General features: G+C 58.4%; 53 protein-coding genes, 2 tRNA genes and 1 riboswitch (2 of these 56 running past the window's edge). Of the genes, 23 read left to right on the top strand and 32 right to left on the bottom strand.

The features are described 5' to 3' along the window. The 6 genes from CGERO_RS03810 to CGERO_RS03785 form a co-directional block, all read left to right on the top strand. Positions 1-896, top strand: the 3' portion of a protein-coding gene (locus CGERO_RS03810; RefSeq protein ID WP_123933552.1) for a terminase TerL endonuclease subunit. Its footprint begins 577 nt before the window's first position; 896 of the gene's 1,473 nt are visible here — the last part of the coding sequence; the start codon falls outside the window, past its left edge; the stop codon is at positions 894-896. Beyond that, positions 893-2,167 (top strand): phage portal protein, encoded by a 1,275-nt coding sequence (locus CGERO_RS03805; protein WP_123933551.1) that lies wholly within the window; start codon positions 893-895, stop codon positions 2,165-2,167. Before CGERO_RS03810 ends, CGERO_RS03805 begins: the two co-directional genes overlap by 4 nt. Further along, positions 2,164-2,910: a VG15 protein gene (locus CGERO_RS03800; protein WP_123933550.1), complete on the top strand. Its 747-nt coding sequence runs from the start codon at positions 2,164-2,166 to the stop codon at positions 2,908-2,910. The genes CGERO_RS03805 and CGERO_RS03800 overlap by 4 nt, the downstream gene beginning before the upstream one ends. Beyond that, positions 2,907-3,362, top strand: coding sequence for a hypothetical protein (locus CGERO_RS03795; RefSeq protein WP_245998880.1), 456 nt, complete (start codon positions 2,907-2,909; stop codon positions 3,360-3,362). The genes CGERO_RS03800 and CGERO_RS03795 overlap by 4 nt, the downstream gene beginning before the upstream one ends. 132 nt (positions 3,363-3,494) lie before the next feature. Beyond that, a complete protein-coding gene (locus CGERO_RS03790; RefSeq protein ID WP_206423917.1) occupies positions 3,495-4,328 on the top strand; it encodes a phage major capsid protein in 834 nt (277 codons plus the stop codon). An 8-nt stretch (positions 4,329-4,336) separates the two neighbouring features. Further along, positions 4,337-4,660 carry a hypothetical protein gene (locus CGERO_RS03785; RefSeq protein WP_206423916.1) on the top strand — a complete coding sequence of 108 codons (324 nt, stop codon included), beginning with the start codon at positions 4,337-4,339 and terminating at the stop codon, positions 4,658-4,660. A 69-nt stretch (positions 4,661-4,729) separates the two neighbouring features. Here CGERO_RS03785 and CGERO_RS03780 read toward each other — a convergent pair. From CGERO_RS03780 to CGERO_RS03750, 7 genes are all read right to left on the bottom strand, one after another. Then, positions 4,730-4,803, bottom strand: a tRNA-Leu gene (locus CGERO_RS03780). Positions 4,804-4,885: 82 nt separating this feature from the next. After that, a complete protein-coding gene (locus tag CGERO_RS03775; RefSeq protein WP_123933548.1) occupies positions 4,886-5,836 on the bottom strand; it encodes a Ppx/GppA phosphatase family protein in 951 nt (316 codons plus the stop codon). Then, entirely contained in the window at positions 5,833-6,408 is a 576-nt protein-coding gene (locus CGERO_RS03770; RefSeq protein ID WP_123933547.1) for a DUF501 domain-containing protein, read from the bottom strand. The genes CGERO_RS03775 and CGERO_RS03770 overlap by 4 nt, the downstream gene beginning before the upstream one ends. A 45-nt stretch (positions 6,409-6,453) precedes the next feature. Then, on the bottom strand, positions 6,454-6,963 hold the full coding sequence (locus tag CGERO_RS03765) for a septum formation initiator family protein (RefSeq protein ID WP_164470259.1): 510 nt from the start codon (positions 6,961-6,963) through the stop codon (positions 6,454-6,456). Between the two features lie 85 nt (positions 6,964-7,048). Then, positions 7,049-8,326 (bottom strand): phosphopyruvate hydratase, encoded by a 1,278-nt coding sequence (gene eno / locus CGERO_RS03760; protein WP_123933545.1) that lies wholly within the window; start codon positions 8,324-8,326, stop codon positions 7,049-7,051. 236 nt (positions 8,327-8,562) lie between these two features. Then, on the bottom strand, positions 8,563-9,348 hold the full coding sequence (locus tag CGERO_RS03755) for a lytic transglycosylase domain-containing protein (protein ID WP_123933544.1): 786 nt from the start codon (positions 9,346-9,348) through the stop codon (positions 8,563-8,565). Between the two features lie 11 nt (positions 9,349-9,359). After that, positions 9,360-9,956: a MazG nucleotide pyrophosphohydrolase domain-containing protein gene (locus tag CGERO_RS03750; RefSeq protein ID WP_123933543.1), complete on the bottom strand. Its 597-nt coding sequence runs from the start codon at positions 9,954-9,956 to the stop codon at positions 9,360-9,362. A 133-nt stretch (positions 9,957-10,089) separates the two neighbouring features. Here CGERO_RS03750 and efeO point away from each other — a divergent pair, with 133 nt between their 5' ends. Together efeO and efeB are read left to right on the top strand one after the other, a co-directional pair. Then, on the top strand, positions 10,090-10,992 hold the full coding sequence (gene efeO / locus CGERO_RS03745) for an iron uptake system protein EfeO (protein ID WP_123933542.1): 903 nt from the start codon (positions 10,090-10,092) through the stop codon (positions 10,990-10,992). Beyond that, positions 10,989-12,224 (top strand): iron uptake transporter deferrochelatase/peroxidase subunit, encoded by a 1,236-nt coding sequence (gene efeB, locus CGERO_RS03740; RefSeq protein ID WP_245998879.1) that lies wholly within the window; start codon positions 10,989-10,991, stop codon positions 12,222-12,224. The genes efeO and efeB overlap by 4 nt, the downstream gene beginning before the upstream one ends. Here efeB and mfd read toward each other — a convergent pair. Further along, positions 12,221-15,961 (bottom strand): transcription-repair coupling factor, encoded by a 3,741-nt coding sequence (gene mfd / locus CGERO_RS03735; protein WP_123935904.1) that lies wholly within the window; start codon positions 15,959-15,961, stop codon positions 12,221-12,223. The two genes, efeB and mfd, sit on opposite strands and share 4 nt — an antisense overlap. A 23-nt stretch (positions 15,962-15,984) precedes the next feature. Further along, positions 15,985-16,698, bottom strand: a complete 714-nt coding sequence (locus tag CGERO_RS03730; protein WP_123933540.1) for a TetR/AcrR family transcriptional regulator — start codon at positions 16,696-16,698, stop codon at positions 15,985-15,987. A gap of 99 nt (positions 16,699-16,797) precedes the next feature. On the opposite strand from CGERO_RS03730, the gene CGERO_RS03725 reads away from it, so the two are divergent. Beyond that, a tRNA-Gln gene (locus tag CGERO_RS03725) sits at positions 16,798-16,869 on the top strand. Here the strand turns inward: CGERO_RS03725 and CGERO_RS03720 are convergent. Continuing rightward, positions 16,870-18,411 (bottom strand): multicopper oxidase family protein, encoded by a 1,542-nt coding sequence (locus CGERO_RS03720; protein ID WP_123933539.1) that lies wholly within the window; start codon positions 18,409-18,411, stop codon positions 16,870-16,872. It abuts the tRNA gene before it with no gap. A gap of 101 nt (positions 18,412-18,512) precedes the next feature. On the opposite strand from CGERO_RS03720, the gene CGERO_RS03715 reads away from it, so the two are divergent. From CGERO_RS03715 to pnuC, 10 genes are all read left to right on the top strand, one after another. After that, positions 18,513-19,745 (top strand): MFS transporter, encoded by a 1,233-nt coding sequence (locus CGERO_RS03715; protein ID WP_123933538.1) that lies wholly within the window; start codon positions 18,513-18,515, stop codon positions 19,743-19,745. A 42-nt stretch (positions 19,746-19,787) separates the two neighbouring features. Then, a complete protein-coding gene (gene glmU, locus CGERO_RS03710) occupies positions 19,788-21,257 on the top strand; it encodes a bifunctional UDP-N-acetylglucosamine diphosphorylase/glucosamine-1-phosphate N-acetyltransferase GlmU (RefSeq protein WP_123933537.1) in 1,470 nt (489 codons plus the stop codon). Between the two features lie 7 nt (positions 21,258-21,264). Next, the gene (locus CGERO_RS03705; protein ID WP_123933536.1) at positions 21,265-22,245 is read left to right on the top strand and encodes a ribose-phosphate diphosphokinase; all 981 of its coding nucleotides are present in this window, start codon (positions 21,265-21,267) and stop codon (positions 22,243-22,245) included. Further along, on the top strand, positions 22,245-23,912 hold the full coding sequence (gene pulA / locus CGERO_RS03700) for a type I pullulanase (protein ID WP_123933535.1): 1,668 nt from the start codon (positions 22,245-22,247) through the stop codon (positions 23,910-23,912). The genes CGERO_RS03705 and pulA overlap by 1 nt, the downstream gene beginning before the upstream one ends. A gap of 121 nt (positions 23,913-24,033) precedes the next feature. Beyond that, positions 24,034-24,678: a 50S ribosomal protein L25/general stress protein Ctc gene (locus tag CGERO_RS03695; protein ID WP_123933534.1), complete on the top strand. Its 645-nt coding sequence runs from the start codon at positions 24,034-24,036 to the stop codon at positions 24,676-24,678. 79 nt (positions 24,679-24,757) lie between these two features. Beyond that, on the top strand, positions 24,758-25,288 hold the full coding sequence (pth, locus tag CGERO_RS03690; RefSeq protein WP_123933533.1) for an aminoacyl-tRNA hydrolase: 531 nt from the start codon (positions 24,758-24,760) through the stop codon (positions 25,286-25,288). Between the two features lie 10 nt (positions 25,289-25,298). After that, on the top strand, positions 25,299-25,901 hold the full coding sequence (gene pth, locus CGERO_RS03685; protein WP_342768144.1) for an aminoacyl-tRNA hydrolase: 603 nt from the start codon (positions 25,299-25,301) through the stop codon (positions 25,899-25,901). Positions 25,902-25,907: 6 nt separating this feature from the next. Continuing rightward, the gene (locus CGERO_RS03680; RefSeq protein ID WP_123933532.1) at positions 25,908-26,735 is read left to right on the top strand and encodes an SDR family NAD(P)-dependent oxidoreductase; all 828 of its coding nucleotides are present in this window, start codon (positions 25,908-25,910) and stop codon (positions 26,733-26,735) included. Between the two features lie 34 nt (positions 26,736-26,769). Continuing rightward, entirely contained in the window at positions 26,770-28,413 is a 1,644-nt protein-coding gene (locus CGERO_RS03675; protein WP_123933531.1) for a peptide chain release factor 3, read from the top strand. Continuing rightward, positions 28,413-29,099, top strand: a complete 687-nt coding sequence (pnuC, locus tag CGERO_RS03670; protein WP_123933530.1) for a nicotinamide riboside transporter PnuC — start codon at positions 28,413-28,415, stop codon at positions 29,097-29,099. Before CGERO_RS03675 ends, pnuC begins: the two co-directional genes overlap by 1 nt. Here the strand turns inward: pnuC and CGERO_RS03665 are convergent. Continuing rightward, positions 29,096-30,160: an HNH endonuclease signature motif containing protein gene (locus CGERO_RS03665; protein WP_123933529.1), complete on the bottom strand. Its 1,065-nt coding sequence runs from the start codon at positions 30,158-30,160 to the stop codon at positions 29,096-29,098. The two genes, pnuC and CGERO_RS03665, sit on opposite strands and share 4 nt — an antisense overlap. Before the next feature lie 62 nt (positions 30,161-30,222). After that, positions 30,223-30,879: a sulfite exporter TauE/SafE family protein gene (locus CGERO_RS03660; protein WP_123933528.1), complete on the bottom strand. Its 657-nt coding sequence runs from the start codon at positions 30,877-30,879 to the stop codon at positions 30,223-30,225. A gap of 225 nt (positions 30,880-31,104) precedes the next feature. Between CGERO_RS03660 and CGERO_RS03655 the strand changes: the two genes are divergently transcribed. Then, positions 31,105-32,535, top strand: a complete 1,431-nt coding sequence (locus CGERO_RS03655; RefSeq protein WP_123933527.1) for a glyceraldehyde-3-phosphate dehydrogenase — start codon at positions 31,105-31,107, stop codon at positions 32,533-32,535. 34 nt (positions 32,536-32,569) lie between these two features. Here CGERO_RS03655 and CGERO_RS03650 read toward each other — a convergent pair whose 3' ends face one another. The 5 genes from CGERO_RS03650 to CGERO_RS03630 form a co-directional block, all read right to left on the bottom strand. Continuing rightward, entirely contained in the window at positions 32,570-33,349 is a 780-nt protein-coding gene (locus tag CGERO_RS03650) for an energy-coupling factor ABC transporter ATP-binding protein (RefSeq protein WP_245998878.1), read from the bottom strand. After that, on the bottom strand, positions 33,337-34,077 hold the full coding sequence (gene cbiQ / locus CGERO_RS03645) for a cobalt ECF transporter T component CbiQ (RefSeq protein ID WP_123933525.1): 741 nt from the start codon (positions 34,075-34,077) through the stop codon (positions 33,337-33,339). Before cbiQ ends, CGERO_RS03650 begins: the two co-directional genes overlap by 13 nt. Continuing rightward, positions 34,078-34,389 carry an energy-coupling factor ABC transporter substrate-binding protein gene (locus CGERO_RS03640; protein WP_123933524.1) on the bottom strand — a complete coding sequence of 104 codons (312 nt, stop codon included), beginning with the start codon at positions 34,387-34,389 and terminating at the stop codon, positions 34,078-34,080. It abuts the gene before it with no gap. Further along, on the bottom strand, positions 34,386-35,075 hold the full coding sequence (locus tag CGERO_RS03635) for an energy-coupling factor ABC transporter permease (RefSeq protein WP_123933523.1): 690 nt from the start codon (positions 35,073-35,075) through the stop codon (positions 34,386-34,388). Before CGERO_RS03635 ends, CGERO_RS03640 begins: the two co-directional genes overlap by 4 nt. 60 nt (positions 35,076-35,135) lie before the next feature. Further along, positions 35,136-35,316: riboswitch (cobalamin riboswitch) on the bottom strand. A 27-nt stretch (positions 35,317-35,343) separates the two neighbouring features. After that, positions 35,344-36,120 carry a DUF4184 family protein gene (locus CGERO_RS03630; RefSeq protein WP_123933522.1) on the bottom strand — a complete coding sequence of 259 codons (777 nt, stop codon included), beginning with the start codon at positions 36,118-36,120 and terminating at the stop codon, positions 35,344-35,346. Positions 36,121-36,220: 100 nt separating this feature from the next. On the opposite strand from CGERO_RS03630, the gene CGERO_RS03625 reads away from it, so the two are divergent. Together CGERO_RS03625 and CGERO_RS03620 are read left to right on the top strand one after the other, a co-directional pair. Beyond that, positions 36,221-37,417, top strand: coding sequence for a DUF6882 domain-containing protein (locus CGERO_RS03625; RefSeq protein WP_123933521.1), 1,197 nt, complete (start codon positions 36,221-36,223; stop codon positions 37,415-37,417). A gap of 2 nt (positions 37,418-37,419) precedes the next feature. Beyond that, positions 37,420-38,235, top strand: coding sequence for an HAD family hydrolase (locus CGERO_RS03620; protein ID WP_123933520.1), 816 nt, complete (start codon positions 37,420-37,422; stop codon positions 38,233-38,235). On the opposite strand, the gene CGERO_RS03615 is transcribed toward CGERO_RS03620, so the two are convergent. The 3 genes from CGERO_RS03615 to CGERO_RS03605 all read right to left on the bottom strand — a co-directional run bounded on the left by CGERO_RS03615 (position 38,232) and on the right by CGERO_RS03605 (position 40,568). Then, on the bottom strand, positions 38,232-39,269 hold the full coding sequence (locus tag CGERO_RS03615; protein WP_123933519.1) for a 3-hydroxyisobutyryl-CoA hydrolase: 1,038 nt from the start codon (positions 39,267-39,269) through the stop codon (positions 38,232-38,234). The genes CGERO_RS03620 and CGERO_RS03615 overlap by 4 nt on opposite strands. 54 nt (positions 39,270-39,323) lie before the next feature. Next, positions 39,324-40,175, bottom strand: a complete 852-nt coding sequence (gene ppk2, locus CGERO_RS03610) for a polyphosphate kinase 2 (RefSeq protein ID WP_123933518.1) — start codon at positions 40,173-40,175, stop codon at positions 39,324-39,326. Positions 40,176-40,244: 69 nt separating this feature from the next. After that, positions 40,245-40,568 carry a putative quinol monooxygenase gene (locus tag CGERO_RS03605; RefSeq protein WP_123933517.1) on the bottom strand — a complete coding sequence of 108 codons (324 nt, stop codon included), beginning with the start codon at positions 40,566-40,568 and terminating at the stop codon, positions 40,245-40,247. Between the two features lie 193 nt (positions 40,569-40,761). Here CGERO_RS03605 and CGERO_RS03600 point away from each other — a divergent pair, with 193 nt between their 5' ends. Continuing rightward, positions 40,762-41,985, top strand: coding sequence for a hypothetical protein (locus CGERO_RS03600; RefSeq protein ID WP_123933516.1), 1,224 nt, complete (start codon positions 40,762-40,764; stop codon positions 41,983-41,985). On the opposite strand, the gene CGERO_RS03595 is transcribed toward CGERO_RS03600, so the two are convergent. The 12 genes from CGERO_RS03595 to CGERO_RS03540 form a co-directional block, all read right to left on the bottom strand. Continuing rightward, complete coding sequence (locus CGERO_RS03595) at positions 41,982-43,589, bottom strand: FMN-binding glutamate synthase family protein (RefSeq protein ID WP_123933515.1); 1,608 nt, start codon at positions 43,587-43,589, stop codon at positions 41,982-41,984. The genes CGERO_RS03600 and CGERO_RS03595 overlap by 4 nt on opposite strands. A gap of 81 nt (positions 43,590-43,670) precedes the next feature. Then, positions 43,671-44,996, bottom strand: coding sequence for a PepSY-associated TM helix domain-containing protein (locus CGERO_RS03590; protein ID WP_123933514.1), 1,326 nt, complete (start codon positions 44,994-44,996; stop codon positions 43,671-43,673). A 118-nt stretch (positions 44,997-45,114) separates the two neighbouring features. Beyond that, positions 45,115-46,803 carry an alpha/beta hydrolase gene (locus CGERO_RS03585; protein WP_245998877.1) on the bottom strand — a complete coding sequence of 563 codons (1,689 nt, stop codon included), beginning with the start codon at positions 46,801-46,803 and terminating at the stop codon, positions 45,115-45,117. Positions 46,804-46,877: 74 nt separating this feature from the next. Continuing rightward, positions 46,878-48,680: an ABC-F family ATP-binding cassette domain-containing protein gene (locus tag CGERO_RS03580; RefSeq protein ID WP_123933513.1), complete on the bottom strand. Its 1,803-nt coding sequence runs from the start codon at positions 48,678-48,680 to the stop codon at positions 46,878-46,880. Next, complete coding sequence (locus tag CGERO_RS03575) at positions 48,668-49,579, bottom strand: 4-(cytidine 5'-diphospho)-2-C-methyl-D-erythritol kinase (protein ID WP_123933512.1); 912 nt, start codon at positions 49,577-49,579, stop codon at positions 48,668-48,670. The genes CGERO_RS03580 and CGERO_RS03575 overlap by 13 nt, the downstream gene beginning before the upstream one ends. Continuing rightward, positions 49,576-50,448 carry a 16S rRNA (adenine(1518)-N(6)/adenine(1519)-N(6))-dimethyltransferase RsmA gene (gene rsmA / locus CGERO_RS03570; protein ID WP_123933511.1) on the bottom strand — a complete coding sequence of 291 codons (873 nt, stop codon included), beginning with the start codon at positions 50,446-50,448 and terminating at the stop codon, positions 49,576-49,578. Before rsmA ends, CGERO_RS03575 begins: the two co-directional genes overlap by 4 nt. An 84-nt stretch (positions 50,449-50,532) precedes the next feature. Beyond that, entirely contained in the window at positions 50,533-51,684 is a 1,152-nt protein-coding gene (locus CGERO_RS03565; protein ID WP_123933510.1) for a resuscitation-promoting factor, read from the bottom strand. 228 nt (positions 51,685-51,912) lie between these two features. Further along, positions 51,913-52,761, bottom strand: coding sequence for a TatD family hydrolase (locus tag CGERO_RS03560; RefSeq protein WP_123933509.1), 849 nt, complete (start codon positions 52,759-52,761; stop codon positions 51,913-51,915). Further along, on the bottom strand, positions 52,754-54,589 hold the full coding sequence (gene metG / locus CGERO_RS03555) for a methionine--tRNA ligase (RefSeq protein WP_123933508.1): 1,836 nt from the start codon (positions 54,587-54,589) through the stop codon (positions 52,754-52,756). Before metG ends, CGERO_RS03560 begins: the two co-directional genes overlap by 8 nt. 83 nt (positions 54,590-54,672) lie before the next feature. Beyond that, entirely contained in the window at positions 54,673-55,527 is an 855-nt protein-coding gene (gene rsmI, locus CGERO_RS03550; RefSeq protein WP_123933507.1) for a 16S rRNA (cytidine(1402)-2'-O)-methyltransferase, read from the bottom strand. Between the two features lie 136 nt (positions 55,528-55,663). After that, on the bottom strand, positions 55,664-57,013 hold the full coding sequence (locus CGERO_RS03545; protein ID WP_206423915.1) for a YkvI family membrane protein: 1,350 nt from the start codon (positions 57,011-57,013) through the stop codon (positions 55,664-55,666). Between the two features lie 136 nt (positions 57,014-57,149). Next, on the bottom strand, positions 57,150-57,671 hold the 3' portion of the coding sequence (locus tag CGERO_RS03540) for a BCCT family transporter (RefSeq protein WP_123933506.1). The gene runs 1,368 nt beyond the window's last position; only the last 522 of its 1,890 coding nucleotides appear in the window; the start codon falls outside the window, past its right edge — the gene reads right to left on this strand; it ends in the stop codon at positions 57,150-57,152.

The raw sequence follows: 57,671 nt of genomic DNA, 5'->3' as shown, positions 1-57,671 counted from the left end.
TGCTGGCTATTGGTACACCTTCCCCTGCGAGATTTAAGGACATTTCTCCTTTGTGGGATTTGGTGGTTCGTGGCCGTGCAAATGCTGAAGACCGAAGCTTCAAGCTAGTTGAGTTTGGTGCTGATCCTTCATTGCCGATTGATGATCCTGAAACGTGGGCTATCGCTAATCCTGCGTATGGTGATTGGCTTTCGGAGAAGGCTATTCGGGGACAGTTGCCGCCTACGACGAGGGAGTTGGAGTTCAGGCGGGCGCGTCTTGGGCAATGGGTTGAGCAATCTGCTGAGCCCGCTGTCCCACCTGATGCGTGGAAGCGGTGCTCGAGGCCTGATGTGCGTATCCCTCGAGGGTCGAAAGTAGTGCTGTCGCTTGATGGGTCAATGAACAACGACTCGACTGCGATTCTGGTTGGCAGTGTGTCTTCGAGGCCTCATTTTCAGATCGGCGGGTTGTGGGAGCCACATAAGCAGGAAGAGGGATACGAGGTGCCTGTCCTTGAGGTGGAAGACCGGATACGGGAGCTTGCGGCAACATTCAAAGTTGTGGAAGTGGTTGCCGATCCTTTTCGCTGGCAACGCTCGCTGCAAGTGCTGTCTGAAGATGGGCTACCGGTTCACAAGTTTCCGCAATCTACACAGCGCTTGAGTCCGGCGACGCAAGATTTGCGTACTGCTGTGAGCGCTGAACTTTTGACTCACTCTGGGGAGTCGGAGCTTTCTGCGCATGTGTTGCGCGCCTCTGTGGAGGAATCGCAACGCGGTATGAAGCTATCGAAACCGTCGAGGGGGCAAAAGATTGACCTAGCGGCGTGTCTGATCATGGCGTATAGCCGCTGCAGTTGGTTGGGGTCGCCAAAGAATCGTAAGGCTAGAACAGTGAGGGGTTTTCGACGATGAACACTAATGATGTGGTTGAGCAGATGATCCAAAGGTTGGAGCTTGCGCAACCTGTGATTGCAAAGCGTGATGCGCGCTACCGGGGCAAGCAGAAGTTGCGGTTCACTTCCGATGAGGTGGAAGGCGACTTGGAGTTCTTTTCGGTGAATATCTGTCGCTTAGCGGTGAATTCAGTGGCTGAGCGCATGCGCCCGAAGGCGGTCGCCGCCAATGTGGGCGGGGAGGATGTAAGTGCAAGGGCGAATTGGTTGTGGCGGCGCTGCAATATGGATCAGATTCTGCAGTCTGTGCTTGCGGATGCGCTCGCTCTTGGTTCAGCTTATTTGGCGGTGTGGACTGATCGGTATGGGATTCCCACGATCACGGCCGAGTCTGCTGAACAAGTGATCACCGCACATGATCCGGTAAACAATGAGGTCACTCACGCGGTGAAACGATGGTTTGAGCGAAATCATCTTGGTGCTGTGGTGGCTGAACATGTGGTCTTGTATGAGCCAGATGAGGTACGTCATTTTGTTCGCAATGGGCAAGGTTCCCTGGTTCAGCAAAGTTCGCAGTTCAATCCGCTAGGTGTGGTTCCAGTTGTTCCACTTATTAATGTGGATCGACTCTCTGACACTCATGGTCATTCCGTGATCGATGATCTTGCGCAACTGGTTGATGCACTTTCAAAGATTCTTGCTGACATGATCGTTGCTTCCGAGTCGGTGGCGCGCCCGAAGCGTTGGGCGGCGGGTGTTGAGCTCGAAGAGCACCCGGATGGATTCATGGCCGATGATCCCGCCATGACTGACGATCCGCTTGAAGGCCAGGCTGTGACTCCTTTTGCTGAAGGTAATTCAATGTGGACAGTGGAATCACCTGATGCGAAGTTTGGGCAACTCGAGGGGGCGAACCTGAGCGGCTATCGCACGGCGGTGGACTTGATCTTGCAACAGATCATGGCCGTGTCTGCACTTCCGGCGCATATGATGGGCGTGACCACCTCGAACCCTACGAGTGCAGATGCAATTCGCGCGGCTGAAGCGTCACTGACTGCTAGGGCTGAATCGAGAATTCGGGTACTTGGTCTGGCAATTGAGCAAGCTTTGCGCCTGATGATTGCGATTGATCGCGAGGCGGATGTTTCGGCGGTAGACGCTGAGATTCGTTGGGCGTCACCCGCTACTCGTTCAATGGCGCAAGAGTCGGATGCTGTAACGAAACTGCTGTCCTTTGGGGTGCTGTCCACTCAAGAGGCGCGCGAGAAGATCGGCGTGGACTCCCTATGAGCGATTTGAAGGCGGTGTACGCGGCGGTTGATCGTGACACAGCAGTTGCCGTTGAAGAACTGATCAATAGCTTTGGTGTACCCGCCTCACTCGAGCAGGCTGACGCCTTGGCTTCTGAGCTGTTCCCGGCGGTTGTGCAGCGTAGGCAGGCGGTATTCGCCGCTGAGAGCGCGGGGTTGGTCACGGAGCATCCTGACTTGGTTATTGCCAAACAACGCCCGTACCGTCTTCCGGCGCTGCAAAAGCTGGTTCGACGTTGCGCGGGACTTGGCCAGAAGCCTCAATTGGCACAGCTCGAGCTTTTCGATCCGGCGACTGTGAACATGCAATCCAGGCGGGTTGCCCCGGCGTGGATGCCCCATGAGCCAGAGGTGATCCTGGAAATGCAGCGACGCCTCACGGCGGGGGTGGCGCGCCATACGAAACAAGTTGGGCGGGATGCCATCTTCGACACAGCGCGCCGCAACGGCGTGATGTACGCAAGGCAGCTTTCAGGAAAGGAGAACTGCGCCTTTTGCGCAATGCTCGCTTCGCGCGGCGCTGTGTACGCAACGAAGCAAGGAGCGGGCGGAAATGGAAACTTCTTCCATGATCATTGTGATTGTCGGGTTGTCATAGTCCGTGATCCAAACAATTGGGCGGGAAAGCATGAAGCTGATCGCCTGTATCGAATGTGGCGGCACGCCGGTAGCACAACCGCATTCGGGCAAGCATTCAGAGCAGAACAAGGAGCATTGGCATGAGCGACGAAGTACAAGCAGAAGCAATCAACGAGCAAGCGCCCGTAGACGGGGCACAACTGGAAGCGGACGCCGAAGCTCAACCTGAGCCAGAGGCCAATCAGCAGGAGCAAACGGAGCGGGATTCGTTTGACCGTAGCTACGTCGAAAAGCTGCGCAAGGAGTCCGCTGGCTACCGGGAACGCGCAAAGGAGGCGGAAGCAAAGGCCGAGGATTTGCAGACCAAGCTCTTTCGGGCGCTGGTCAGCATGGATGGGCGGCTGGCTGATCCTGAAGACCTCCCCTTCGAAGAGGCATACCTCGACGACGCAGAAGCGCTTCAGGAGGCAATTGGATCACTCTTGGAGCGCAAGCCAGGGTTGCGTTCCCGCAAAGTGTCCGGCGACATTGGGCAAGGCGCGCGTGGCGACTCGAAGCCACCTATGGGGCTGATCGATCTGATCCGCGCAATGTAATTTCGTCACTGTGACGAAATTACGAAGGGGTATACACTATCCCTAGCGTCCCGGAGATGCCCCTTCGCTTCACTCCCCGGAGGAGTAGCAAACACCGATTCGTTTTCTACTTCCTTGAAAGGGGAGATTTTCATGTCAATCAACACCACCAACACCGCTGCTCTCATCGAGCCGCAAATTGCCCCCATGCTCATGGATCCGCTCGAAGCCGAAAGTGTTGTGCTCGCAGCGAACCCGACGGTGTTCAACTCTTCTGAGCCGCTTCGCATCAAGAAGCTGGTTAGCGGCTTCACCCCCGCATGGGTAGGCGAAGGTGAGCTGATCCCGGATGCTGGGGAAGCTGACTTTGATGAACTTCAGCTCATGCCCACTGAGCGTAAGTCGATCAAGTCCATCATCACGATCACCAATGAGATGATCCGACAGGCAAAGACGGGCGTGCAGGAGCTCTTGCAGCAGCGCCTCGTTCGTGACATTGCCAGCGCCCTGGACACTGCGCTGCTTACCGGCGACGGCTCGGATAACACCATCACGGGCATCATCAATCAGCCAGAGATTACGAAGGCCACCATGGACTTAGAAGACACTGACAGTCTTCTGGACGCGCTGGCTCTTGCGGCTTCGAAGGAAGTCACCCCGAACCGCCTCATTCTCAACGGTGGTGACTTCTTCACTCTGCGCAAGCTGAAGGACGGCAACGGGCGTTACATCATGCAGTCCGACCTCACTGGCAGCGCCGCTTACCGGCTGTTTGATGTGCCGGTGACTGTGACCAACAAGCTTCCAGCGGGCAAGGCGATTCTGGCCAACACGAAGGAAATTGCCGTGGTACGTGACCAGAATCCGACCATGACGATCCTCACGGAGCGCTACGCGGAATACGACAAGGTGGGCATTCGAGTCACCACGCGCTTTGATCTTGGCCTGCTTCGCCCTGAGGGCGTGATCCTGCTGGAGACTGAGTAATGCCTTCGGTGAGTGATCTCCAAGCCCTTTTAGCGCGTGACGGTGGGCAACCAGAAGCGAGTAATGAGCACGCAAGCATGTCCCTGATTGCTGCTGAAGGCATCGTTGATGCTTACTGTCGAGGGCGACACAAGACCATGAGCGGCCGGTACCGGCCTGGGGTTGAGAGTGTGATCTTGCTTGTCGCTGCAAGGATTCACGGCAACCCTTCACAGGTGGCCATCAACCTCACAGTTGGACAAATGGGACAGTCCTTAGGCAAGGGATTCAATGGGCTTACCCTTGGTGAGCAGCAGATTTTGAATCGCTACCGCAAGACTGCCACGGGCTGAAAAGTGTGCCTTTTCCGTGCCCGTTTTCCCGAAATTTGGGGACGGCGGGCACGTTTTCCCTGGTAGAAGTGCCCCCAGTGGGACTCGAACCCACACTTGATCGATTTTAAGTCGACTGCCTCTGCCAATTGGGCTATAGGGGCGCACAGAAACTTGAATCTGCGCGGGAACCAGCATATCGCACCACGTGCCCGATGCTAGAAATCCGCTGGCAAAAGCGGATTCCTAATCGCTAATCAAACTGCCGACAATCCCATCCAGGATGTCCTTCTCGGAAATAACAATGCTTTGAGCCTCAGTATTGCGGTGAATCATGTCGATGATGCCGTCCACCACAACAGAACCACCACCGATCACATCGGCTCGCCCCGGATGCATGACGGGGTGGGTTAAGCGCTTGGCAACGCTTTCACTGATGAGCTGCTGCGTAATGGTGTGCAGCGACGCCGTCCTGAGCACCGCGTTGTGGATTGCGGTGGCGTCGTAACGCTCCAAACCGAGCGCCAACGCCGCGATGGTCGTGAATGTGCCGGCACAGCCAACAAAGGTGTTGGCCTTCTCAATCGGCACGATCGTTTCCACCTCGTTGATGCGTTTTGCCACATACTCCTGGGCAATTTCCACCTCGGTGGGTGTCGGAGGATCTGCTCGCATGATTCTTTCGCTCAGCCTCACACAGCCCATTTGCGTTGAATGCGCGCCAAGCAACGTTCCATTTGCTTCGCCCACAACGAATTCCGTGGATCCGCCGCCGAGGTCGATTACACAAAACGGGCCTGCAGCCGGGTCGAGATCAGCCACTGCGCCCTTGAAAGAAAGTTCGGCTTCTTCTTCACCGCTGATCACCTCAGCCTGCGCACCGGGAGAGACTTTGCTCAGCAGCGATGCTGTCATGCGGATGAAAGCTTCGCGGTTGCTGACATCGCGGGTGGCCGATGTTGCCACCATCCGCACCTTCTCCACACCAGCTTCGAGCATCACGGTTACGTATTCTTCAAGGGCATTGCGCACTCGTGCAATCGCCTCAGAGGAAAAAGCGCCCGTGGCATCCACGCCTTCGCCAAGACGCACAATTTTCATCTGACGCGTGACGTCTATCAATTCCCCACCCCGAACCTCACTGATGAGTAGGCGAATGGAATTGGTGCCGCAATCAACTGCCGCTACCCGGGTCATGCCGTTGCTCCCGGCTGCTGAGGGGTAGCAGCCCGCGAAAAATCAAATTGGTCCAGATCTATGCCCAGTTCCTCGCAGGTCGGCCACTGTTCAGGAATTGCAGTGCCGCGCAGGCCCGCATGATCCGCAGCCATGGCTACTGCCTCAGTTCCCAGCCGGAAATGTTGCGACCCTTTGGCCAGGGCGTAGGCGATAAGCACGTGCAGGCATTTGACGCGATCAGGCATGCCACCGCCACTGAAGTCTGTCCCCAGATCCTCGATGGCATTTCTTTCAGCAAGGAACGCCTCGTGAGCTTTTCGGTAGTCATTTGCCAGCGACTCGTCCGCTTCCAAACGCTCGCTCATCCATTTCATTACCTGTGCTACCTCAAGCCTGGAGGCTTCGGCGGTCAGGCGTGGGTCAGTGAGATAGAACAGCGTTGGAAAGGGAGTGCCGTCCTCGAGCTTTGGTGCCGTCTTCACTACTCCGGGAGTCCCGTCGGGGCATCGGTAGGAAATGTCAAGCACGCCACGGGGGGCTCGCCCAAGTTGTGCTTCCACGGCTGCGAGGTCGGATGCTGAAACTGTCATGCGAACATTCTCACATGCATTGCCAAGATTGACGAACCGAGTTCTCTATGGCGCGGGTGCGATGGGCAGGTGCATATCGGTCTGTTCTGCTGGCTCGCTTTCGGCAGGCGGAGTGGCAATTGATTTCCACATCGTGCGGTACCAGGGTTGATCCTTCTCCGCATTCGCCTTCGCATCGGCATCGGCATCATTCGGATCATTCAGCGCCGGATCCACCAAACGGAAGGCTGTTTCACCTTGCTCGATGAGCCCGAGGCGAAGTCGCGCCTGCTCTCGCACATAGGCTTCGTCGTTGTAGCGCTCGATATCGTTGATCAGTTGCTCTTTCTCAGCTTCTTTTTGGCTTATCGACGCCGCCACACGCTTCATTTCGGCCTTTTGCTGAAGATACGTGTTCAACGGGGTATAGATCATGAACGCCACTAACACCAGCACTGCTACCAGCGCCATGAGCCGGAAACCACCGAGCGAAAAAGGAGCCTGTAGCTTGATGCCACGCTTTTTGGGCTCGCTTCGGTGTGCCACTGGCACAGCACGCTTGTTCTTGATCCTCATAAGGCTTTTCATTCTAGCCCTGAGCAAAAAGAAAACGGGCGTCACCACAGTGTGATGACGCCCAAGTTTTCAGGGTTTAAGATGCTTAGCCCTGGAAACGGGGGAAGGCGGAGCGGCCGGCGTAGACGGCGGCGTCGCCAAGCTCCTGCTCAATACGCAGCAACTGGTTGTACTTTGCCACGCGCTCGGAGCGAGCAGGTGCACCGGTCTTGATCTGGCCGCAGCCAAGCGCAACAGCGAGATCAGCGATGGTGGTGTCTTCGGTCTCGCCGGAGCGGTGAGACATCATAGTGCGGTAGCCGTTGCGGTGAGCCAGGTCCACGGCGTCGAAGGTTTCGGTGAGGGTACCGATCTGGTTAACCTTCACCAGCAGAGCATTGGCTGCCTTCTTCTCAATGCCTTCCTTCAGACGTGCAGGGTTGGTGACGAAGAAGTCGTCGCCTACGAGCTGCACCTTGTCGCCAATGGCGGCGGTGAGGGCGGTGTAGCCCTCCCAGTCATCTTCTTGCAGCGGGTCCTCAATGGAGACGATTGGGTACTCGTTCACGAGCTGCTCGTACACCTTGGACATTTCTTCGGCGGTGTGCTCGCCACCCTCGAAGTGGTACTTGCCGTCCTTGAAGAACTCGGAGGAAGCAACGTCGAGAGCCAAGGCGATGTCCTCGCCCGGCTTGAATCCAGCCTTCTCGATGGCCTCAACGATGAGATCGAGTGCGGCCTTGGTGGAATCGACGGAGGGAGCGAAGCCACCTTCGTCGCCCAGGCCGGTGGACAGACCCTTGGCCTTGATCACGGACTTCAGTGCGTGGTACACCTCGGCGCCCATGCGAAGGGCATCAGCGAAAGACTCAGCGCCAATGGGGGCGATCATGAATTCCTGAACGTCCACGCCAGAGTCAGCGTGGGCGCCGCCGTTCACGATGTTCATCATCGGCACGGGCAGCAGGTGAGCGTTGGGGCCGCCGATGTAGCGGTAAAGCGGCAGGCCAGCAGATTCTGCAGCGGCCTTAGCAACGGCCATGGAAACGCCAAGGATGGCGTTTGCGCCAAGGCGGGACTTGTTTTCGGTGCCGTCGAGTTCGATCATCGCCTGATCGATGAGGCGTTGATCGTCAGCTTCCGCTCCTGCGATTGCGTCGGCGATTTCTTCGTTGACGTTTTCAACCGCCTTGAGCACACCCTTGCCCAGGTAGCGGTCGCCGCCGTCACGAAGTTCGTGCGCCTCGTGAACGCCGGTGGAAGCGCCCGAGGGAACGCCAGCAACACCGTGAGCTCCATCATCGAGGAATACTTCTGCTTCGACGGTGGGGTTGCCGCGGGAATCAAGAATCTCGCGTGCGAAAACGTGCATAATGTCAGCCACTGTTGGTCTCCTATAGCCGTTGTGGAAACTAGTTTCGCTCGCCTGCTGTGCAGGCTCGCTCTAGGTGTGAGTCTACGCGGGCATCGGGATTCTTGCCTGAGCAAAGCTCAAACAAAAATGTGGGATCAGACAACCCTTCATGCCCGAATTCCGTGTTCTCAGCCAATTATGCCAACAAATCGGAACTATCACCGCCCGATATACGTGAGTTTTTGCACACCCGGACAGAATGAGTCCTAAGCCTTTTGATTCAACGCATAGGAGGCCGCGGCGTTGCGGACGTTGCGCAAGTACTCACCCGATTGGTTATAGGAGTGAATTGCAGCCGTCCACCCCTCCGGCGTTGCAAGGTCACCACCCTTCGCGCACAGAAGGTTCGCTGCGGCGACGGCTGCATCATCGATTTGGTTCGGGTCGGCTACCCCGTCACCATTCGCATCGCGCCCATAGGCTCGCCAAGATTCGGGGATGAACTGCATTGGCCCGATTGCGCGATCAAATTCTTTATCGCCATCCATCTCGCCGCCATCAGTATCTTCCAGGCGAGCAAAACCCGGCGAGCCATCGAGACGTGGACCCAAAATTGGCGGAAGGACAAAACCGTTTTGGTCAATGTTTCGGCTTGCAAAAAGCTGCCCAGAATAGGTGCCGTGGCGCGTTTCCACAAAGCCGATGCCTGCCAGCGTCCCCCAGTTGAGATGGCATTCGGGATGCGATTGCTGCGCGATGAGCTGCGCATTGCCATAGGCCCGAAGGGCAGCAACAGGAATCCCTGTTTCCTCCGCAATAGGCTCCGCCCAAAACTGCAGCTTATCGCTCGTGCGACCGGGCGCGTTCACGTCGATTTGAGGCACCTCAGCGGCGTTCGCTGGAGGAACGTCATCGGGGACGTTTTGCCATTGACGTAGGGAATTTGAGCTATCGATGGCGCTCAAACCCCAACCAACCAGCGCAATGATAAGGACTATCGCGAGCAGCACTGCCGCTGCACACCCTGCTGTTCCTCGCGCCGTTTTCGCCATGGCGAGCTATCCTACAACAGTTTGCCCGCTTCCCAGAGACGCATCTGCTCATCGGTGTCAACGACCTCGGTGGTGCCGTCGAAAAGGTAAGGGGCACGCTTTTGCATCTTGTCTACAAAGGCAGCCGCGACGTCGTTGATATTGAAAGCACCACGACGATCGGCAATTTCGGCATGGAAAAGCACCTGAAGGAGTAGATCCGCGAGCTCGTCGCAAAGCTCCTGATCGCTGACATTATTCTCAACGGCTTCTCGAAACTCCGCCGCTTCTTCATCAAGGTACGCGAGCAGACTTTGATGGGTTTGCAACTGCTCCCACTCCCCTAGGCGCAGCGCTCGCTCCATCGTTCGCATCGCCTGTCCGAGGGATTCGTGGCGGCTAGGGACTTCGAGAACGCGCTCCCCACGCTGCTGAGCAGCTAGAACTTGCTCGTTACGTTCATCGGTACTCACCAGCAGCGTTTCACTTCCCGGCTTGACGCAGTCACCGAAATCCCAGCGAACCTGTACCGGAACTTCGTCGGTGTAGGTGACTGTGCCACGAAGCGAAGAAATGAAATCAAAGGGAATCAGCGTTGGCCAGCGAGCATCCAGGAGCAAAACGGTCATGAGCACCATGATAGAACCACGCCGAATCGGGTACACGAATTCCCCGATTTTTTGCCCTTAACCATTGAACACTATGCTAAAACTGATATAGGTAAGCCATTCCTAACTTCACTATTTTGGATAGAAGGATTCCATGCGTAACTCTCGCCCAGCACTCGCCGCCGCAACCCTGACACTCACCGCCCTGCTCGCTGCTTGCTCAAGCGGAGATGATCAGGCCACCGTAGACAAGACCAATGACACCACCACCGTCACCTCAACGGACTCGGACAAAGACAGCAAGCAAGATGCTCAAAGCGGTGAGCAGCAGGCCGCCGTGTCCGACTACACCGGCTACGTCCGCGGACAAGTCTCGAGCCTCCAAGGTGTCGGAGGCGATTTCATCGCCGCTGTGAAGGCAGGGGACGTGGAAAAGTCCAAGGAGCTCTATCCCGTTGCGCGCCAGCCCTACGAGCGCATCGAGCCAGTGGCTGAATCCTTCGGTGATCTCGACGCCCGCATTGACCAGCGCGAGGCAGACCTCGAGCAGGGGGATCAGTGGAGCGGATTCCACAAGATCGAAAAGGCCCTGTGGGTTGATGGCCAGATCACTGACGAAACCAAGAAGGACGCCGAGCAGCTTTCCAAGGACATCGAGGAATTGGCAAAGAAGGTCAATGCCGCGGACTATGAGCTGAACGTCGACGAGATCGCTCACGGCGCACAGGAGCTCCTCGACGAGGTATCTACCTCGAAGATCACCGGTGAGGAAAATGTATTCTCCCACGCAGACCTCTACGATTTCGAAGCCAACCTGGAAGGATCCAAGTCTGCAGTCAACTCTCTGGCACCGGTGATTTCGAAGACGCAGCCAGAACTGCTCGGTGAGATCAACTCCGAGTTCGGCAAGGTAATGGGAATGCTCGGCCAGTACCGCCAAGGTGACGGCTTCGTGTCCTATGAGCAGGTGAACGAGCAGCAACGCAAGGAGCTGTCCTCCGCGCTTGATGCCCTCACCGCCAAGGTAGCCGAGGTGCAACAGGCCGTGGCATCGTGACCCCTCGGCTGAGCCGTCGCACTTTCCTCACCACGGCAGGTGCGCTCGGCGCGATCGCCGCGGGAGCGACTGCGTGCAGCACCGAAGCCACGAAACGCTCCACGTCTAACGTGGTGGATTTCCATGGAGAGCATCAAGCTGGCATCACCACAAAACAGCAAGATCACCTGCATTTCGCGTCCTTCGATGTGATTACTGAAGATCGCGAGAAGCTGCAAGACTTGCTCAAAGAATGGACCGAGATCGCTCGACGAATGTGTCGCGGCGAACTCGCCGAGCCCGGTGCCATGGAAGACACTGGCCAGGCACAGGTTCCCGATGACTCCGGCGAGGCTTACGATCTCCCCGCCTCGAACCTCACCGTTACGGTCGGCTTTGGGCCCTCGCTTTTCGACGATCGCTTCGGGTTCAAACGGGTCCGCCCGAAGGAATTGACGCCACTGCCCCACTTCTCCGGCGACCTCACCCGCAAGGAGATTTCCAACGGCGATCTTTGTGTGCAGGCCTGCGCCGATAACCCCCAAGTAGCGGTGCACGCGGTGCGAAACCTCGCCCGCGTTGGTGCCGGCATTGTGGCAGTGCGGTGGTCGCAACTCGGATTTGGTCACGCTTCCGCCACCACCCGGGACCAGCAAACCCCCAGAAATCTCTTTGGCTTTAAAGACGGCACGAACAATATCAAGGCCGAAGATCAAGAAACCCTAGATCAATACGTGTGGGTGCGCGATGCTGATTCCTGGATGGATGGTGGCACCTACTTGATTGCACGGCGTATCCGGATGCTGATTGAAAATTGGGATCGCCAGGTGCTCCGTGAGCAAGAAGGCACCTTCGGCCGCGAAAAGCGCAGCGGAGCACCACTCGGCGCGAGTGATGAATTCGACCCCTTGCCCTTGGAGTCCAAGGACGAGCGCGGAGAACCACTGGTACCACTAGACGCCCACTCGCGCCTTGCTAGCCCTGCAGAAAACGCGGGTCAGCACATGCTGCGGCGAGCCTATAACTTTACGGACGGCTCGGACGGTTTCGGGCACCTTGATGCCGGGCTCTTTTTCATCGCCATGGTGGCGGCACCCAGCGAAAGTTTCATCCCGATCCAGTCGAAGCTCGCAAAAAATGATCGCCTCAACGAATACGTCCGCTACGAGTCTTCCTCGATTTTCGCTATCCCACCTGGGCTTCGCGACGAACAAGACTACTTCGGACGTACCCTGTTTGAAGCACGTGCCTAGCGCAGGCGGAACTTTTTCCGCCGCGCTTCTCGGCGCTCCTCTTCATCGAAGTCATCACTGCTGACTACACGTCGGGCGCGCTTAGGGGCAGGCGTGGCCTGAGCTCGAGAAGCACCAGCGACCACCAGCGATTCACCCAGCTCCTCACCGCTGACGCTGACCCGATCAACGTTGAACATTGCGGCGATGAAGTCTGCTACCCATTGCAACAGCGCGACGTCGCGAAGCTGCTTGTCCGTCACGTTGGGGCCTTCTTTGGGCATGCTGAGCTGGATCGCTTTCGCCGCAGCTCGATACGCTGCGCTCGGGGCCAGGCGCTTCAGGCGCACCTGCTGGGAATCTGCGAGCACCACAGGATGCACTTTGATTCGTGTGCCTTGAACACCGATGTCGCTAATCCCCGCGGAGCGTGCCAGCAGGCGAAGTCGAGCGACGGCTAGAAGGCGCGATACCGGCTCGGGAACCTGGCCGTAACGATCTTCCATCTCCTCGATCACGCCTTGGATCTCGGCATTGTTGCTAGCCGATGCGAGCTTTCGATACACCTCGAGGCGAAGCCTTTCGGCGGCGATATAGTCATCCGGGATGTGAGCATCCACGGGCAAGTCGATACGGATTTCCTTCGGTCCTTGGTCACTGGCGTCGATGACCTTGCCGTCTGCCATGGCACGATATGCCTCCACAGCTTCGCCGACGAGGCGCACGTAGAGATCAAAGCCAACTCCAGCGATATGTCCTGACTGCTCAGCTCCCAACACATTGCCAGCACCACGCATTTCCAGATCCTTCATGGCCACCGCCATGCCCGCGCCCAGGTCATTGTTTTGGGCGATAGTGGCGAGGCGATCGTAGGAGGTCTCGGTGAGTGTTTGTCCCTTGGGATACAGGAAGTAGGCGTAGCCACGCTCGCGTGAACGCCCAACGCGCCCACGCAATTGGTGCAGTTGCGAAAGACCCATGTGATGCGCATTTTCCACGATCAAGGTGTTGGCGTTGGCGATGTCCAGGCCGGTCTCCACAATGGTGGTACACACGAGGACGTCGTATTCGCGATTCCAAAAGCCCTGCACAGTTTGTTCGAGCTGTTCCTCGCCCATCTGTCCGTGTGCAACTACAATTCGTGCCTCCGGCACAAGATCGCGCAGCTCGCGGGCACGCTTCTCAATGTCTGCGACCTTGTTATGCACGAAGAACACCTGGCCATCTCGCAACAGTTCGCGCCGAATAGCTGCGGCCACCTGCTTTTCCTCATAGGCGCCTACATAGGTCAGAATCGGATGGCGGTCCTGGGGCGGGGTGAGAATTGTAGACATTTCTCGGATACCCGCCATCGACATCTCCAGTGTCCTGGGGATGGGTGTAGCAGACATGGTGAGCACATCCACGTGGCTTCGCAGCGCCTTAATGTGCTCCTTGTGCTCCACACCGAAGCGCTGCTCCTCATCAACCACAACGAGGCCGAGGTTTTTCCACTGCACGCCGGTCTGCAGCAAGCGATGAGTGCCGATGACGATGTCTACGCTGCCGTCGGCAAGCCCCTTGAGCGTTTCTTTCGCCTCGGCGGAGGAACTGAAGCGGCTTAGGCCCTTGATGGTGACGGGGAATCCGGCCATACGTTCTTCGAAGGTGCTGAGGTGCTGTTGCGCCAGCAAGGTCGTGGGAACGAGGACGGCCACTTGGCGGCCATCCTGCACAGCTTTGAACGCCGCACGCACGGCAACCTCAGTCTTACCGTAGCCGACATCGCCAACCACCACGCGGTCCATGGGCGAGGACTTCTCCATATCCTCTTTCACGGCATCGATGGCGAGCATCTGGTCTTCGGTCTCCACGAAGGGGAAGTTATCTTCCAATTCGCGCTGCCAAGGATTGTCCGGGGCAAAAGCGTGACCGGGGGCGGCCTGACGTTTGGCGTAGAGCTCGACCAGTTCGCCAGCGATTTCACGAACTGCGGCGCGCGCCTTCTTTTTTGTGTTCTTCCAGTCGGAGCCGCCCATTTTGGACAAGGTGGGCTTCTCCCCGCCCACATACTTGCTCAGCATGTCCAAGGAATCCATGGGCACATAGAGCTGGTCCGCAGGCTGGCCGCGCTTAGATGGCGCGTATTCAAGCACGATGTACTCGCGTCGGCTGGTCTCACCACCGGTATTGATGGTGCGCTCGGTCATCGTGACAAAGCGACCGATGCCGTGGGTTTCGTGCACCACGTAATCACCCGCTTTAAGCGCCAAGGGGTCCACCCGGTTTCGTTTCTTTGCTGGGCGGCGCTTGGCACCCGCGATGTCTCCGACGCGATTACCGGTGAGGTCTGTTTCAGTGATGACCACGAGTGGCAGTGCCTCGGCACCGGCGATCTTGCGCACCTTCGGAAAGATGAGCCCGGCGTGGCTAAGCGCCTGATAGAGCGTGACTTCGCCTGGGCTCGGCTCCCATCCCGGGGTTGCAACTTTGGCTCGGATCCCCTGTTCAGCAAAGCGCTCTTTCATGCGCTTCATCGCTCCTTGTGCGGGAGCGATGAAAGCAGCACGTCCACCGGCATTCGTGTGTGCCAATAACAACGACATCATCGCTTCAATCTGCTGCAGATCACCGCGCGGCGTTGGCCCTGCCTCAAACTCGAGGGGCAGGGTTTGGGTCTCGTCGGCTGCAAACATGCCAGGAGGCGCGAACGTCCACCACGGCATGGAACGATCGCGGGCGCTGGCCTCCAGAGATTCATAGGAGCGGTAGGAGCTGGCTTCAAGGTCCAGGCCTTCCGCCGCCACCGGGCCCGCAGCTCCCATCGCTGCCGCTTCCCAACCGGCCGCGAGGAACTCATCGTCTGTGGCCTTGAGGTCTTCAATACGACGTCGAATACGTTCGGGATCCATCACGAGCACGTGGGTGCCTACTGGCATCAGCTCCGGCAATGACACCATCGGCGTGTCCACTAATGCTGGAATGAGCGCCTCCATGCCTGGGGAGGGCACCCCCTCGGCGATGCTGCTCAAAAGTTCCTGCAATGTGGGGTTGCCTTGGTATTGGCGGGCTAATTCCTCTGCCCGAGCGGCGACCTCGGGAGTGATGAGCAGCTCCCTAGCCGGGAATATCTCAACGGCATCCACCGTCATGCCTTGGAAAGCACGCTGATCCGCCACGGAAAATTCGCGGATCTCGCTGACCTCGTCACCCCAGAATTCGATGCGGACTGGCTGTTCAGCGGTGGTTGGGAAAATGTCAAGGATGCCACCGCGTGTAGCAAACTCGCCGCGCTTGGCCACCAAATCCACGTGCTGATACGCGCGGTACACCAGATCTCGCTGCAACTGTTCGAAGTCATATTCCCGCTCCGCAACAATCCGCAGTGCTTCTCGGCCAGGATTCTTCGCCAACAGCGGCTGGCAAAAACCACGGGCGGCGGTCACCACAACACGCAGCGAATCAAGATGATCCAGAACTTTCGCCCGCTGACCAATCACATCCGCTGCAGGGCTGAGGCGCTCGTGTGGCAATGTCTCCCAGGCGGGGAACCACGCCACTTGCTCGCCCATCATCGCCTTCAGCTCCGCGGTGAGGTCCTCAGCGTCACGCCCAGTTGGCGTCACCACCAGCATGGGCGCCTTGTGCGCCAAAGCTCCGACCGCCCAAGGGCGCACCTGTTGCAGCCCGGTGATGTGCAACGACGGCTCATCGATATGAGCGCAGAGACCTTTGAGCTTGGGGTCGGTGGCCGCCACTTTGAGCAGGCCGGCGAGCATTGCAGGGCCGTGTGCCACGAACGCTATCTCCTCGGTGTGGTGTGTGTTGATGTTCTAGCCGCGCTTGAGCGTACATTGTCACCCCCGAACGCAGTGCCGAGCACACTCGGTTCTGCGTCTTGATCCGCGGAAAGTTCGGGATTTGCCTCGATGCCAGCAAGCCCGTTCCAACACAGGTTGACGATGTGCGCGGCTACTTGTTCTTTCGAGTATTCGCGAGCATCGAGCCACCATTGCGCAGTCATGGACACCATGCCCACAAGGGCTTGACCATAAAGAACGGCCACATTGGGGTCCAACCCGGATCGCTCAAAAGCCTGGCCCAAAATGTACGACACTTGATTGACGGCATCGTTGAGCAAGGTGGAGTAGCTGCGCGGCCCCGGCTCGCCTTCCGCAGGAACCATGTCGCGCACCAGGATTTGGAAGCCATCCGTTTCTTCCTCCACATAGCTCAACAGCGCCAGCACAGCTTGCTCGATACGACGGCGCGAGCGCCCGTGCTCTAGAGACTCGGTGATGACGCGTTCAAGATGCTGCATTTCCCGGTCAACGACCACCGCGTATAGCCCCTCCTTGCCGCCGAAGTGCTGATAGACCACGGGTTTTGACACCCCGGCGCGCGCGGCGACTTCCTCCACGCTGGCGCCCTCAAATCCACGTTCGGCAAACAGCGATCGCCCAATGCTGATGAGTTGTTCGCGGCGTTCGCGGCCCGACATTCGCTGCTTACTCATAACACTTAAGGCTATCTTGTCCTGCCCGTTTCATAAGCATCCCAGTTGTGTTGTATGCTAGGAACCCGTTGCAAGGCTTGCTTTCAAGCTTTTCGACGATTCCCTGTGGTGTAATTGGCAACACTACGGTTTTTGGTACCGTCATTCTAGGTTCGAGTCCTGGCAGGGAAGCTAGTGTTGGTGAGCAGAACGTTCATCATCTTTGGCCCGGGAGTAAGCGGTATCGATCTTCGCTTTCTCACCGGGTTTCATCTTTATGAACTGCCCCATCAAGCCCTGGTCCTCATGAAACAGCATGTGGCAGTGATACATGTAGGGGTAGTTCGCGTCGGTGTACTGACCGAATTCCACTAAGAGTTTTGCCTGCGCGTTGGGCGGTAGCGTGACGGTGTCTTTCCAGCCCTCACTATCGAAGGCAGCTTCGGTGCCGGTGACTTCCAGTACTTGGAAGGCCGCGTCGTGGATGTGGAAGTTGTGCATCCAATCCGCATTGCCATTGCGGACGTGCCAGATTTCCGGCTGTTCGTGGGCGATCACAAGGTCAACCCGGTCCATGTCCATGGACTTGCCGTTGATTTGGAAACCGTTGAGCTCAAAATGGCGTTCGATGAGGCCCTCAAGTTTTGGCGCTGGACGTTTGCTGAGCTGCGCGCTCGGCGCAGGTGCATCTTGTAGCTTTTGAGCCGCGCGAAGCAAGAGCAAGTCATGTGATTCTTTCAAACGAAAATCGGGGGCGAAACCGTCTTCGGGTACCCCAAGGTTGTCTTCGAAGCCTAGTGAACGCAGCATCACCTCTTCACCGGGCGAGCACTCCACCACGATCTCGCAACGCTCTCCGGGTCCGAGCGTGACTGAGGTGACTTCCCGTGGGACGTCGAAAAGCCCAGCATCGCTGGCAATGTGGAGGAATGGTCGCTGATCCTGAAAGCCAATGCGGTGAAAACGCATGGTCGAGCCGTCCAGGAGACGCAGACGCACACGCTTGGTGCTTGGCTCGAAGACCGGGTCACTGATGCCATTGACGTGGATGATGTCGCCGAGCATGCCAACATCTGGATCCTGCGTTTCATCCAAGGTGCCGTCGGCGTTGATGTTCGCGTCCATCAGCACCACTGGGATGTCATCAACGCCGTAGTTTCGGGGAAGTGAAAGGCGATCGGAAAACTCATCTTCGATAATCATCATCCCCGCCAAACCCCGGTATGCCTGCACGCCGGTTTTACCATGTGGGTGGGGGTGATACCAGATGGTTGCGGCGGGCTGATCCACCTCGAACTGCGCCGCCCACTCCTCCCCCGGATCAATGGGCGAATGAGGTCCACCATCGGCCTTGGCAGGAACCAGGGCACCGTGCCAATGGACCGAGGTACGTTCCGGCAGCGTGCTGCGAACCTTGAGTTCTACTTTGTCTCCCCTGCTCACCTTGATAGTGGGCCCCAGGTGGTTACCGTTAAACCCCCAGGTGGGAGTTTGTACGCCGGGAAGAATTTCGCTGGTGCCCGTTTGGGCCACTAACAACGTGCTGAGGCGATCCCCCTTCAGCTCGAACTTTGCCAAAGGCGGGATGGGCAGGCTGCGGCGATGATCCGATGTCACCTTGGGTGCCGGTTGTCGCTGAGGTTGTGAATCTTTGGAATCGCAAGCACTGAGGCCGACGGCGGCCATCGCGCCTAAGGAAGTGATCTGAAGCATCTGGCGACGAGTAGCCCGCATGCGCAACCTTTCCCGGTCAAAGTATCAATCAAAAGTTGAGGGGTCTGGATTCATCTAACCACGCACAAAGAACACCGCGAAAGCCTTATACAGTGGACGCCATGAGCGAGAAGCGCAATGCGACACTGTTTGTCTACTCAAACGCCCTACAAAACATCGGCGACAACATCGTCGCCGCAAAAACAGTGCTGCCGTGGATCTTCGCAGCGCTCGGGGTTCCGCACGCTTTCACCTCAATGCTCGTTCCGATTCGCGAATCGGGCTCGATGCTCCCCCAGGCCTTAATCACTGGATGGGTGCTCAAACAACCCAGCCGCAAGCGGGTGTGGATCATCGGCTCGCTCGGGCAGGCAGCCGCCGCGGCTGGTATCGGTATTGCAGCGCTTTTCCTCCGTGGTTGGGCGATGGGCATTGTGTCACTGTGTTTACTAGCTGTTTTCGCACTCACGCGCTCGCTGTGCTCCATCAGCTCCAAAGACGTACAAGGCAGAACGATCTCGAAGGGAAAGCGCGGACGAGTCTCGGGTCGCGCCGCTGCAGTGGGCGGTATCGCTTCTCTCATCGTCGGACTCGGCCTTGCACTCCTTGGTCAAGGCGCACCCAGTTGGGCACTGGCGTGCCTGATTATCGCCGCTGCTACGATGTGGGTGTTTGCCTCCTTGGTGTTCCGCAATATTGAGGAGCCAGAGGCAGAGCCGCAACACACGAAACAAGCAGCGAGCGGGTGGTTAAGCGATTGTTTTGATCTATTGCGCAAAGATCGCGACTTTCTCAGATTCGTTAGTGTTCGCTCACTGCTATTAGTCACCGCACTCTCAACTGCTTTCTTAGTCACCTTGGCTCACGAAAAGGGCTCGGGCTTTGGAGGTCTGGCGATCTTCATGATCGTCAATGGTGTCGCAACCTTCGTCGGCAGTTGGATCTCCGGGAAACTCTCGGACATTTCCTCAAAGAAGGTGATGGAATATGGGTCTGCGGTGGCGTCGATAAGCTTGCTGCTCACCATCACCTGCATCCACGCCATACCCTCAAGCACCACCCTGCTCCTGCCAACAGCGTTTTTTCTGGTCACCGTGGTGCACTCGGGGATTCGGGTAGCTAGAAAGACGTACGTGGTGGACATGGCAGAAGGCGACGAGCGCACCAAATATGTCGCGAATGCCAACACGCTTATGGGATTAGTCTTGCTCGGCGTCGGTGGCATCTCAGCGGTATTCGCCCACTTCGGAGCAGATATCGCCGTGGTGTTCCTCGCCATCATGGGTCTGCTCGGCAGCTTCTTGGCTCGGGGGATGAAAGACGTTTCTGCAAACGCGGGCGCACCAAGCAAGTAAGCTCTACTAGGCGAATATCCTCAACCCGGAAGCAAGCAACACGTGACTACACACACTTCCCCAACCGCAGTGGTGGTGCTGGCAGCAGGAGCTGGCACCCGAATGAAATCAAAACTTCAAAAAACCCTGCACAGCATCGGCGGGCGCTCCCTGCTTTCCCACTCCCTCCACGCCGCAGCCGGAATTAATCCAGATAAGATCGTCGCTGTCATTGGACATCGGCGTGAGCAAGTGGAACCCGCGGTGAGGGCGGTCTCGGATTCCCTGGACGGGGTCACCATCGACGTAGCGGTGCAAGAAGAACAAAACGGCACCGGCCATGCAGTGCAATGCGGTATGACAGCACTCGAGGGCTTTGAGGGCACCGTGGTAGTCACCAACGGCGATGTTCCCTTGCTGCGCCCCGAGACGCTCAAGCTCTTAGTGGAGGCGCACAGCAAAGTTCCCACAGCCGTGACGGTTCTCAGCATGGTGCTCGATGACCCAACGGGGTACGGGCGCATCGTGCGTTCCGGCGACGGCGAAGTCACCGCCATCGTTGAACAAAAAGACGGCGACCCAGCCACACTCGCGATCAAGGAAGTCAATTCCGGCGTTTTCGCCTTCGACGCCGCAATCCTCCGCGGGGCGCTGGGGCAACTGCGTGCGGACAATGCCCAAGGCGAGCTCTACCTCACTGACGTGCTCAGCATTGCCCGCAACGAAGGACACCCGGTACGCGGCTATCGCGCCGAAGACGCTGGTGAACTCGCCGGCGTCAATGATCGAGTCCAACTCGCTGCCGCAGGCCGCGAACTGAACCGCCGCACCGTGGAAGCCGCCATGCGCGCCGGGGCTACAGTGGTGGATCCTGAAAGCACCTGGATTGACGTTGAAGTCAACATTGGCCAAGACGTCACCATTTTGCCTGGCACCCAACTGTTGGGCACCACGAGCATTGCCGACGGCGCAACCATCGGCCCCGACACCACGCTGAGCAACGTGGCTGTGGGCGAGGATGCCTCGGTGATCCGTACCCACGCCCAGGACTCGAGCATCGGCGACCGCGCTCAAGTTGGTCCTTTTACCTACCTGCGCCCCGGCACGCACCTGGCGGAGCACGGCAAGCTCGGTGGCTTTGTGGAGGCAAAAAACGCCACCATCGGCCGCGGCTCGAAGGTGCCGCATCTAACGTACATCGGTGATGCAACCGTGGGCGAAGAATCCAATATCGGCGCCTCCAGCGTTTTCGTGAACTACGACGGCGTGAACAAACACCACACCACCATCGGCTCTCACGTGCGCACAGGTTCCGACACCATGTTCATTGCGCCAGTGAACGTGGGTGATGGCGCGTATTCGGGAGCAGGTACAGTGATTAAAGAAGACGTTCCCCCGGGAGCGCTCGTGGTCTCCGGCGGCAAACAACGCAATATTGAGGGTTGGGTGAGCAAGAAGCGCCCCGGCACTCCCGCAGCGCGCGCCGCCGAAGCAGCAATGAAGGCATCCGGCCAACAAACCGAGGAAGGTTAATATCCGCATGACATGCCAAAATGCGTCGACGAACGAAAAGAACATGATGCTGTTCTCCGGGCGTGCGCACCCGGAGCTCGCCGAGGCGGTCGCCCGCGAACTGGGCACAGAGATCACGCCCACCACTGCGCGTGACTTCGCAAATGGCGAGATCTTCGTCCGCTTCGAGGAATCCGTCCGTGGCTGTGACGCCTTCGTGCTGCAGTCCCACCGCCAGCCACTGAACAAGTGGCTGATGGAACAACTCATCATGATTGATGCGCTCAAGCGTGGCTCCGCCAAGCGCATCACCGCAATTTTGCCCTTCTACCCCTATGCCCGTCAGGACAAGAAGCACCGCGGCCGTGAGCCGATTTCCGCCCGCCTGGTAGCGGATCTCCTTCGCACCGCTGGCGCAGATCGCATCGTGAGCGTGGACCTGCACACTGATCAGATTCAAGGATTCTTCGACGGTCCCGTGGATCACATGCACGCGATGCCCATCCTCACCGACTACATCAAGTCCAAGTACACCCTGGACAATATCGTGGTGGTCTCCCCCGACGCCGGCCGTGTGAAGGTGGCCGAGAAGTGGGCTAACACCCTGGGCGATGCACCCATGGCATTCGTTCACAAAACCCGCAGCGTGGACACCGCCAACCAAGTGGTAGCCAACCGCGTGGTCGGCGACGTGGCAGGCAAGACTGCCGTGCTGCTCGACGACATGATTGACACCGGCGGAACCATCGCCGGTGCCGTCGGCGTGCTTCGCGATGCCGGTGCAGAAGACGTGATCATCGCCTGCACACACGGTGTGTTCTCTGATCCTGCCCGCGAACGTCTCTCTGGCTGTGGCGCCAAGGAAGTTATTACGACGGACACCCTCCCGCAGGACACCGAGGGTTGGGAAAACCTCACCGTGCTCTCCATCGCCCCGCTGCTGGCGAAGACGATCCACGAGATCTTTGAAAACGGCTCGGTTACAACGCTGTTTGAGGGTTCCGCCTAGTGCAGGAATCCAATAGGCACTCTGCCCCCAAGGACTGGCCCGGACTCTATGGCTATCAATTGGGGGCATTGCTCTGTGATGGCTCAACCGTATTCCGGGTATTTGCGCCTGAAGCCCAGGACGTCCAGCTCCTCGTCAACGGCGAGCTCTTCTCGATGAGCCCAACGCGTGAGGGCTATTGGGAATCGCGGCAACCAGGCGAGCTCGAGGGGGTCGAGTACCAGTTCATCGTCGATGGGCGCGTATGCAATGACCCCAACGCTCGCGCCAGCTTGGCCAATAGTGGTGTCTCGGTGGTGGTGCGCCCCGATCCCCTTCCTCGCGCCGAGCCCTTTGCAGGCAACCCGGTCATTTACGAGGCGCACGTTCGCGATATGACCATAGGCCCAGAGAACGGCATTACGCACAAAGGCAAGTTCCTAGGCCTGGCTGAACGCGGTACCACCACGCCCGAGGGCCAGCCAACAGGGCTGGACTACATCGCTTCCCTGGGCGTCACGCATATCCAGCTTTTGCCCATCTTTGACTTCGCCACGGTGGATGAGCTGGGCGATCTCAGCTTCAATGCCCAGTACAACTGGGGCTATGATCCGGCGCAATACAACGTGCCGGAGGGCTCCTATGCCACAGATCCGAGTGATCCTTTGTGCCGCATCCGCGAGTTGAAAATGATGATTCAGGCGATGCATGACGCAGGTCTTCGCGTGATCATGGACGTGGTGTATAACCATGTGTTCGACGTGGCACAATCTCCCTTGCATCACACCGCTCCCGGCTACTATTTCCGCTACCGCAGGGGCCACCTGCTCAACGGCACAGGGGTGGGCAATGAGACGGCTTCTGAGCAGCCGATGATGCGCAAGCTCATGGTGGATTCGGTGATGTATTGGGCCAAGGAATTCGCCATCGACGGCTTCCGTTTTGATCTCATGGGAATCCACGACGTGGAGACGATGAATGAGATTCGCCGCGCGTTAGACACGATCGATCCGAGTATCATCGTCCTCGGCGAAGGCTGGCATATGGGGAATCATCCGAAGGGTGTCGTTCCCGCCAACATGGGCAATGCCCACCTCATGCCGCGCATTTTCCACTTCAACGATCGTTTCCGCGACGCAATGAAGGGCCCGGCGCTGGTCGAGCATTCCACGGGCGTGATTTCGGGGGCTCGCAACGAATCCTTAATGCGCCAGCTCTTCGAGGAGCTCAGCGGCAAGGGGCTAGATCAGTCGGTCGTTTATAACGAGGCCCACGACAACGCCACGATGTTTGACAAGCTGACGTCCACGATGCCTCGCACGAGCGAACAGGAAGTACTGGATCGCTGCGCCCTGGCAACGGCGCTGCAATTCTTTGCCCGCGGCCTGGTGTTCATTCACGCAGGTCAGGAGATGATGCGCACCAAGGGCGGGGATGAGAATTCCTACCGCTCCCCGGATCATGTCAATGCCTTCGATTATGAGCGCGCACGGCAGCTTAAGCAGTACGTGGACCGTTTCCGCCAGCTTTGTGCTTTTCGACGTTCCTACGCCCCCGACTCCATCGAGGCCGTTGAGATCACGTCTTCGCATGTGGTGTTCAAAGTTGATGGGCGCACCTTGCTCTTCGAGCCGAATCCGCCACGCTTGGTGGACTTGGAGCACCCGCAAATGGATGTGCTACTCTAGCTGAGTCTCGGCGAGGGTTCGCACCCATTGCGAACCGTTATCGACGCGATCCATTGCACTTTCGTGCTGGCTTTTGTCGTGTATGCCGAAAAGACTTTCAATCAACTTAGGAGATATGACAATGGCTCAGTACCCCACCATTGCCGCTAAGCCCCGCGATGAGTTCGGCAAGGGCGCTGCCCGCCGCCTGCGTCGCGCAGGTTTCGTGCCCGGTGTTATCTACGGCGGCGCACTTGAAGATCCGATCCACTTCGCTGTGGACATCCTGGAGCTCCACGCTCTGATCCGTAACAATGGCGCAAACGCCGTGTTCGAGCTCGACCTCGAAGGTGAGCCGCACCTCGCCATGGTCAAGCACGTTGACCAGAACGTTCTCACCCTAAACGTAGACCACGTTGATCTGCTCGCCATCAAGCGTGGCGAAAAGGTTGAGGTTGAGGTTCCCGTGGTGCTCGAAGGTGAAGTTGCACAGGGCGCTCAGCTCGTGCAGGACGCCGACGTTGTGCTCGTTGAGGCCGACGTGCTCTCCATCCCCGAAGAGATCATCCACTCCGTTGAAGGCGCAGAGATCGACACCAAGATCCTTGCTTCTGACCTGCAGATGCCTGCAAACACCACCCTCATTGCTGACCCCGAGACGGTCATCGGTTCCGTGGGCCACGAAGAGGTTGCTGAGGAGCCTGAGGACGCCGAGGAGCAGGCCGCCGAGGAAATCGACGAGACCGACGCTTCTGAGGTTGAGGCCACCGAAGAAGACGCTACCTAAACAGCGTCTGAGATCCCGCCCCGCGCCGAAATGCTTTTCGACGTGCGGGGCGCTTCGCGTATCAGGAGGTATTCACCGCATGCATCTAGTGGTTGGGCTGGGCAACCCTGGCCCCAAATACACCGGCACCAGGCACAATATCGGCGTCGCTGCGCTTGATGAGCTCGCCGATCGCCACGGATCCAGCTTTTCTGGACACAAGCGCACCAACACTGATGTGGCACAGATTCGAGTCAATGGCCAGCCGGTGCTGCTCGCCCGGCCGCGCAGCCTGATGAATCTTTCGGGACAGCCGGTGAAGGCTCTTATGGGCTTTTTCAAACTGCCTCCAACGCAACTCATCGTGCTCTTCGACGACCTCGAATTGGACTTCGGTGAGGTTCACGGCCGTCTCGGCGGTGGGGATCACGGGCACAAGGGGCTTCGCTCGATTTCCCAACACTTGGGCACCAAGGAGTATTACAAGGTTGGCTTGGGGATTGGGCGGCCGCCGGGGCGCATGGACGTTGCCAGTTTTGTGCTGAAGCCTTTCGCCGCGCGCGAAAAAGACAGCGTCCCGATTTTGTGCGCCGATGGCGCGGATGCTGTGGAGTCGATCATCGCTGAATAGGATGATCACCATGGGCATCTTTTCCAAGCTTTTCCGCCGCAATACCGAGCAGCTTCACGCCGATTGGTTGGTCATCGGCCTGGGTAATCCAGGGGCGCAGTATGAGCGGAATCGTCATAATGTTGGGTACATGGGCGTCGATAAGCTGCTTGACGGCCCGCTTATGGCCTACCCCGGCGGGGCTCCGGCACTGATGCGTATCCAGAATCTCGTGGGGAAACGGGTGGCGTTCGTCCGCTCAACCACGTACATGAACCTTTCCGGGGAAGCCGTATCTCCACTGGTCCAGCGCCTGCACATCCCGCTTGAACGCGTGATAGTGCTGCACGACGAATTGGATTTGCCCGCTGGGCGCGTGCGCATCAAATCCGGCGGAAATGAAAACGGGCACAATGGCCTGAAGTCAATCACGCAGCACCTTGGCACCCGGGAATACCTTCGGGTACGCATGGGCATCGGACGCCCCGCCGCGGGAGTCGCAGTGCCGGATTATGTGCTCAGCGACATCGACGCCCCCACCGCCACCGACCTGGCCGACACCGCTGCCCGCGCCGTTGCATTGATCGTGTCTGAAGGCGTGGCGCAGGCTCAACAAGAAATTCATAGGAAATAGCTCACCATGCGAACCATCGTGATTACTGGAGCCAGCTCCGGCGTTGGCCGCGAGGCGGCTCGGCACCTGGCAGCGGCCTGTGACAACCGCCTCATTCTTGTGGGACGCAACCGCGAGCGCACCAATGCCATCGCCTCGGAGCTTGGCGCTCAGGCTATCGTGGCGGATTTCGCGCGCCTAGATGATGTGCGGGCTTTGGCCGAACAACTGCGCGGGGAGCGTATCGACGTGCTAGCCAACAACGCCGGTGGGCTGTTTGACGGGCCCAAAATCACCGATGACGGCTACGAGCTAACGTTTCAAGTCAATCACTTGGCTCCCATGCTGCTTGTCCATGAATTGTTGCCGCAACTGTTTGATTCCAACGCTCGTGTTATTGCCACCTCTAGCATGGCCAATGTGCTCTTCGGCCGACCGGCGTTGGACGATATTCAGGGCTTGAACAAGTTCGATCAGCACCGCGCCTACGGCAATGCCAAGCTGGCCAATCTCATCTTCGCCCAGGAGCTGCATCGCCGCTACCATCCGCGCATCGCCACTTGCTCTTTCCACCCCGGCGTGGTCGCGTCGAATTTCTCCCGAGATACAGGCTCATGGATGCGCAAATTCTACGAATCCCGGCTGATCAAACCCTTCGGTATCTCCGATGTGCAGGGCGGAGAAAATTTAGCGTACTTCATCGACGGCACTCCTGGTATTGCGTGGCAATCGGGGGAGTATTACGGGGATCGTCGAAAAGCTGGGTTCAAGCATCCCTTTGCCCGAAAGCCCGATCAATCGGCTAAGCATTTCGAGATCTGCTCCTCGCTGCTGGGCATTGAGTGGCCAGCTTAAGCACAATTGGACACGGGCAGTAGTGTTATGAGCTATGAGTTCTTCTGCCACTACCGCCCAGGAAGCTTCCAGGCGTCGCACATTCGCCGTGATCGCGCACCCCGACGCGGGTAAATCCACGCTCACCGAGGCCCTAGCGCTCCACGCGCACGTGATCTCTGAGGCCGGCGCGGTGCACGGAAAGGCTGGCAGGAAGGCCACCGTCTCCGACTGGATGGAGATGGAAAAAGACCGTGGCATCTCCATTGCGTCCTCCGCGCTGCAATTCGAATACGCCCCCGAGGGCCACGAGGGCGAGCCCTACATGATCAACCTGGTGGACACACCCGGCCACGCGGACTTCTCCGAGGACACCTACCGCGTGCTCACCGCCGTGGATGCCGCAGTCATGCTGATCGACGCCGCCAAAGGCCTCGAACCCCAGACCCTCAAACTGTTCAAAGTGTGTAAGGCGCGCGGCCTACCCATCATTACCGTGGTGAATAAGTGGGACCGTCCCGGCCGCACTCCCCTCGAGCTTGTCGACGAAATCGTCGACGAAATCGGCCTGCAGCCGACTCCGCTGTACTGGCCTGTGGGCGAAGCAGGCGATTTCCGTGGGTTGGCGCGACTCGACGTTGAAGGCGAAGTGGAGGAATACATTCACTTCCTGCGCACCGCCGGTGGCTCCACCATCGCCCCTGAAGAGCACTTTGATCCCGAAGCTGCTGCCATGAAAGAGGGCCCCGCGTGGGAATCAGCCGCCGAAGAAGCCGAACTGCTGGTAGCCGACGGCGCGGTTCACGATCAGGAACTGTTCCTGCAGTGCGTCACTTCTCCCCTCATCTTCGCTTCCGCAATGTTGAACTTTGGTGTTCACCAGATCCTCGACGCCCTCTGCCAGTTGGCTCCCTCCCCCACCGGGCGATCCTCCGACCCGAAGGCTGTCGAGGCTGCCACCTCCGCCATCGACGCCGACCGCGAGGTCACCGATGATTTCTCCGGCGTGGTGTTCAAAGTGCAAGCAGGCATGGACAAAAACCACCGTGACTCCCTCGCGTTCATGCGCGTAGTTTCCGGCGAATTTGACCGCGGCATGCAAGTCACCCACGCCCAATCCGGCAGGAGTTTTTCCACCAAGTACGCGCTCACAGTCTTCGGACGCACCCGCTCGACGGTGGAGACCGCCTTCCCTGGAGATATCGTCGGCCTGGTCAATGCTGGTTCTCTTGCCCCCGGCGATACGATTTTCGCTGGTCGGAAGGTTCAGTTCCCGCCAATGCCGCAGTTCGCTCCCGAGCACTTCCGCACGCTTCGTGCCAAGAGCTTGGGCAAGTACAAGCAGTTCCGTAAGGCTTTGGATCAGCTCGCCAGCGAAGGCGTGGTCCAGATCCTGCGCAACGACGCCCGCGGCGACGCAGCCCCTGTGATGGCGGCCGTCGGTCCCATGCAGTTCGAGGTGATGCAAGCGCGCATGCTCAACGAGTACAACGTTGAAACCACCGCAGACCCGATCCCCTACTCCGTTGCTCGCCGCACCACGGCTGAGACTGCACCGGATCTAGCGAAGCAACGCGGTGTGGAAATCTTTAGCCGCACCGATGGGGAGCTGGTGGCGTTGTTCAGCGATAAGTGGCGACTCCAATTCATTGAAAAAGAGCACCCAAACTTCGAGCTGTACCCCATGGTGGCGGATTAATGGCTGTGCTCAATCCGCTTCTCGACGCCACGCTCACCATCGGCGGCGTGCCCATCTTGTGGCGCGAAATCATTGGCAACGTCTTTGGCCTGGCCAGTGCTTATGGTGGGATGAAGCGCGTGGTGTGGGCGTGGCCTGTGGGGATCATCGGCAACCTCCTGTTATTTACGGTGTTTCTTGGCGGTGTCTTCCACACTCCTCAAAATCTTGATCTTTATGGTCAAGCGGGCCGCCAAGTTATGTTTTTGTGCGTGAGTCTCTACGGCTGGTGGCAGTGGTCTTCTGCGAAACGTCGCGGTGTTCGGGAATGCCAGGATGTGGATCCCGCACGATCAATTGTCAGCGAACCCGAGGCAGTGCAGCCGCACTGGGCCAGCGCAAAGCAACGAATCGGCATGATCATTTTCGCGGTCCTCGCCACGGCGATATGCGCAGCGATCTTCCAGGCTCTCGGCTCTTGGGGACCGTGGGCTGATGCCTGGATCTTTGTTGGATCTATGCTGGCGACCTTCGGCATGGCACGAGGCTGGACCGAGTTTTGGCTGATTTGGATTGCCGTGGACATCGTCGGCGTTCCCCTGTTGCTCAGCGCCGGGTACTACCCCTCAGCGGCTCTGTACATTTTCTACGCGGCCTTCGTGCTGTGGGGATTTTTCACTTGGCTCAAAGTGCAGCGCGAGGCTTAAGTCAGCACTCCTTCTGGTTGGGTCACGCATTGGGTTCCATTCGGGTACGCCCAAACAACTTCCGCGGATTCTTCAATGCGCGCTCTGACCAACTTTGCCGTTTTGAGGTTGTGGTGGTGCCTGCACAGGAGTTGGGCGTTTTCCACCGAAGTGACGCCTCCGCGGTTATATTCCAGAACATGGTCGATATCGCACTGATGATGCGGTACCGAGCAACCGGGGTATCGGCAGTGGGCGTCCCTAGCGGCGATGAATGCTCGCATCTTTTCGCTAAAACGATAGCGTTTGGTCGCCACCGGGCGCTCCAGGGTGCGCGTGTTCGCCTGCTCTCGAATCAGCTCGGCTTCTTCCTGGTCGAAGCGGTGGCCAGAGGCGGTGTGGAGAACGCCAGCCTTGTCCTCGTACAGATTGATGGTTACTTTTGCTCCGGCGCCGAGCACCATGCACATCAGTGCGTCTGCACGGCTGATCTGCATTTGCTCAGCGGTTCTTGTGACTGCTTCACGCATCATGATGGCGCTAGCGTCGGAAGTAAGTACACCGAAGACGCGACGGCGATCGCCCGCGGGTTCCTCGATGAGGATGTCTCTGCTGAGGGAGTTTGAAGGTTCTGCGCCGAGGTGCTTGCGGATGAATTCTCGAATTTGGCGGGCGCTAGGTAGCACCTGTGCCGCACGTTTAGGGGTGAGGTACTTGGCTAATGCGGCATCGATATCTGCCCATTCCTCAATAATGTCGAGCGTGTTACCTATCGCTATCAGGCGTGCGAAATCTAAATGCCACAATTGCTCGATCACGGCCTTTGTTTCCGGGAGCTTATCCAGAACCCACAAGGCGGTAAATCGATTAATGACGTATTGTTCGCCCCTGCCAACCGAAGGCGCAAGGGAGATGGCCAGCGCAAAGGCATCCTCTTCCTCTGCTTGATCGGGGAGCAACATTCGCCAAAAAGCGATGTCCTCTTTTCGGCGAGCTCGCAGATAATCGCAGAGCGGATCCGCCGGATCGGCGCTGACGAAATAGTAGCTTGAGGTGCATTTTTGCGGGAGTTTTTCGTACATATGTGCAATATAACAACCCACCCCCGAGACGCTCTCCGCTGCACGAACAAATGTTCGATTCCCTATAGGTGCCCCACGCCGATCAGCACCAAAATTACCGCGACAAAGTAGCCAGCACCGGCAGACATCTGCTCACTGTGATCCCTCGCCCAAGCAAAAGCCCTACCAGCCGCACTTCGCGGGCGCGCGCGAACAAAAGCGACAGCGAAAGCGCTCAAAAATGGCAGACTCAATGCCAGCGAGGCATATAGCACCAGAGCCGAATAGCGCAGCAGCACGCTCAATCCACCAACGCTCAAAAAACCTAGTCCGATATAGAAGGGCACCGAAGTCAGCGACTGCACAGCCCCGAGCACAAAACCTACGCCTGCTGTTCGAGCACTCGGCTCGCGCAACCAGCGCATCACCCGCCCCACAATGGCACTGGAATCACCTCCGCTTCGCCACGTCAGCACAGCACTCAAGACTCCCACCAGGATCAAAACCACACCAAACCAAGAGGATTCGATGGCTCGCCGAATGGGCGCGCCGATGGAATCAAAGAGCAGCAGCACCGGAACTGAAGTGACAAAAACGCCCAACCAATCGCCAACAATCAGGCGCGCCACGATCCGCCCGTAGTGCCCGCCCGCCGGCAACACCACCCCGATTGCCACAATCACGCCGATGAGCAGCACGTTGATGGAGTCGAGCAATGCATAGCTCACTGCATGAAACACGCAGGCACACCTTCACTTTCAGCCGGGGAATGTCTTGCCACAGACTACCCGTTTCAACGCCGGGGAAATAGCGGCGACGTGGCGTCGAAAAGCTTCCAGGTTTGGGTACCCCCGGATCACGAAACTTGCCCGCAAGAACTGCGGGGTTACTACGATAGATGGGGGTATCAGCGGGGCTACCCTCCCGCAAGCTTTCAATCGCTTACAAAGGACAGGCGCTTTCACATGGCACAGGACTGGAACGACAAGATCGAATCCGCAGGCCGCATGCTTCCCCGCATTCACCAGCTCCATCGCAACAACAACGTGGTGGTTTCGGTGTTCGGTCGTTTGCTCATCGACGTCACTGATATCGACATCATTAAGGCGCATCGCTACTCACGCCTTGCAACAGAAGAGGAACTTTCACCTTCCGATACCCTTCCGGTATTGGAAGCGTTGAGCAAGCTCGACCTCGGCACCGCCTCCATCGATCTCGGACGCCTCACCGTGGCGCATCGCGAAAAGGGCGGCGATCTTGACGCCTTCTTGCGCGAGGAACTGGCAGAAGTCCTGGGCACCGAGCAGCAAATGGAATCCACCGATGTGGTGCTCTACGGCTTCGGCCGCATTGGCCGCCTCCTCGCACGCATCCTCATCCAGCGCGAGGCAGCCTACGGTGGAGTACGCCTGCGCGCCGTGGTGGTGCGCAAGAATGGCGAAAAGGATCTGGTGAAGCGCGCCTCCTTGCTGCGTCGCGATTCCGTCCACGGCGCATTCAACGGCACCATCACCGTGGATGAAGAAAACGATGTAATCTGGGCAAACGGCACCAAGATCCAGGTGATCTACTCAAACGATCCCGCCTCGGTGGACTACACCGCCTACGGCATCAATGACGCGGTGGTCGTGGATAATACTGGCCGTTGGCGCGATCGCGAAGGCCTGTCCCAGCACCTGAAGTCCAAGGGCGTCAAGCGCGTTGTGCTCACCGCCCCAGGCAAGGGCGACCTGAAGAATATCGTCTACGGCATCAACCACGGCGACATCAACGAAGACGATCAGATCATCACCGCAGCTTCCTGCACCACCAACGGCATCACCCCCACCCTGAAGGTGATCAACGACCACTACGGCATCGAGCACGGCCACGTGGAAACGGTGCACTCCTTCACTAACGACCAGAACCTGATCGACAACTTCCACAAGGGCGAGCGCCGCGGCCGTGCGGCCGGGCTGAACATGGTGCTCACTGAAACTGGCGCAGCAAGAGCCGTGTCCAAGGCTCTGCCGGAACTCCACGGCAAGCTCACGGGCAACGCCATCCGAGTGCCCACCCCGGACGTGTCCATGGCGGTGCTCAACCTCACCCTGGAAAAGGAGGTCACCCGCGAGGAGGTGAACTCCCTGATGGATCGCGTGGCGCTACACTCCGACCTGCGCCAGCAGATCACCTACATCCACTCCCCCGAGGTTGTGTCCTCCGATTTCATCGGCACCACCCACGCGGGGATCGTCGACGGCCTCGCCACGATCGCCGAGGGCAAGCACCTGGTGCTGTACGTCTGGTACGACAATGAGTTCGGCTACTCCAACCAGGTCATCCGCATCGTGGAGGAAGTTGCCGGCGCACGTCCGCTCGTGCTGCCAAAGCGTGTTCCCTCGGCCGAGCTCTAAGCTTTTCGACGCCCCACGCCCCGCACCACTTGCGTCACAGCAAGTCGCGGGGCGTTGTGATATTCCGGCCGAGTTTTTGGCTCACCAGCGGCGCCCAAGGCAGCGCGAGCCCCGCGTGCTCCACAAATGCTTCATCGGTGAGCATGTGAATGCCCCCTTCATGTGCACGACCATCCACCAAGACGATGATTCTTTGCGCCAGCGTGACCGCGGCATTGACGTCGTGGGTAGCGAACAGCAGCGCGGTGCCTTGCTCGGATAGACGCTCGAGCACGGCCAGAAGTTGCTCGGTCCCGCGTGGATCCAGGCCGGCGGTGGGTTCATCGAGCAGCAGTGCAGCGGGGTGCATCGCCAACGCACCAGCGAGCGCTACTCGCTTTCGCTGACCGAATGAAAGCTGGTGTGGGACCCGCTGAGCTAATGCTTGAATGCCCGTCGCTTCAAGCGCGTCCTCTACTCGCTTGCGCACCTCAGCCTCATCCAGACCCAGATTCATCGGCCCATAGGACACATCCGCTGCAACGCTGGTGGCGAAGATTTGATCGTCCGGCTCCTGGAGCACCATCTGTACCCGCTGGCGCACCCGATCCCTTCCCTTGCGGTTGTATTGAACCGGGCGGGCGTCGACAAGCACCCTCCCCGCGCTTGGTTGCCAGGCACCGGCGAGCATGCGCATCAGCGTGGACTTACCCACCCCATTTGCCCCCAGCAACGCGACGCGTTCGCCCGGGCGCAAGGTCAGCGATACATCTCGAAGTATGGTGCGATCCTCACGCTGAAAATGCAGATATTCGGCCTCGATTAGTGCACCCATGGTAACCCCCTTACAGCAAGAGCAGTGAGCAATCCCAACCATGCCACACTTCCCACCACGAAAGATTTACGAAGCGTAGGGGTGTGGCTCAGCACCAGCATCGATCCCGCCTCGGCGCGTAATTCCAAGCCTTCCTGTAGCCGACGAGCCCGCGAAAAAGCATGCACGAAAAGGCTCGCCGCCTGATCAGCAAGTGAACGAATCCAACGCCTGCGATTGCTGTGCCCCAAACGCATCGCTTGAGACTCCCACATGGTGCGAGCAGTAGTGAGCAACGTCGACGTCATGGTGTACGTCAGCGAAAGAACATGCACCAGATATTGCGGCACCCCGATGGAACGCAGCCAACGAAAAATCTCCGGCATTGGGGTGGTCAGCGAGAACAGGATGGTGGCCGTGGTTGCCAGCATCGAACGAATAAACACCATTACAGCCGTTGATGGGCCGTCAGGAACCCACACCAAGCCTTCGGGTGATATCACTACCGTAAGCGGCACCAGACTCAGCAGAATGAACATCATCGGGGCGAGCAGCAGAGCGAGGAGGAGCCGAAACGGCACGTTCGCCGCGATCACCACCCAGAGCAACGTTGCTGCAATTAAGCACGAAACCCACCCCACCGGCACCGCGACGCACACTACCACCAGGCCCAACAGGAGCACAGCTTTTTCCGTCACATGCCGGGTGGCCCAGGCACTGCGCGCCGCGGCACGCTCGAGGGGATTCAATTAACTCTTCCGAGTTTCTTCGAGTTCGTTGCGGTTGCGCTCTCGGTAGGCGCCGAGCACGTAGCCCAACAAACCTGCGCCCAACGCTGCTTGGAGTGCAAAAAGGCCCGACTCCACCTCGGCGGGAAGCTCCCCCACCAGTGGGCTGAACCAGGACTCGTAGCCAGGGTTTGCGTCTTCCACCAGCGTCTCCGCAGCAGCGTCGGTACCGGCGAAGGGCTCATCGACATTGGATCCGCTGTTCACCAGCATGGGAGCGCTGAGCAACAGGAAAGTCAAGATGACCAAAGCCCACGAAGGAATCTTCTTCATGATCCCACCACCTCTGCTTCAACCTTGCGTTCTGTGTCCAGCACACCAAGACGCAACAGATCATTGAGTGCAATAGTGCTGAGTGCCCGGAAGATCAGTACCGTGACGATGCCTTCGGCTGCAGCAATCGGCAACTGCGTTGGGGCATACAGCCCCAGGAAGGTGATCCATGCGTTGAAGAAACCAGCATCGTGGTGTGCCGCCGCCAATTGCGTAGCCGTCACCACGTACGTGGAAAGATCAGCGAACAACGCCGCAAAAAACACGCCTACTTCGGCGGATACGCCCCACTTTCTGGTGAGCTTCCACGCCCCGTACCCGACCCAAGGCCCCACAATCGCCATGGAGAAGATATTGGCACCCAAAGTGGTGATGCCGCCGTGAGCCAAAAGCAATGCCTGGAACAACAGCACGATTGATCCCAGGAGTGCCATGACCGGCGGACGAAACAGCACCGCCCCCAAGCCGGTGCCGGTGGGGTGAGAGGACGATCCGGTAAACGACGGCATCTTCAGAGCACTGAGCACGAAGGTGAACGCACCCGCGGCCCCAAGCAACATGCCGCTGCCCGGCTGCTCTTTGAGTTGAATTTTGATCGCCCTGGCACCGTGGACAACGAAGGGGGTGGCAACAGCACCCCACGCCACGCAGTGGCTTAGTGGCAAGAATCCTTCTGCGATATGCATTCCGGTGTTCTCTTTTCTTTTGCTCGGCATCCGAATCCCCGCGGATGCAAGGCTGAATCCTTTTTGGGGTGCGCGCAGGTCGGTCTCCTGGCTCATCGTTGGCTCATCACGGCACTGCCTTCCCAAAGCAATCATCTTGTTCAGTGACAGCACCACAGCCCAAAGTTTTACGAATACAGTGGCGGGGTCCGCTGCCGGATTCTCACCGACATTCCCGTGCACCTGCACACACTCGTGCCCTAGTATATCAGAAGCTCAACAGCACCAATTATTCTGTAGCGCTCACCATTCGTGAAGCGGTCGATCCACGACTCAAAAGCACGAGCGCTGCGCTGAAGGCGGATGCGATCACCACGCCGCTGACGGTGCCGGTGGCAGTGTTCACCAACGCAAGTAGTACCACCTTCGGATGTTGCAGATTCTGCTGCGCAATGAGGTAGAGGGGAGCAAGGAGCCCCGCCGCCAGCGGCATCACCCACGGCCAAATCAGCGCACGTCCGAAGGCCTGGCCGCGCTTCTTCTTCCTAAGTTTCAGGTATAACCACACCACAACCCCCACGAGCCCAAGCAGCGAGGATCCGTGCTGCAAGAGCCGGAATAGCGAAAACCCCGCAACAGTTCGGTCGAGCAGACCGCCGGGGTCGGTCAGAGGATATCCCGCATGCGTGAAGGAATCCCACAACAGGTGCGTTGCAATGCCAATGAGTGCCGAGGGGACGGCACGGATAGCGCGCTGCTTATTGGGCGGGGTGTACTCGGGAAGCCGCAGGGCCAACCATCGGGGCGCGCAAATCCGATAGCCCGGGGCAACCAAAAACGCCCACGTCATCCACAACAAGTACGCGATGGGGAGATCGATGATGAACACTCCCCACCAACTGTGGGCGTCGTCGTAGGTCCACGGCATGGTGATGAAGGGATTGATAAACATCACAGCATCGGGTGCCAAGGATCCGCAGACCAGCGCTGCCGTAAGAAACCATGCGAAACCTTTTGCTCGCGACAAGGGTGCAACCGCAAGTGGGTGAGCGAGTGTATAGGGCATTTTTGGCACCTTAGCATTTCTTTTCCTATGCGGAGGCCAACTCAGCTATCATCCGGCGCTACGCTGGAGCTGATTCGTGATAATTGGAAGAAGGAGCGCTATGGAATTACCCGCCCCCACCTCACTTTCGGAGGTGCTTGTCGACGGTGCCATCGCACAAGCCGCAGCAAGCTACGCTCTCCAGCAGTCCTGTGGCCCCATCAAGGACATTGCTTTCAACCCGGTTCCCGGCGGCTACCAGGTGCAAATCCGTTCCGGGTCCCAGCTCCACACCTTCTTCGCCGTCACCAGCGCACATATTCGTGAGCAATCATGGACATGGTGCCAAGAGTTCACCTTCGACGTTCCGGAACTACGTGGAGTGCAAGAAGGCAGCGATGCCCTCGTCAGCGCTGCCCGCACGCTCAACGGCAACGGGCCGGCGTATTTCGTTCCTTTGGCCGACAGCACCTTTGATCTGGTGGTGTTGCAAGAGCCTCTCCCCCGGTTGCCTCTGAAGACAGCTTTGACGGTTGGGCTGGGGAGCGTCCCAACCTTACAAGACACCGAGCGGGCGCTCATGGCCTTCGCCGCCGAACGAAATCTACAATTCGAGCAAGAAGCCAACATCGTCACCTTGGCAGACGCTGAACAACGTGTGTCAGTCGATCTCAATAACGCAGCCATCGTCGGCAGCATGCAGCTTTTCGACGTCCTCTCCGACGCCTTCTTCACCTCCTGCGAACATCAGCTGTTTTATGAAGGTCTGGGCAACCCCGAGATCATCGCATTCGACCCCAAGAGCAATACCACCCCCTTTGGCCCAGCTCTGCTGATCGCCACCATCCGCGAGGGACGGTTCCGTTTTCAATGGCAGGAACAGGCGCACCATCCAGCAGTTCAATCGGTGCAGCAATTCGCCATGGAGCACGGCATTGCCGCGCTTTTGCGCCCAGAGTGGAGCGTTGAGGAGGCACAGCACTTGCGCCTTGAATCCGCCGCGAAACCCATCTTGCGCCAGTGGACCCACGCCTTTTGTCAGCTCGACGCCAACACCATTGGAATCTTGATCTTCGGCGGCGATGCCGTCCTGCCTCCGCTCAGCAAAGCAGCAGCCATGGCAACCTTGAACGTGACAACACCGGAGCACGTCAATGCTCGCCGAAGTCTGGACTTCTATGCCCGCCAGCGCAATGCCCGGCTTATCGCCACCGATCAGCACACAGCAGAGCTTGAGTGCAGCGATGGTCGATTGATCATTTCTTTTGAAGGTTCCCGAATAATCGGAGTTCACGACGCGTATCGGATGGGTGCATAAACATGAGCGATATTCCCTACGTCATTGCCATCGATATGGATGGCACCCTACTCAACGAGCATCGGGCGATTCCCGAATCCTTCTGGCCCGTGCTGAAGGATCTGCATTCCCACGGCGTGGTAGTAGCCCCAGCCAGCGGACGCCAGTTGTTCACTCTGCTGGAACAATTCGCCCCTGCTGGGCAACCCATGAGCGTGATCGCCGAGAACGGCACTGTGGTGTTCCATGGTGACGAGGTCATTTCCACCACGACCGTCGAAGCGGAACGAGCCCACGCAGTGATCGATGTTATTGATCAACACCCAGATCAGGACTGGGGTTTGGTGCTGTGTCGCAGCGATGGCGCCTTCGTTTCGCGCACCGATCCTGCGTTCCTAGCTCAATGTCAGCCCTATTATGCGCGCATGGACATCATTGAAGACCTCCACGAGCACGTCAACGATCAGGTGGTCAAGCTCGCCGTCTTCACCTTCGGCAGCGCCGAAGACGAGGCAGCGCCAGCTCTTCGGGAGGCCGCCGAACACCTCGACGTGGTGGTATCCGGCGCTAACTGGGTTGACATTATGAGCTCGAAAGCGAGCAAGGGCACCGCATTGCGCAACCTCGCCAATGCCCTGGAGGTTCCCATGGAACGCACCATCGCTTTCGGCGATTACCTCAACGACCTGCAATTGCTGGAAGCCGCGGGCGTGTCTTACGCCATGGACAACGCCCATCCCCGCATCAAGGCGATCGCAGATTTCATCGCACCCAGCAACGAAGATGAAGGCGTCGTGCAGGTGCTGCGTGGGATCGTCGAAAAGCTGAAACAGGTCTAGGCGAGCACAGCGCGTAAGGCTTGCACGTCAACCTCCGCGGTTGTTGAAGGCTCGAACTTTGGATCCTTGGTCTTATCCACCAAGACCGCCCGCACGCCTTCAACGAAGTTTGGCGTTCGCCGAAGGGAATTGCCCATGCGCAGCTCAAAGTCGAGCGCCTCCGCGAGACCGGGTGCCGCGTTGGATGCGCGAAGCAGCTCCACCGCCGCCACCACCGAAGTTGGACAGGCGAGCTCCATGTGGCTTTGCACCATGGCTTTGAAATCCTCGTAACGGCAGGCCTCGAGCGCCGCAGCGATCTCCTCCCAAGAATCGTGGCCAAAAACCTCGGCGATGGCCGCTTCGTGCTTCTTTAGCGGAGCTTCGTCCTCCGGTTGCGTGGCAAAAGCGGCAATAGCAGCGTCAACACCGTCGGAAATGAGCAACTGTTGGAAAGCTTCCAACTGATCACTTGGCACGAGGTGGGTAGCGTACCCGGCCCACAACATATCCGCGGGATTCATACGCCAAGCTGTAAGGCAAAGGAAATTTGCCAGCGCCAAAGATTCGTAGCCCTTCGTGCCTCGCATGGAGCTAAACATCTTCGTGCTGCCCACGTCGGGAATGAATCCGATGAGCATCTCTGGCATCGCGGCAAACGCCTTCTCAGTTACCACTCGATGAGATCCGTGGGCGCTGATGCCGATCCCCCCGCCCATCACCACGCCATCCGCGATAGAAATAATTGGTTTGGGAAAGTTGGCGAGGTGAAGATTCATCCGGTACTCGTGCTCGAAGTACTCGTCGCCTTCCTCGTGGCGACCTTCCATGTCCAGATCACGGATGGCGCGGACATCTCCACCGGCGCAAAAACCCTTTTCCGAAGTGGAGGTGATGAGCACTTGCTCGATGTGTGGGTCATCCTCCCAGGACTGCAGAGCATCGTTGACGATGTCCACCATCTCCTGGTTCAGAGAGTTCAACGCCTTGGGGCGGTTGAGCTCGATATGGCCGGTGCGGTGCTGAACACTGGTGTTGACAACTGCTTCACTCATAACCACCAGTGTTGCACATCACCTCAAAATATGCACCGGGTCACACGGGCTGGGTTATTTTTCCAGCTTGGCTGCCACATCCGGAACATACCGGAAATCCTCGCGCGGGGGACGCTCGTAATTATTCCCCTCTGGGCGCTCGGGGATCTCCGGCAATGGACGGTCAATCTTCTCATAAGGAATGGTGGACAGCAGGTGGCTAATCACATTAATGCGGCTGCGCTTCTTATCCTCCGATTCCACCGTGTACCAGGGGGCCGCCGGGATGTCCGTGTGCACAAACATCTCATCCTTGGCGCGGGAATAATCCTCCCACTTGGTAATTGATTGCAAGTCCATCGGAGAAAGCTTCCAGCGGCGCAAAGGATCATTACGGCGAGATTTGAAGCGCTCAATTTGCTCCTCGTCGGAGACAGAGAACCAGTACTTGCGCAGCATGATGCCGTCTTCAACCAGCAGACGTTCAAAAATCGGAGCCTGGTGCAAGAAACGGCGGTATTCCTTCGAAGTGCAAAAGCCCATGACCCGCTCAACACCAGCGCGGTTGTACCAGGAACGGTCAAAAATCACGATCTCGCCGGCGGTTGGCAGTTTTTCCACATAACGTTGGAAATACCACTGCCCCTGTTCGCGGGAGTTCGGAGCCGGAAGTGCCTCAATACGGCACGTGCGGGGGTTGAGATACTGCGTGATGCGTTTGATCGCTGAACCCTTGCCGGCAGCGTCGCGGCCTTCCATGATGATCACCACGCGGGCTCCGGTTTCCACCACCCACTGCTGCATATCTACCAGCTCGGCCTGCAGGCGCTTGAGTTCCTTTTCATAGGCCTTCTTATCCAGCTTTTTGGGCTTGACGTGTTGATCTTCAACCTGGTTCTGGGCGTTTTTCGCATCCTTTTTTGCCATACCACTCAATTTACCGCCCAAATGAGAAAGCTGCCCCCAGCTTGGGGCAGCATTTGAAGAAAACAGAGATTACTTCACTTCAAACTCGTTGAGCTTGTCCCACTCGGTCTTGCCCTCAATAAGGGTATTGATCACGTCGGGGGTTTCAACCAAGTACTGAGGCATTTCTTCTTGCATCTTCTTAAAGTGCGCGGAATTCACGTGCGCCTCGGCTGCATCGTCCTTGAAGGCCTCCACGAGCATGAATACATTGGGCTCTTCCAAGGACTGATGCCAAACGAAGAACAGGTTGCCTTCCTCGGCGCGGGTGGCCTCGGTGAACTCTGCAACCTTATCCATGAAGCTATCTACGTATTCGGGCTTTACGGTGTGACGAGCGTTGATCAAAATCATGCCCGCCATGCTAGCGCTTTTTCGAACGTCACGCCGCAGGCACAACGCCATGCGAAATGGTTCGCGCGATCGAGCGCATTGCCCTACTAAACTCGACCTCATGCCAAACGCCCCGGCCCTACAAGCACTGCTGCTGAACGCGCGAGCGTTGAGCATCGGAGGCACACTTTTGCCGGGTTTAATATTTGCAAGCATGGCCTTGAGCCACCCGGGCGAAGTGCACTACCTGCTACCTCTGGTTCTATTCTTCACCGCATTCCACACAGCGCCCTTTGCTTCACGTGCCTTCGGCTACATGCATCAGCCTCTTGGCACTGCCCGCCTCGGCGCAAGCGGAGCCGTGGTCGCCTGCCTGCTCCTAGTGCTCTCAGTCTTGCTCACCCCCAGCGGCAGCGTGTTCTGGGATCTCGGAGCCATGCTCTTGGGCTTGACGGTGGGGCTCTATTCTCCCGCGCTCACTACCTTGACAAGCGGCAGCGGTTGGAGCTCACGGCCGGAGTGGCACGTCGATGTTTGGCTGTTGTGCCTGGGTGTTTGCGTGATGCTGCTTCGCCAACTGCATCCGATGTCGGGGTGGATCCTGCTGTTGGGAGTGTACGCAGCAGCGCTTTGGGGTTTGGCTCAGCTTCATCCGCCCAAAGTTGGCGAGAAGGTAGCGGAGCTCTACCAGCACCGGGAAGGATCGCGCCTCCACATCTTGACGATGCTCACCATGATGGGGTTCGGATTCACTGTGAGGCTCACGCGCCAAACCGCAGTGATTTGGGTGCTCATCGGGGGTGTATTCGCCTTCGCACTCTTGGCGGTTCTTGAAAGGACACTCCGTACCCGCAGCATGCCTGCGTATATGCGAGCAGGCATTTGGTTTGCGGCGCTTCGGAATTACGGTTGGGTCTTTCCGATGCTCTGCTGCATCGCCATGAACCGCCAAGACCTTCTCCTTGGCGCGGTGGCGTGCTATATCGCGGGAGCGCTCATCGGGCCGATCCTGGCACGGCGTCATATTCAGTGGTCGCACGCACTGATTCTCACGCTGATTGGCGTGGGACTGATTATTCCCGGCTGCGGGACGTGGTGGATGGTGCCAGGCGTGATGTTGACCATGATCGGCGCCTTTACCGGGAAGGCCTTATTCCGGGATGGACTGAACAGGGATCCTCAGATCCCCTCCAGCGAGCGCTTCATGGTGATGGCCAGATGCGAGGGCTTCGGCGCCGTCGCGCAGCAATGGATCGTGCTGGGCATCTTGGCGCTCGGGTCTTTCGGTTTGAGCAAACATCCAGGCACCGCCGTGAGCGCATACGTGTGGCACACGGGAATTAGCCAGGAACTCGCTGCAATTTATCAGCTCAGCAGTGCCGTCGCGTTGCTCATCGCAGCCGCCACGACGCTGCTCATCAAACGCAAAGCCGCCTAATCTTGGTTTCCGCTCTTGCGGACGTCCTCGGCGAATTCCTTCGCTGCCTTGCGGGAAGCACCTGAGCGGATATGCGCCGCCGCCGGTTCTTGGAAGCGATCTGCACTGGCGGTTTCAAAATCTCGCTGCCAAGACTCTGAGGCCGAGCCTTCTAGCAGGGCGTTAGGCTCCAGCCACTCCGCGAGATCCGCGTAGGTAACTAAGTGGTACTCGTCTACTCTGCGCACCACGTGGCGCGGGCCAAGCGCATCAAAATCACTCAGCCCCATACTGGCAAGCAAGTGCATGGCGGATTCCACCGTGGCTTTTTGGTAGCGGTACACGCGCTCGCCTTTATCTTCAATATCGATACCGTGTTCGAGCCACTTGTTTTGGGTGGCTACACCGGTTGGACAACGATTGGTGTGGCACTTCTGCGCTTGAATGCAGCCCACCGCCATCATCATCGGTCGCGCTGCGTTGCAGTAGTCGGCACCCAGGGCCAGGCGCTTAATAATGTCATTGCCCGCCGCCACCTTGCCGGCGGCGCCAATGGCGATTTTGTGTCGCAATCCGCAGCCAACGAGGGCATTTTGCACAACGATGAGGCCTTCAGACAGCGGGGTACCCATGTGGTCGGCGTATTCACCCGGTGCGGCGCCAGTGCCACCCTCGGATCCATCTACGTGTATGAAGTCTGGGGTGATGCCGGTTTCCAACATGGCCTTGCACATCGCCAGGAATTCCACGCGAGAGCCCACGCAGAGCTTGAAGCCAACCGGCTTACCGCCGGCTAACTCGCGCAGACGGCCGATGAACTGCATCATTTCCACGGGAGTGGAAAATTCTGGATTAGCAGACGGTGATATGACAGATTTCCACGGCTCAACACCGCGCGCTTCAGCGATTTCCGGATTTACTTTCTCGCCCGGCAATTGCCCACCCATGCCTGGCTTTGCGCCTTGGGACAGCTTGAGCAAAATTCCTTTCACGTTTGGATTTGCGGCCTTCTCTTTGAATTGCTCCGGGTCGAAACGTCCCTCTTGAGTGCGGGCGCCGAAGAAACCGGAACCCAACTCCCAAACCAATGGTGCCCCGTATTCCAGGTGATACTTCGTTAAGCCCCCTTCCCCGGTTTCCTGGATGAAGTTGCCCTTCGCCGCACCTTTGTTCATCGAGAGCACCGCGCGTGCAGAAAGTGCACCGAAACTCATTGAGGAAATGTTGAGCAGGGAGGTATCAAATGGCTGTGTGCAATCTGGACCACCGATGTGAACCTTTGGGGCTTCTTCCATCACATCCACTGGCGCGGCTGTGTGCAGAAGGTGGTCGTAGCCAATGGCTTGGATATCGAGTTCGGTTCCGAAGGCGGTGACTGAATGGATGCCCTTGGCGCGCTCGTAGATCATGGTGCGAGTCACGCGGTCGAAGGGGCGTCCGTCGGTGTTGGATTCAACGAAGTATTGCTGGATCTCCGGACGAATGGATTCCAACATGTAGCGTGCGTTGCCGATGACTGGGAAGTTTCGCTTGATGGCGTGCTTTCGCTGCGTTAAATCCCACGCCGCGAGCGCGCCAAAAGCTCCTGCCGCCGTGCTGATTGTCTTTTTGAATACTCCGGCCATTGCCAATGCCTCTTCCCAAAGTCATCGAATGCGAGGACTCGCATACGCGAGCGTTGCCCACAAGGCTACTCCGCGAAGCAATCAATGGCGCGAACGCCGCCTGCTCCACAAGAAATCGAGCGCAACAACCACCAATAGCGAGGCGCCGAAGAGCGGCGCGAGCACACTATAGACCGCAAGTCCGAGCACGAATCCAATGCCTGCTGGGCTGCGCAGCACATTCCACTGTTGTGGCGCTGGCGCCGGCGCAAATCCGCGAGCAGCCCACATCTGTATTCCTCGAAGTAGCAGGAAGAGAATGCCCACGGCCAGTAACGCCAGCACAATCTGGTTCGGAAGCCCGAAGAGGGTGCCCATGTGCAGTTGGATGAGCCAAGCGGTGGCCTTCGCGGCAAAGGGCCAATCGCTAAAACGGTTCCAACGCACCACTTCACCTGCATCGTTAAGCACCACGGCATCATTGCTGAGGCGGTACGGCTGGCGCACCTCGGAGGCAACCCAGCCCTTGGTCGAATCCTGCGGTACGGCGATTTTCAGTGGAGCCCGCAGTGAGTCAAAAGCACCTTGAGCAACCTCGTCAATGTGCGACAGCGGGTCCGTAGAGCTCGCCTCGGCTTCAAGGCTTGCCACAGTTTTTGGCGTGGCCCAACCAAAATGAGTGCGAACCTTGGCAATGTTTTCGCCCGCCACCAGGGACCAGGTCAGGCCTGTGACGCATAGGAAGATCATGCCCGCAGCCAATACACTGCCCCAAACGCCATGGCTTCTCAAGAGTTTGAGGCGTCCCGATGCACGCGCATTTGAACGCCACGAGAACATCCGCGCAAGCCTTCCCGAGCCTTTGCGTTGCAATTGCCACCACAGCACCACCCCGCTGACGGCAAAGAATCCAAGCCAACTTGCCGCTACCTCCGAGTAGATTCGTCCCGGAGTTCCGAGCCACAGGTTCTTATGCCCATACGCCAGCCATCGGCGAAGCGGCAGGGATCCGCTGCTGCCATACTGTTCTAGCTCGCCTTCTACCTGCGCATTGTGCGGATCCACGAAGACGGCATACTGCACCCCTTCGTCCAGCGTATCGTCTGCGAACAGCACTCGAGTGTTTCGCATGGGGTCGTCGAAAAGCTGCACGGCGGCTAATTCTTTGTCCCCAGCGGCCGCCTGCGCAGCCCGCACTTGCTTTTCGACGCTCTCCCGTGGCCCATCACTGACGTTGGCATAGATCTCATCGTGATAGACCCATTGCTCCAACGTTGGCGCGAGCGCATAGAAAAATCCCGTGAGCGCGGCCACCAGGATAAGTGGGGTGATGAGGATGCCCGCCGCCGTATGCAGGCGCGCCAAAATTGGGCGCAATGGCCTCTGAGCAGCGCGTTGTTGGGTGAAGTTATTGAGTTTGAGGGACATTCAGGGTGTTCTCCAACTACTCGACCCACCCGGTTCGAGGGCGCCGGGTGGGGATGGGTGAATGAATGAAGAACGCGTTCTGGAGTGTTAGTCGTGCGCTGATGAAAATTAGTTCCCTCTAGAGTTGGGCTTGTTGCTGATTCACCCCAATTTCCTTCTCAGGGCCTTGATGCTCCATCGCCTTGTCCAGGAATACCCGCTGCTGATCTACGTACTCGCGGTTGAACTTTTCCTCATTGGAAATCGCCGCAAGGCCATCGAGCACACCTGATCCATAGTTGTGTCCATGACCGTTGGGGACGTTGGCGGCCACCGGTAAATCAAAACTCAACTGGAAAAACGTGACGAAGGGATACCAGCGCATCGCGGGGCTGCGGTCAAATTGCGCTGGCTCTTTCAGCCAATCCGGCTCCTTGAGCATCACATCCGGTGTCCACCACACCACGGGATCCGTGGCGTGCTGGACGTACAACACGCGCGTGGATTGCCAAAGGGGCTGCGGTCCTAAAAACTCATCGATTTCCTCGGTGTTAGCAGCGAAGCGGACCACCATCCCCGCGGCGTATTCAGGATCTGCCTCAGGCGTACCGGGGTCGCGGCGGGACACGAAATTGCGCCACAGATCGCTGGAATGGGGTGGTCCGATCCACAGCACCCCGTCCGCGGCCTGCGCTAAACCACGAAGCCCCGAGAAAGCACCCTCCCCGGCAACAACGCCCAAGGATTCGCCGTAGATGAGCAGCTTTGGTCGCGTTGCCGGATCGAGCTCATTCCACCAATCCTGCACCGCGCGAATGAGTGTCTCCCCCGCATCACGCACCATCTCGGTACCCGCGATGAATTGAATAGCGGAGGGAAGATACGAGTACTGGGCGGCAGCGATAGCGGTATCGCCGTCGTAAAGCAGTTCCAAAGACTGCGCGGCGGTGGGATTCACCCAGCCAGTACCGGTTGTGGTGGCGACCATCACCACCTTTCGATCCTCGGCGTGGGTACGCTGAAGTTCTTTGACCACCCTTTGTGCGCGTTCCTGGTTATCAGCGCCGTGGTCGAGCCCCGAATACACCCGGATCGGCTCCTTGGACGGACGCCCGGTGAGATCCTCCAGCTCCTTTTTGTGCAACCCAAGTCCCACGAAACGAGTACCGAAAGAACCGAGCCCCTCCCAGTCGTTGAGGGAATCGGGGCTACCCGAACGCTCTGGGTTGGTTGGCTGTGAGAGATCCTCACGGATTTCTTGATTACGAACCGAAAAGACGCCCTCGGCCATATTGACGATGGTGCCAGGAACGACCTCATTGACGATCACCAAAATGATTAAGCCAACAGCTACCCATGCGCTCGTGGTACGAATACCGACGTCGATCCGTTGAGGACCGTGCTCAATGAGGAAGTCGGTGGCAGCATTGATGCCGCGACCGAGCAGTAGTAACAGCAGCCACAGTCCGATACCCAGGGGGAACACGAGGAAGTATTCCGCCGTGCTGAGCTGGCGAGCATCGGTGAGCGCGGCAACTTCCCGCTGCCAACGTACCGCGAAAATGACCATCCCAGCGAGCCACAACAGCGCGATGACGAGCAGCGCTACTTCAATGCGTCGGCGCCAGGTGTCGGACAGTTTCCAGCGGCGCTTATTCCACACCGGGAGCAGAAAATCGCGCAGCCACAAGTTCCAATTCCATCGAGCAAACACGCCCAAGAGATAGCCCGTCGCCGCACACACACCGCAGACCACCGATTGATAGAAGGCGTCGCGAGGCAGAAGCGACGGGGTCAAAGCGAGCGCGAAGAAAGCGGTTCCGAGCACGAGGCCAACGCTGTCCGGATGCAGGGCATCCCAGAACCGCTGCACTTTTGTTCCCGCCCTCTCCGACATCCGAATCACTGACCTTCCAGCGCGTCCGCTGCCTCCAGCCAGATCATCGTCTGTTCTTCGCGCTGTTGCTCTAGCTCATCTTTTTGCTTGCTCAACTGCGCCAGCTTTGCGGTATCCAGTGCCTCGATATTTTCGGCAATCTCAGCCATGTCCTGCTCAATCTTGGCAATATCAGCCTCGAGGCGCTCAACTTTCCGCATCGCGGCAGACATCTTCTTGTTGAGCTCGCGGAACTCTTTATTAGAAATCTTCTTAGCATCGCTCGCGGCCGGAGAAGGTTCGGGGGTATTGGTGCTTCGCTGCGCCGCCAAACGTTCACGGGTGCGCAGATACTCCTCAATCCCACCGGGCAGGTTGGTGAGCTTGCCGTCTCCATACAGTGCCCACGTGGAATCGGCGATGCGCTCAATCAGGTAGCGATCATGTGAGATCACCACCAGCGTGCCAGCCCAGGAATCCAACAGGGATTCCAGCTCCTGAAGCGTATCGATGTCCAGGTCGTTCGTGGGCTCGTCGAGAAGCAGCAAGTTCGGCTCACTCATGAGTACGCGGGTGAGCTGCAGGCGTCTACGTTCGCCACCGGAGAGATCACCAACGGGCGTGCGCTGACGCTTCGGGGGAAAACCAAGGCGCTCTGCCAGTTGCGAGGCGCTGAGTTCCTTCTTTCCCAGCTGCACATAAGAGGCCACGGCCTCCACGGCGTCGAGAAGCCGGAGCGAGGGGTCCAAGTCATCCAATTCCTGACGCAACCAACCAAGGCGAACCGTCTTGCCCTCCTTGCGCTTGCCAGCCGCGAGCTCATGGGCACCAGCAAGCGTTCGCAGGAGCGTCGTCTTGCCGGATCCGTTCACGCCCACGAGCCCGATGCGCTCACCCGGCGCGAGACGCCACGTGAGGTCTTCAACCAGCACGCGCCCGTCGGGGGTGGTGATGGTGGCATCTTCTAGCTCTACTACCACTTTGCCCTGGCGTGCCTTGGCAAAGGCGGTGAGCTCAACGCTATCGCGAGGCGGCGGAACATCTTTGATCAGCGCCTCTGCCGCTTCGATTCGGTAGCGGGGCTTCGAGGTTCGAGCGGGAGCACCTCTGCGGAGCCACGCCAGTTCCTTTCGGGCCAAGTTTTGGCGGCGTTGCTCTGCGGCGTCGGCCTGGCGCGCACGTTCAGCGCGGGCAAAAGTCCAGTCGTTATAGCCGCCCTCGTAGATGTCCACGGTGCCGTCGTGGACTTCCCAGGTGGTGGTGGCTACCGTGTCCAGGAACCAGCGGTCGTGCGTCACCACCACCACAGCGATGCCGCGAGACAGCAAATGTTGGGCCAGCCACTCCACGCCTTCTACGTCGAGGTGGTTGGTGGGTTCGTCGAGTACCACGAGGTCGAGTTCTTGCACCAGCGCAGCGGCGAGGTTCACGCGCCTTCGCTCACCACCAGAAAGCCCGCCGACTTTTGTGTCCAAACCCAGAGCGTCCACACCGATACCCGCGAGCACCTCTCGCACCTTCGCATTGGAGGCCCACTCGTAGGTTTCGAGCCCCAGCGGGCGCACCACCACGTCGGCAATGGTCGCGTCCGGATCGAGCTCAGCGCGTTGGGTCACCACAGCCATGCGCAATGCGGAGTTGTGGCTCACTCGCCCCTGATCCGGTTGCTCAATACCGCTGAGTACTTCCAGCAGCGTGGTCTTGCCGCCACCATTGAGACCGACCACGCCGATGCGATCGCCGGACTGCACGCCCAGGCTCACGCCATTCAGCAAAGTCTTAAGCCCGAAGGACTTATGAACGTTTTCCAGGTTGATCAGATTGACCATGCAGAACCTTCCATGAGCTCGGCCCCTGGCGCGGGACCCGTTGCGGTGGCGGTGCGATAGTACACACCGAGTTCGGCAGCAACCTCTTGCGCCGATTCGGCGTCCGCGCACAAGAAAGCACAGGTGGGACCCGACCCAGACACGATGCCGCGCAACGCGCCGGCGCGCTCCCCCATGTTCAACACTTTGCGCAGATCAGGCCGAAGAGACAGCGCCGCAGCCTGCAAATCATTGTGCAGTGCTTCCGCCAGTGTTTGAGCATCGGCGCGCATGAGCGCCTGCGCCACAGCCTCGTAACTCAGGTGCGCCTCGCGTTCCATCGTGTCCAACTTGGCAAACACCTCCGGGGTAGACAGCCCCTGCTTAGAAAACGCCAACGCCCAGTGATATTGGCCGCGAGACATCAGCGGCGTCAACGCCTCGCCCCTGCCGGTTCCCACCCGGGTTTCGCCAAGCAGCGTGAAGGGGATGTCGGAACCAAGTTCGGCGGCGATCTCCAGCAACACTGCCTCCGATAATGGGCGCTGCAAGGTTGCGTTCATCGCCAGCAAAGTTGCCGCCGCATCGGCCGAGCCACCCGCCATGCCTCCAGCCACCGGGATCCCCTTGCGCAGCTCGATCGCCACACGAGAAAGCTGTTCTCCCGAACGCTGCGCAACGGCCTCCGCCGCTTTCCAAGCCAAGTTCGAGGCGTCCTCGGGCACTCCCGGCGCATCCGCTTGAAGCTTTTCGACGCACCCCGCGCCCATCACATCTGCAGGAGTGATACGGACGACGTCGTAAAGCGAAAGCGATTGAAATACGGTGACGAGCTCGTGATACCCGTCCTCGCGCACATGCCCGACGCCGAGGTGAAGGTTCACTTTCGCATGGGCTTTGGCAGTGATTTCTTGAGTCATTCGCCCGCCTCCTGCGCCAAACGAACAAAATCTGCGGTACTGAGCGTTTCTCCTCGAGCGGTTGGGGCAATGCCCGCACGCAGCAGTGCTTCCTCGGCGGCTGAAGCACTACCGAAATGGCCCTTCAATGCCGAGCGCAAGGTTTTGCGCCTTTGAGCAAAGGCAGCATCAACCAGGGGAAACAGCCCCGCCCGGAATTCCTCGGTGACTGGCCACGGCGCATTGTCCCGATCAAAGCAATCGATCCTGACTAAACCCGATTCGATCTTCGGTGCTGGCCAAAACACGTTTTTGCCGATCGAGCCTGCGCGACGAACCTCACCGTAGAAACCCGCCTTCACGCTCGGCACACCGTAAATCTTATTGCCCGGCTTTGCCGCCAAACGATCAGCCACTTCCGCCTGCACCATCACCAACACACGGCGAATGCTCGGAAACAGTCGAAGCAAGTGCAACAACACCGGCACGGAAACGTTGTAGGGCAAGTTGGCAACCAGTGCCGTTGGCTCATCGATGTCGTCCTTGTTAATCAACAGCGCGTCCTTGTGCAGAAGGTTGAGCCTCTCAGCAACTATCTCCGCGCGCGCCGCTACCGTCTGAGGCAAGAGTTGGGCCAAGCGTGGGTCGATTTCAACGGCGGTGACACGATCCACCGTTTCCAGCAAACCCAGTGTGAGCGATCCAAGTCCCGGCCCGACCTCCACAACGTGGTCTTCGGGCTTTAGATCTGCGGCGCCAATAATCATGCGGACAGTGTTCGGATCATGCACGAAGTTCTGCCCCAGCTTTTTAGTGGGGGTGACGCCAATGAAAGCCGCAAGTTCGCGAATTTCCGCGGGACCTAATAATTGCGCGCGGGGAGTTTCCATGAATGCCTAATCTACCGGTGAGGATTGGTGGAAAGCGAACAAGCCACGGCTGTAACCGTGGCTTGCGGGCAGGCATCTAGTGGCTTAGCGAATACCCAGCTTTGAGGTGCACGCTGGCCACGCACCCCAACCCTGGGCGGCTTGCACACGCTCAGCAACAGCAATTTGCTGTTCACGGCTTGCCTGGGAAGCGCGGGGAGCGTACTCGGTGCCCCCATGGGCGGCCCAGGTGGAATCGGAAAATTGCAGGCCTCCGGAGTAACCATTGCCGGTGTCCGTGGCCCAGTTGCCGCCGGACTCACACTGCGCAATTGAATCCCAAACGCTTCCGTTAGCAACGGCTGGAGCGGAAGGCTTCTGCTTCACGCCGCGGTGAACCGTAGCGGGCTTGGCGGGAGTGATCTCCTGCTGCTTTTCAATGGTCTTGGATTCCTCAACACCATTGACGGTTACAACCTTGTAGGTGACCTTCCTGGTGCCCGGCGAACCAGGTTCGACTTCGGTTTCTTCGCCCTGGAACATTTCGGGATCATCCACAAAACGTGGCTCGACATTGAAGGGCTCCTCTACGTCCTGAGTTTGGACGTCAACCCTGTCAACGTTGATTTCCAGGTTCTCACGCACGGGAGTCCTGGGATCTGGAGTCACACGATCATCGGCATCAACCTTGATATTGCGCTGCTTGAGCACATCTTCCACCGTCTCCGCAGGAATACGCACGTAGGTGGTCTTGCCGCCGACATTGAGCTTGACCAGCTTCGGTGTAACAACGGCAACCTTCTCCCCAGCATCCTCGAGGCGCGCGTCCTTGTCTTTGGAGACCTCGAGGGCGGCAACCGGAGCATCTACGGAAGGCATCTCATGCAACATCTCGCCAACGGTGGCGGCAGTGGTGGTGATATTGCGCTCTTGACCGTCGATGACTACGGCAACGTTCTTGACGGTACGAACGGTCACCGTATCGCCATCGGAAACCGGCTGCTCAAGGCCCGGGGAAACGATGTCTTTCGCATCGAGATCAACCTGCGCCTGGTTCAACACGCCTTCTACGTCCCCGTGTAGCGTCACCAGATGCAACTGTTCACCGTTGAGGTCGATAGTGACGTCCTTCTTAGTTTGCATAACAGCTACGCCACCGACCGCCAGGGTCGCAAGCACGCCACCGGTGGCGAGCTTCAGCGGCACGGAACGGCCAGCAGTTGAGGAGTTCAGACGGGACTTTTGATGAATAGCCAAGGTGTATGGATCTCTCTGCGCCAGGTTGTTGCGCTCACAGGATTTGAGATTGCGTTGTTTATCGGGATGTAACAATACGGTAACGGTGCGCCTTTGCCAAGGGCGCGCGCTCATTTAAGTGTGCAGCCACGACTCCCCCACACCACAGAAAACTCAGGTGCCACTCGCGACTCAGCAGTCACCCGTACGCCACAGCCGTCAAGGTGGATACCCCGCGGCTGTGAACAATCACACAGTGCGATCAAGCTGATACACGCGCCGGAAGTTCTCAGCTACCTGACGCGCGAACTGACCCGAGTCTTCACCACGAGCATCAGCGAGCACGTTAAACGTGTGACCAATCAACGCAGTCTCATTGCGAGCACCACGGAATGGCTCGGGCGTCATATACGGAGCATCCGTTTCCACGAGAATCTGTTCCGCAGGAGCTAAAGCAGCAGCCTCACGCAGATCATCATTGCGCTTAAACGTGGCGTTGCCAGCAAAACTCAAGATATAGCCGCGATCCAGTGCCTCACGCGCCACATCTAAGGGCGAAGAGAAGCAGTGAAGAATGGTATCTACCGGCGCTGTCGCGCCAGCAAGCACCTCCATCAGAGGCTCGTCGGCTTCCCTGTTGTGAATCATCAAGGGCTTGCCCACCTCTACCGCCAGGTCGATGTGCCAACGTAAGGCCTCAACTTGAACGTCGAGTGGAGCCGTTTTGTCCGGATCGTGCTTGATCCAGTAGGTATCCAACCCAGTTTCCCCGATGGCGACGCAGCGGGGATCCTGCGCCATTTCACTCAGGCGCTTGCGGGTTTCGGCGTTGAGCTCACCAGCGCGTGTTGGGTGAACTGCGCACGCGGCAAAAACGCGGGCATCGAGATGTGCGGCGGCAAGGGCAAGCTCGGCTTCGGCAAGTCCATCACCGACGGTGCATATCAGTTCCACACCGGCCCGTTGCGCTCGATCCGCGATTGCACGCACCTCTTCGGCATTTCGCGCACCGCAACTGGCAAGGTGCGTGTGCGCATCAACCATCCCGCCGGGGTGATCTGCAGGAACCGGGGTTGGGCGTTGCTTCTTCTTAGCCATTGTTCACCGGCGCCCACTCCGGCCCAGTCTCTCCAAGCTCCGGATCGAGCTTGGCAATTAGCGGCTTGGGTTTTGCCAGTGGCGTACCGGGCTCTACTTCTACTCGGCACCACTGAGCCTGAGCTGCCTCGTAATCACCGGAGATAGTCAAATACGTGGTGTCTTGCTCCGGCACACCCACGCCCACCGGGTGAACATCCATATCATCTGCCACCTCGCGAATCTCCGGCATACCGGACCACACGCCCTCGCGCCCCAGCGCCTCATGCACCTTCTGGGCGGTGTGCGGCAGGTAAGGCGTGAGCAGGGTGTTGCAGTCGCTCACCATCTGCAGCGCGGTCCACAGCACAGTGGCCAGGCGTTCGCGCTGCTCAGGATCCTTCGCCAACTTCCACGGCTCCTGATCCGCGATATAGGCGTTAGTCTCGCCTACCACATGCATGGCATGCGTGATGCCTACTTTGAATCGGTTGTGAGCCAAGGCGTCTCCGACCACGTCGAAGGCTTTGGCGCCAAGGTCAAGGATGGCGCGGTCGGCGTCGAAAAGCTCTCCCGGCTCGGGAACCTCACCGAAGTTCTTAAAAGCCATGCTCACCGTGCGGTTCACCAGGTTGCCCCACCCGTTGGCAAGCTCATTGTTGTTGCGGCGAACGAACTCATCCCAGGTGAAGTCAGTGTCGTTGTTCTCCGGACCGGCTACGGCAATGAAGTAGCGCAGCGGATCAGGGCCGTACTCCGCGAGGAAATCCTTGACGTAGATCACCACGCCCTTCGAAGATGAGAACTTCGAACCACTCATCGTGAGATATTCAGACGAGACTACCTCGGTGGGAAGTTGCAGAGCACCCAATTCATGCTCACTGCCACCATGAGCTCCCTCGCCTTGGTAACCAAGCAGCTCTGCTGGCCAAATCTGTGAGTGGAATGTGATGTTGTCCTTGCCCATGAAGTAGTAGCTCACGGCTTCCGGATTAGTCCACCACTCGCGCCACGCCTCCGGGCGACCAGCCCGATACGCCCATTCGATGGAAGCAGACAAATACCCAACAACCGCGTCGAACCACACGTAAAGCTTCTTGGCGTTATTGTCTTGCCAACCCTCGATCGGAATGGGAACACCCCAATCGATGTCGCGCGTCATAGCGCGCGGGCGCAGATCTTCAAGGAGATTCAGGGAGAACTTGAGCACGTTTGGGCGCCAATTCTCGCGACCTTGCAGCCACTGCCCCAACGCTTGCGCCAGCGCGGGCAAATCAAGAAGGAAGTGCTCAGTTTCTACGAATTCTGGAGTCTCACCGTTGATCTTCGAAACCGGATTGATCAGATCTGCTGGATCAAGTTGATTGCCGCAGGTGTCGCACTGATCGCCGCGTGCATCGTCGGCGCCACAAATCGGGCAGGTGCCTTCGATATAGCGGTCAGGCAGGGTACGACCCGTCGAAGGCGAGATGGCCCCCTTGGTGGTCTCTTTGAGCATGTAGCCGTTTTCATACAAGCCCCTGAACAATTCCTGTACCACCGCGTAGTGATTGCGGGTGGTGGTGCGGGTGAACAGGTCATAGCTCAGGCCCAAGCCCGCGAGGTCCTGGACGATTTGACGGTTGTAGCGATCCGCCAGCTCGCGCACACTCACGCCTTCTTTGTCTGCCTGAACCAGCAGGGGCGTACCGTGCTCGTCGGTGCCGGAGATCATCAGCACATCGGCGCCACGCATTCGCTGGAAGCGCGCGAACACGTCAGAAGGAACACCGAACCCTGCCACGTGTCCGATGTGGCGAGGTCCGTTGGCATAAGGCCATGCGACGGCGACGAGGACTGGTGAATTCATAACCTCCGAGCTTAATTTACCCACTCCCCCAATGGCGATTCGGGCGAGGAAGCGAGCAGAGCAGCGCGAAGTTCCCCGACTTGTTATCCCTCGGACTTATAAGCCAGGAAGGCATCATAGAGCTGCTTCTTGCTGGCCTTGTTCGCTTGCGCCACTTGGCCCGCCGCGTCTTTGAGCCGAACTCCCGCCTCCACTAATGCACTGACTTGCCCCAGAAGATCCTCCGGTTTCGCCGTCTGTTGCTCAGCACCTTCCAACACAACGGTGATTTCACCGCGTAGCCCCTGCTGAGCCCACTGCGCCAGCTCCCCGAGTGATCCGCGACGTACCTCCTCATAGGTCTTGGTCAGCTCGCGGGCCACCGCCGCGCGACGATCCTCGCCCAAAACCTCTGCGGCCACGGCCAGAGTTTCTGCGATTCGGTGAGGTGATTCAAAGAAACACACAGCCCGTTGTTCCGAAAGCAAAGAATCCAACCACACACGACGTTGACCATTCTTCCTCGGAGCAAAACCATCGAAGATGAACTTGCCCACGCCGAGCCCCGAAAGTGCCAGCGCCGTCGTCACGGCCGAGGGGCCGGGAATGCACGTCACCGGTATCTCTGCGTCATGGGCTGCTGCAACCAGCGGTAGGCCAGGATCTGAGACGATAGGCATACCGGCGTCAGTCACCACCAACACGGTGCCGTGGCGAGCAAGATCCAGCAATTGCTCAACGCGAGCTGCCTCATTGTGATCGAAGTTGCTGATGATTTTGCCGGTTATTTCCACACCTAACGCTTGAGCCAACGCTTTGGTGCGCCGGGTGTCCTCAGAGGCAATCACGGGGGCGGATGCCAGGGCGAACTTCAATCTCTCACTGGCATCTGCTGGGTTCCCAAGCGGGGTGGCGGCGAGTACAACGCCGTGAGGCAAGGCTTCGCGGGGGGTGTGCATGCCATCGAGTGTGGCACACGTGGTGCGTGTATCCGCTTTTCGACGCCCCGCTTTTCAACTGCACGCAGAAAAACACCACCGCGGCGCCAATGATGGCGGTACCGAGGTGGTGTCGTTTCTCAATGCGTGTGAACCGCTACTTCGATGAGTCTGCGGCGTCCGGATCTTCCGCGTATTGGCGGTGTCCCGCGTGATCAGGGAGCTTCAGATCGCCCGCGTCTGGCACGGCATCTTCAGCGGTTTCTTTATCGTGTGCCGAAGCGATTTCTTCTTTGACTTCTTCACGCACGGATTCTGCGATGCGCTCCGTCTCGAGGACGGATTCCTCCGTGTAACGCTGCAATTGGCGTGCCTGCTTTGAGCTAAAGCGAAGGTTGGGATCCAGCTTGCGACGAACCAGCTCGTGGATCTTTTCGCGTCGATTCCGCTCTTCGCGGATCTTCGCCAGGCTCTTCATCCACGCACCACCCACGATCACGGCGAGGAAGATACCCATGTAACCGAGGATCGGGTACACGACGCCCACCAGGGTTTTGAAGCCCATGAAGGAGCAGCCCCAACCGATCACGCAGCTCACGGCAAAGACCGGGTAGAAGAGCTTGGGCTTGGAAGACGTTGCACGCTTACCAAAGGCGTAGAACATGGAAATGGCGGTGTTGAAAATCATGCCAATAATGACGATGGACATGATCAGACCCAGGGTCGGGTTAATCATGTTGACGATGGTCAACATCGGGACGTCGTCCTGGCCAACACGATTCACTACCGAGTACAGGCCCCAGGTGGAGATCAGCATCATGACGCCGTAGATCAGACCACCGACCATGCCACCAAGGCCTGCGGCGCGGGGATTGAAATTATTGCCGCCGATAATGATGGACATGGAGGAACCCATCATCAATGCCAAACCAACATAGTTCAGTGCGGACAAAAGCCAGTTGGGTGTTGCCGAGTTGATCTCCGAAGCTGCTGAATTGAGTACCGCGGTATCGGCGTCGGAGTTGATGATCGCGTAGATCACCGCCATCGCAACGAACACGATGATCAACGGGGTGATCGCGCCAATAACGTTCGTGACCTTATCTACATTCAGCAGGCCAGTGAGCAGCACCAGGATGAGCATCATCAGCGAGCCTGCCCAGATGGGCCAGCCGAATTGCTGCTGCATGTTGGAACCGGCACCTGCGAACATCACGAAGCCTGTGCAGAAGAGGGTAATCAGCACACCGGCGTCGAGGATTCTCGCTACCACCGGGTGCGAGATACGGCGAAGCACCACAGAGTGATCGTTTGCCAAGAAGTAACTGCCCAGCTGCAGGGAGGCGGTACCGGCGGCGATCATCACCAGGCCGGACACCAGGGCACCCCAGATGCCCATGGTGCCGTGGGAGACGAAGTACTGCAGAACTTCCTGTCCGGTTGCAAATCCTGCGCCGATCACGATGCCCACGAAGGCCATCGCGGTGCTCATTGTTCTTTTGAGCATGGTTGAAAGCTCATCCTTTCGAAGATGAATAATGTAGTTATTCGCTGCCGCAAGGCAGCGTTCCTCACGGCGGTGCTCACAGGCAAGACCCGTGCCCCCTGTTCGAGGGCCGGGTCTTGCGTTACTGCTTCAGCGTCTATTTTTTCATGCCGCTGTTTGCAGATTTAGAAATTTTGCGCTGATTTCTTGCATCACTGCGACGCTGACGTGCCTGGGCGCGCTTCTCGCGATCAACGTGAATACGGCGTTCGCGGGCAAGACGCGCTGCGAAGCGCTGTTGTTCACGGTAATCCAGGTAGATCTCGTCGTTTCGCAGATCCTTGAGGATAGCGAACATCAGGGCGATGATCACCAAGAGGAACGGGCTCGCCGCAATAATGGTGAGGTTCTGGAGGTTACCCAACACATCGCTGCCGCCGGTAACCAGCATAGTCATGCCGATCAGACCAACCAGCAGACCCCAAACAGCGGAGACGTACTTGTTGGCGTCTACCTGGCCGTTCTGGCTCATCGATCCCATGACCGTGGAGGCGGAGTCCGCCGAGGTGATGAAGAAGGTCGCCAACAAGACCACGGCCACGATGGCGATTACGTTGCCGCCCGGGAAGTGGTGCAGGAGATCGAAGAGCTGATACTCAGCATCGCCGTCGCCGTAGAT

The sequence above is a fragment of the Corynebacterium gerontici genome, from assembly GCF_003813985.1.
GTDB classification, from domain to species: domain Bacteria; phylum Actinomycetota; class Actinomycetes; order Mycobacteriales; family Mycobacteriaceae; genus Corynebacterium; species Corynebacterium gerontici.
This window is presented reverse-complemented; position numbering and strand designations above follow the sequence as displayed.

Bases quoted from the DNA above. Each gene is read 5' to 3' on its own strand.
- CGERO_RS03605 (WP_123933517.1), bottom strand. From the start codon at position 40,568: ATGATTTTGATCAACGCTCGTCACACCGTAAAGCCCGAATACGTAGAT.
- pth (WP_123933533.1), top strand. From the start codon at position 24,758: ATGCATCTAGTGGTTGGGCTGGGCAACCCTGGCCCCAAATACACCGGC.
- pnuC (WP_123933530.1), top strand. From the start codon at position 28,413: ATGGCTGTGCTCAATCCGCTTCTCGACGCCACGCTCACCATCGGCGGC.
- rsmI (WP_123933507.1), bottom strand. From the start codon at position 55,527: ATGCACACCCCCCGCGAAGCCTTGCCTCACGGCGTTGTACTCGCCGCC.
- CGERO_RS03790 (WP_206423917.1), top strand. From the start codon at position 3,495: ATGTCAATCAACACCACCAACACCGCTGCTCTCATCGAGCCGCAAATT.
- CGERO_RS03805 (WP_123933551.1), top strand. From the start codon at position 893: ATGAACACTAATGATGTGGTTGAGCAGATGATCCAAAGGTTGGAGCTT.
- CGERO_RS03580 (WP_123933513.1), bottom strand. From the start codon at position 48,680: ATGGTCAATCTGATCAACCTGGAAAACGTTCATAAGTCCTTCGGGCTT.
- CGERO_RS03705 (WP_123933536.1), top strand. From the start codon at position 21,265: ATGACATGCCAAAATGCGTCGACGAACGAAAAGAACATGATGCTGTTC.
- CGERO_RS03765 (WP_164470259.1), bottom strand. From the start codon at position 6,963: ATGAGGATCAAGAACAAGCGTGCTGTGCCAGTGGCACACCGAAGCGAG.
- CGERO_RS03640 (WP_123933524.1), bottom strand. From the start codon at position 34,389: ATGAAGAAGATTCCTTCGTGGGCTTTGGTCATCTTGACTTTCCTGTTG.
- mfd (WP_123935904.1), bottom strand. From the start codon at position 15,961: ATGCTCGCCGGCCTGCTCAAAGTGGCGGCCACCGACCCCAAGCTCAAA.
- CGERO_RS03775 (WP_123933548.1), bottom strand. From the start codon at position 5,836: ATGACCCGGGTAGCGGCAGTTGATTGCGGCACCAATTCCATTCGCCTA.
- CGERO_RS03545 (WP_206423915.1), bottom strand. From the start codon at position 57,013: ATGCTCAAAAGAACAATGAGCACCGCGATGGCCTTCGTGGGCATCGTG.
- CGERO_RS03800 (WP_123933550.1), top strand. From the start codon at position 2,164: ATGAGCGATTTGAAGGCGGTGTACGCGGCGGTTGATCGTGACACAGCA.
- rsmA (WP_123933511.1), bottom strand. From the start codon at position 50,448: ATGGAAACTCCCCGCGCGCAATTATTAGGTCCCGCGGAAATTCGCGAA.
- CGERO_RS03665 (WP_123933529.1), bottom strand. From the start codon at position 30,160: ATGTACGAAAAACTCCCGCAAAAATGCACCTCAAGCTACTATTTCGTC.
- ppk2 (WP_123933518.1), bottom strand. From the start codon at position 40,175: ATGGCAAAAAAGGATGCGAAAAACGCCCAGAACCAGGTTGAAGATCAA.
- CGERO_RS03750 (WP_123933543.1), bottom strand. From the start codon at position 9,956: ATGACCGTTTTGCTCCTGGATGCTCGCTGGCCAACGCTGATTCCCTTT.
- CGERO_RS03615 (WP_123933519.1), bottom strand. From the start codon at position 39,269: ATGAGTGAAGCAGTTGTCAACACCAGTGTTCAGCACCGCACCGGCCAT.
- CGERO_RS03675 (WP_123933531.1), top strand. From the start codon at position 26,770: ATGAGTTCTTCTGCCACTACCGCCCAGGAAGCTTCCAGGCGTCGCACA.
- CGERO_RS03695 (WP_123933534.1), top strand. From the start codon at position 24,034: ATGGCTCAGTACCCCACCATTGCCGCTAAGCCCCGCGATGAGTTCGGC.
- efeO (WP_123933542.1), top strand. From the start codon at position 10,090: ATGCGTAACTCTCGCCCAGCACTCGCCGCCGCAACCCTGACACTCACC.
- CGERO_RS03620 (WP_123933520.1), top strand. From the start codon at position 37,420: ATGAGCGATATTCCCTACGTCATTGCCATCGATATGGATGGCACCCTA.
- CGERO_RS03560 (WP_123933509.1), bottom strand. From the start codon at position 52,761: ATGGCTAAGAAGAAGCAACGCCCAACCCCGGTTCCTGCAGATCACCCC.
- CGERO_RS03635 (WP_123933523.1), bottom strand. From the start codon at position 35,075: ATGCATATCGCAGAAGGATTCTTGCCACTAAGCCACTGCGTGGCGTGG.
- CGERO_RS03755 (WP_123933544.1), bottom strand. From the start codon at position 9,348: ATGGCGAAAACGGCGCGAGGAACAGCAGGGTGTGCAGCGGCAGTGCTG.
- CGERO_RS03600 (WP_123933516.1), top strand. From the start codon at position 40,762: ATGGCCTTGAGCCACCCGGGCGAAGTGCACTACCTGCTACCTCTGGTT.
- CGERO_RS03730 (WP_123933540.1), bottom strand. From the start codon at position 16,698: ATGAGTAAGCAGCGAATGTCGGGCCGCGAACGCCGCGAACAACTCATC.
- CGERO_RS03680 (WP_123933532.1), top strand. From the start codon at position 25,908: ATGCGAACCATCGTGATTACTGGAGCCAGCTCCGGCGTTGGCCGCGAG.
- CGERO_RS03575 (WP_123933512.1), bottom strand. From the start codon at position 49,579: ATGACTCAAGAAATCACTGCCAAAGCCCATGCGAAAGTGAACCTTCAC.
- CGERO_RS03770 (WP_123933547.1), bottom strand. From the start codon at position 6,408: ATGACAGTTTCAGCATCCGACCTCGCAGCCGTGGAAGCACAACTTGGG.
- CGERO_RS03595 (WP_123933515.1), bottom strand. From the start codon at position 43,589: ATGGCCGGAGTATTCAAAAAGACAATCAGCACGGCGGCAGGAGCTTTT.
- CGERO_RS03630 (WP_123933522.1), bottom strand. From the start codon at position 36,120: ATGCCCTATACACTCGCTCACCCACTTGCGGTTGCACCCTTGTCGCGA.
- CGERO_RS03655 (WP_123933527.1), top strand. From the start codon at position 31,105: ATGGCACAGGACTGGAACGACAAGATCGAATCCGCAGGCCGCATGCTT.
- CGERO_RS03625 (WP_123933521.1), top strand. From the start codon at position 36,221: ATGGAATTACCCGCCCCCACCTCACTTTCGGAGGTGCTTGTCGACGGT.
- CGERO_RS03650 (WP_245998878.1), bottom strand. From the start codon at position 33,349: ATGGGTGCACTAATCGAGGCCGAATATCTGCATTTTCAGCGTGAGGAT.
- CGERO_RS03720 (WP_123933539.1), bottom strand. From the start codon at position 18,411: ATGCGGGCTACTCGTCGCCAGATGCTTCAGATCACTTCCTTAGGCGCG.
- pth (WP_342768144.1), top strand. From the start codon at position 25,299: ATGGGCATCTTTTCCAAGCTTTTCCGCCGCAATACCGAGCAGCTTCAC.
- metG (WP_123933508.1), bottom strand. From the start codon at position 54,589: ATGAATTCACCAGTCCTCGTCGCCGTCGCATGGCCTTATGCCAACGGA.
- CGERO_RS03715 (WP_123933538.1), top strand. From the start codon at position 18,513: ATGAGCGAGAAGCGCAATGCGACACTGTTTGTCTACTCAAACGCCCTA.
- CGERO_RS03590 (WP_123933514.1), bottom strand. From the start codon at position 44,996: ATGTCCCTCAAACTCAATAACTTCACCCAACAACGCGCTGCTCAGAGG.
- CGERO_RS03795 (WP_245998880.1), top strand. From the start codon at position 2,907: ATGAGCGACGAAGTACAAGCAGAAGCAATCAACGAGCAAGCGCCCGTA.